60 protein-coding genes (2 of these 60 cut by a window edge) are annotated in these 56,728 nt (G+C 62.9%); 29 read left to right on the top strand and 31 right to left on the bottom strand.

Annotated elements, in window-relative coordinates:
* The 21 genes from RA210_RS09600 to RA210_RS09505 all read left to right on the top strand — a co-directional run.
* A protein-coding gene (locus RA210_RS09600) for a hypothetical protein (protein WP_201486277.1) crosses the window boundary here: on the top strand, positions 1-621 show its 3' portion. 132 nt of this gene lie to the left of the window's left edge; only the last 621 of its 753 coding nucleotides appear in the window; its start codon lies off the left edge, out of view; the stop codon is at positions 619-621.
* 74 nt (positions 622-695) lie between these two features.
* The gene (locus RA210_RS09595; protein WP_201486276.1) at positions 696-1,139 is read left to right on the top strand and encodes a tellurite resistance TerB family protein; all 444 of its coding nucleotides are present in this window, start codon (positions 696-698) and stop codon (positions 1,137-1,139) included.
* Complete coding sequence (locus tag RA210_RS09590; protein ID WP_236574692.1) at positions 1,136-1,348, top strand: hypothetical protein; 213 nt, start codon at positions 1,136-1,138, stop codon at positions 1,346-1,348. Before RA210_RS09595 ends, RA210_RS09590 begins: the two co-directional genes overlap by 4 nt.
* A 305-nt stretch (positions 1,349-1,653) precedes the next feature.
* Positions 1,654-1,839, top strand: a complete 186-nt coding sequence (locus tag RA210_RS09585; RefSeq protein ID WP_201486275.1) for a hypothetical protein — start codon at positions 1,654-1,656, stop codon at positions 1,837-1,839.
* Positions 1,836-2,726, top strand: a complete 891-nt coding sequence (locus RA210_RS09580; RefSeq protein ID WP_201486274.1) for a thymidylate synthase — start codon at positions 1,836-1,838, stop codon at positions 2,724-2,726. Before RA210_RS09585 ends, RA210_RS09580 begins: the two co-directional genes overlap by 4 nt.
* Positions 2,723-2,902 carry a ClpX C4-type zinc finger protein gene (locus RA210_RS22195; RefSeq protein WP_201486273.1) on the top strand — a complete coding sequence of 60 codons (180 nt, stop codon included), beginning with the start codon at positions 2,723-2,725 and terminating at the stop codon, positions 2,900-2,902. Before RA210_RS09580 ends, RA210_RS22195 begins: the two co-directional genes overlap by 4 nt.
* Before the next feature lie 10 nt (positions 2,903-2,912).
* Positions 2,913-6,560, top strand: a complete 3,648-nt coding sequence (locus tag RA210_RS09570) for a DNA polymerase (protein ID WP_201486272.1) — start codon at positions 2,913-2,915, stop codon at positions 6,558-6,560.
* Positions 6,557-6,802, top strand: coding sequence for a Gp49 family protein (locus RA210_RS09565; protein WP_201486271.1), 246 nt, complete (start codon positions 6,557-6,559; stop codon positions 6,800-6,802). The genes RA210_RS09570 and RA210_RS09565 overlap by 4 nt, the downstream gene beginning before the upstream one ends.
* Positions 6,796-7,002 (top strand): hypothetical protein, encoded by a 207-nt coding sequence (locus tag RA210_RS09560; RefSeq protein WP_201486270.1) that lies wholly within the window; start codon positions 6,796-6,798, stop codon positions 7,000-7,002. The genes RA210_RS09565 and RA210_RS09560 overlap by 7 nt, the downstream gene beginning before the upstream one ends.
* Positions 7,002-7,706, top strand: a complete 705-nt coding sequence (locus RA210_RS09555) for a 3'-5' exonuclease (RefSeq protein ID WP_201486269.1) — start codon at positions 7,002-7,004, stop codon at positions 7,704-7,706. The genes RA210_RS09560 and RA210_RS09555 overlap by 1 nt, the downstream gene beginning before the upstream one ends.
* Positions 7,703-7,915, top strand: coding sequence for a hypothetical protein (locus tag RA210_RS09550; RefSeq protein WP_201486268.1), 213 nt, complete (start codon positions 7,703-7,705; stop codon positions 7,913-7,915). The genes RA210_RS09555 and RA210_RS09550 overlap by 4 nt, the downstream gene beginning before the upstream one ends.
* Positions 7,912-8,451: a deoxynucleotide monophosphate kinase family protein gene (locus tag RA210_RS09545; protein ID WP_201486267.1), complete on the top strand. Its 540-nt coding sequence runs from the start codon at positions 7,912-7,914 to the stop codon at positions 8,449-8,451. Before RA210_RS09550 ends, RA210_RS09545 begins: the two co-directional genes overlap by 4 nt.
* Before the next feature lie 321 nt (positions 8,452-8,772).
* Positions 8,773-9,294 (top strand): hypothetical protein, encoded by a 522-nt coding sequence (locus tag RA210_RS09540; RefSeq protein ID WP_201486266.1) that lies wholly within the window; start codon positions 8,773-8,775, stop codon positions 9,292-9,294.
* Between the two features lie 21 nt (positions 9,295-9,315).
* Complete coding sequence (locus tag RA210_RS09535; protein WP_201486265.1) at positions 9,316-10,440, top strand: ATP-dependent DNA ligase; 1,125 nt, start codon at positions 9,316-9,318, stop codon at positions 10,438-10,440.
* Positions 10,437-10,565 carry a hypothetical protein gene (locus tag RA210_RS21990; RefSeq protein WP_268932780.1) on the top strand — a complete coding sequence of 43 codons (129 nt, stop codon included), beginning with the start codon at positions 10,437-10,439 and terminating at the stop codon, positions 10,563-10,565. Before RA210_RS09535 ends, RA210_RS21990 begins: the two co-directional genes overlap by 4 nt.
* A gap of 97 nt (positions 10,566-10,662) precedes the next feature.
* Entirely contained in the window at positions 10,663-10,881 is a 219-nt protein-coding gene (locus RA210_RS09530; RefSeq protein ID WP_201486264.1) for a hypothetical protein, read from the top strand.
* Positions 10,878-11,936, top strand: a complete 1,059-nt coding sequence (locus RA210_RS09525) for a metallophosphoesterase (protein WP_201486263.1) — start codon at positions 10,878-10,880, stop codon at positions 11,934-11,936. Before RA210_RS09530 ends, RA210_RS09525 begins: the two co-directional genes overlap by 4 nt.
* On the top strand, positions 11,933-12,094 hold the full coding sequence (locus tag RA210_RS09520) for a hypothetical protein (RefSeq protein WP_201486262.1): 162 nt from the start codon (positions 11,933-11,935) through the stop codon (positions 12,092-12,094). The genes RA210_RS09525 and RA210_RS09520 overlap by 4 nt, the downstream gene beginning before the upstream one ends.
* A complete protein-coding gene (locus tag RA210_RS09515; RefSeq protein WP_201486261.1) occupies positions 12,091-14,295 on the top strand; it encodes an AAA family ATPase in 2,205 nt (734 codons plus the stop codon). The genes RA210_RS09520 and RA210_RS09515 overlap by 4 nt, the downstream gene beginning before the upstream one ends.
* Position 14,296: 1 nt before the next feature.
* Positions 14,297-14,743: a dUTP diphosphatase gene (gene dut, locus RA210_RS09510; RefSeq protein WP_201486260.1), complete on the top strand. Its 447-nt coding sequence runs from the start codon at positions 14,297-14,299 to the stop codon at positions 14,741-14,743.
* The gene (locus RA210_RS09505; RefSeq protein ID WP_201486259.1) at positions 14,743-14,976 is read left to right on the top strand and encodes a hypothetical protein; all 234 of its coding nucleotides are present in this window, start codon (positions 14,743-14,745) and stop codon (positions 14,974-14,976) included. The genes dut and RA210_RS09505 overlap by 1 nt, the downstream gene beginning before the upstream one ends.
* Here the strand turns inward: RA210_RS09505 and RA210_RS09500 are convergent.
* The 31 genes from RA210_RS09500 to RA210_RS09350 form a co-directional block, all read right to left on the bottom strand.
* Positions 14,967-15,308, bottom strand: a complete 342-nt coding sequence (locus tag RA210_RS09500; RefSeq protein ID WP_201486258.1) for a hypothetical protein — start codon at positions 15,306-15,308, stop codon at positions 14,967-14,969. The genes RA210_RS09505 and RA210_RS09500 overlap by 10 nt on opposite strands.
* A complete protein-coding gene (locus RA210_RS09495; protein ID WP_201486257.1) occupies positions 15,295-15,618 on the bottom strand; it encodes a hypothetical protein in 324 nt (107 codons plus the stop codon). The genes RA210_RS09500 and RA210_RS09495 overlap by 14 nt, the downstream gene beginning before the upstream one ends.
* Positions 15,615-16,079, bottom strand: a complete 465-nt coding sequence (locus RA210_RS09490; RefSeq protein ID WP_201486256.1) for a M15 family metallopeptidase — start codon at positions 16,077-16,079, stop codon at positions 15,615-15,617. The genes RA210_RS09495 and RA210_RS09490 overlap by 4 nt, the downstream gene beginning before the upstream one ends.
* A gap of 31 nt (positions 16,080-16,110) precedes the next feature.
* On the bottom strand, positions 16,111-16,455 hold the full coding sequence (locus RA210_RS09485; protein WP_201486255.1) for a transglutaminase-like cysteine peptidase: 345 nt from the start codon (positions 16,453-16,455) through the stop codon (positions 16,111-16,113).
* 176 nt (positions 16,456-16,631) lie between these two features.
* Entirely contained in the window at positions 16,632-16,886 is a 255-nt protein-coding gene (locus RA210_RS09480; protein ID WP_201486254.1) for a hypothetical protein, read from the bottom strand.
* Entirely contained in the window at positions 16,883-17,464 is a 582-nt protein-coding gene (locus RA210_RS09475) for a DUF4376 domain-containing protein (RefSeq protein ID WP_201486355.1), read from the bottom strand. Before RA210_RS09475 ends, RA210_RS09480 begins: the two co-directional genes overlap by 4 nt.
* Positions 17,448-17,789 carry a hypothetical protein gene (locus RA210_RS09470; RefSeq protein ID WP_201486253.1) on the bottom strand — a complete coding sequence of 114 codons (342 nt, stop codon included), beginning with the start codon at positions 17,787-17,789 and terminating at the stop codon, positions 17,448-17,450. The genes RA210_RS09475 and RA210_RS09470 overlap by 17 nt, the downstream gene beginning before the upstream one ends.
* Positions 17,786-22,711, bottom strand: coding sequence for a hypothetical protein (locus RA210_RS09465; protein ID WP_201486252.1), 4,926 nt, complete (start codon positions 22,709-22,711; stop codon positions 17,786-17,788). The genes RA210_RS09470 and RA210_RS09465 overlap by 4 nt, the downstream gene beginning before the upstream one ends.
* Positions 22,711-23,871 carry a hypothetical protein gene (locus RA210_RS09460; RefSeq protein WP_201486251.1) on the bottom strand — a complete coding sequence of 387 codons (1,161 nt, stop codon included), beginning with the start codon at positions 23,869-23,871 and terminating at the stop codon, positions 22,711-22,713. The genes RA210_RS09465 and RA210_RS09460 overlap by 1 nt, the downstream gene beginning before the upstream one ends.
* A gap of 92 nt (positions 23,872-23,963) precedes the next feature.
* Complete coding sequence (locus RA210_RS09455; protein ID WP_201486250.1) at positions 23,964-25,379, bottom strand: hypothetical protein; 1,416 nt, start codon at positions 25,377-25,379, stop codon at positions 23,964-23,966.
* Between the two features lie 41 nt (positions 25,380-25,420).
* Positions 25,421-29,539, bottom strand: coding sequence for a host specificity protein J (locus tag RA210_RS09450; RefSeq protein ID WP_201486249.1), 4,119 nt, complete (start codon positions 29,537-29,539; stop codon positions 25,421-25,423).
* Entirely contained in the window at positions 29,536-30,132 is a 597-nt protein-coding gene (locus RA210_RS09445) for a tail assembly protein (protein ID WP_201486248.1), read from the bottom strand. Before RA210_RS09445 ends, RA210_RS09450 begins: the two co-directional genes overlap by 4 nt.
* Positions 30,129-30,851, bottom strand: a complete 723-nt coding sequence (locus tag RA210_RS09440) for an NlpC/P60 family protein (RefSeq protein WP_201486247.1) — start codon at positions 30,849-30,851, stop codon at positions 30,129-30,131. The genes RA210_RS09445 and RA210_RS09440 overlap by 4 nt, the downstream gene beginning before the upstream one ends.
* 1 nt (position 30,852) lies before the next feature.
* Entirely contained in the window at positions 30,853-31,557 is a 705-nt protein-coding gene (locus RA210_RS09435; protein ID WP_201486246.1) for a phage minor tail protein L, read from the bottom strand.
* Positions 31,558-31,608: 51 nt separating this feature from the next.
* Entirely contained in the window at positions 31,609-31,956 is a 348-nt protein-coding gene (locus RA210_RS09430) for a phage tail protein (RefSeq protein WP_201486245.1), read from the bottom strand.
* A gap of 2 nt (positions 31,957-31,958) precedes the next feature.
* On the bottom strand, positions 31,959-37,736 hold the full coding sequence (locus tag RA210_RS09425) for a phage tail tape measure protein (RefSeq protein WP_201486244.1): 5,778 nt from the start codon (positions 37,734-37,736) through the stop codon (positions 31,959-31,961).
* Positions 37,737-37,741: 5 nt separating this feature from the next.
* Positions 37,742-38,074, bottom strand: coding sequence for a hypothetical protein (locus RA210_RS09420; RefSeq protein ID WP_201486243.1), 333 nt, complete (start codon positions 38,072-38,074; stop codon positions 37,742-37,744).
* A 29-nt stretch (positions 38,075-38,103) separates the two neighbouring features.
* On the bottom strand, positions 38,104-38,526 hold the full coding sequence (locus RA210_RS09415) for a hypothetical protein (protein ID WP_201486242.1): 423 nt from the start codon (positions 38,524-38,526) through the stop codon (positions 38,104-38,106).
* 91 nt (positions 38,527-38,617) lie between these two features.
* On the bottom strand, positions 38,618-39,655 hold the full coding sequence (locus RA210_RS09410; protein WP_201486241.1) for a phage tail tube protein: 1,038 nt from the start codon (positions 39,653-39,655) through the stop codon (positions 38,618-38,620).
* Position 39,656: 1 nt separating this feature from the next.
* Entirely contained in the window at positions 39,657-40,100 is a 444-nt protein-coding gene (locus RA210_RS09405) for a hypothetical protein (RefSeq protein WP_201486240.1), read from the bottom strand.
* On the bottom strand, positions 40,097-40,711 hold the full coding sequence (locus tag RA210_RS09400; protein WP_201486239.1) for a hypothetical protein: 615 nt from the start codon (positions 40,709-40,711) through the stop codon (positions 40,097-40,099). The genes RA210_RS09405 and RA210_RS09400 overlap by 4 nt, the downstream gene beginning before the upstream one ends.
* Positions 40,711-41,622 (bottom strand): hypothetical protein, encoded by a 912-nt coding sequence (locus RA210_RS09395; protein WP_201486238.1) that lies wholly within the window; start codon positions 41,620-41,622, stop codon positions 40,711-40,713. Before RA210_RS09395 ends, RA210_RS09400 begins: the two co-directional genes overlap by 1 nt.
* Positions 41,622-42,068, bottom strand: coding sequence for a hypothetical protein (locus tag RA210_RS09390; protein WP_201486237.1), 447 nt, complete (start codon positions 42,066-42,068; stop codon positions 41,622-41,624). Before RA210_RS09390 ends, RA210_RS09395 begins: the two co-directional genes overlap by 1 nt.
* A gap of 3 nt (positions 42,069-42,071) precedes the next feature.
* Positions 42,072-42,284: a hypothetical protein gene (locus tag RA210_RS09385; protein ID WP_201486236.1), complete on the bottom strand. Its 213-nt coding sequence runs from the start codon at positions 42,282-42,284 to the stop codon at positions 42,072-42,074.
* 45 nt (positions 42,285-42,329) lie between these two features.
* Complete coding sequence (locus RA210_RS09380; protein WP_201486235.1) at positions 42,330-43,508, bottom strand: hypothetical protein; 1,179 nt, start codon at positions 43,506-43,508, stop codon at positions 42,330-42,332.
* A gap of 55 nt (positions 43,509-43,563) precedes the next feature.
* Positions 43,564-44,019 carry a hypothetical protein gene (locus RA210_RS09375; protein ID WP_201486234.1) on the bottom strand — a complete coding sequence of 152 codons (456 nt, stop codon included), beginning with the start codon at positions 44,017-44,019 and terminating at the stop codon, positions 43,564-43,566.
* A gap of 11 nt (positions 44,020-44,030) precedes the next feature.
* Positions 44,031-45,419 (bottom strand): S49 family peptidase, encoded by a 1,389-nt coding sequence (locus RA210_RS09370; RefSeq protein WP_201486233.1) that lies wholly within the window; start codon positions 45,417-45,419, stop codon positions 44,031-44,033.
* Positions 45,416-46,924 (bottom strand): hypothetical protein, encoded by a 1,509-nt coding sequence (locus RA210_RS09365; protein ID WP_201486232.1) that lies wholly within the window; start codon positions 46,922-46,924, stop codon positions 45,416-45,418. Before RA210_RS09365 ends, RA210_RS09370 begins: the two co-directional genes overlap by 4 nt.
* 130 nt (positions 46,925-47,054) lie before the next feature.
* Positions 47,055-48,770 (bottom strand): phage terminase large subunit family protein, encoded by a 1,716-nt coding sequence (locus RA210_RS09360; protein ID WP_201486231.1) that lies wholly within the window; start codon positions 48,768-48,770, stop codon positions 47,055-47,057.
* A 362-nt stretch (positions 48,771-49,132) separates the two neighbouring features.
* Positions 49,133-49,660 (bottom strand): hypothetical protein, encoded by a 528-nt coding sequence (locus tag RA210_RS09355; protein ID WP_201486230.1) that lies wholly within the window; start codon positions 49,658-49,660, stop codon positions 49,133-49,135.
* A gap of 63 nt (positions 49,661-49,723) precedes the next feature.
* Entirely contained in the window at positions 49,724-50,008 is a 285-nt protein-coding gene (locus RA210_RS09350) for an HU family DNA-binding protein (protein WP_201486229.1), read from the bottom strand.
* 1,019 nt (positions 50,009-51,027) lie between these two features.
* On the opposite strand from RA210_RS09350, the gene RA210_RS09345 reads away from it, so the two are divergent.
* From RA210_RS09345 to RA210_RS09310, 8 genes are all read left to right on the top strand, one after another.
* Positions 51,028-51,792, top strand: coding sequence for a hypothetical protein (locus tag RA210_RS09345; protein ID WP_201486228.1), 765 nt, complete (start codon positions 51,028-51,030; stop codon positions 51,790-51,792).
* Positions 51,793-52,007: 215 nt separating this feature from the next.
* Positions 52,008-52,280 (top strand): hypothetical protein, encoded by a 273-nt coding sequence (locus RA210_RS09340; protein ID WP_201486227.1) that lies wholly within the window; start codon positions 52,008-52,010, stop codon positions 52,278-52,280.
* 44 nt (positions 52,281-52,324) lie between these two features.
* The gene (locus RA210_RS09335) at positions 52,325-52,729 is read left to right on the top strand and encodes a hypothetical protein (protein ID WP_201486226.1); all 405 of its coding nucleotides are present in this window, start codon (positions 52,325-52,327) and stop codon (positions 52,727-52,729) included.
* A 153-nt stretch (positions 52,730-52,882) separates the two neighbouring features.
* The gene (locus RA210_RS09330) at positions 52,883-53,308 is read left to right on the top strand and encodes a hypothetical protein (protein ID WP_201486225.1); all 426 of its coding nucleotides are present in this window, start codon (positions 52,883-52,885) and stop codon (positions 53,306-53,308) included.
* A gap of 79 nt (positions 53,309-53,387) precedes the next feature.
* Complete coding sequence (locus tag RA210_RS09325) at positions 53,388-54,092, top strand: hypothetical protein (protein WP_201486224.1); 705 nt, start codon at positions 53,388-53,390, stop codon at positions 54,090-54,092.
* Between the two features lie 1,221 nt (positions 54,093-55,313).
* Positions 55,314-56,198: a KilA-N domain-containing protein gene (locus RA210_RS09320; protein ID WP_201486223.1), complete on the top strand. Its 885-nt coding sequence runs from the start codon at positions 55,314-55,316 to the stop codon at positions 56,196-56,198.
* Entirely contained in the window at positions 56,195-56,572 is a 378-nt protein-coding gene (locus tag RA210_RS09315) for a hypothetical protein (RefSeq protein ID WP_201486222.1), read from the top strand. Before RA210_RS09320 ends, RA210_RS09315 begins: the two co-directional genes overlap by 4 nt.
* A gap of 74 nt (positions 56,573-56,646) precedes the next feature.
* Positions 56,647-56,728, top strand: partial view of a hypothetical protein gene (locus RA210_RS09310; RefSeq protein WP_201486221.1) — the start only. It continues 1,151 nt past the right edge of the window; the window shows 82 of its 1,233 coding nt (coding positions 1-82); the start codon lies at positions 56,647-56,649; its stop codon lies off the right edge, out of view.

Here is a 56,728-nt window from a genome sequence, read left to right as displayed (position 1 = left end):
GCCAAGCAGGCTTCCGCTCCGACCGTCACCGAGCAGCGCACCAACGCGATGGCACAGTTCTCCCAGGAGCAGGCAGCCGCCGGCTTCGAGGGCCTGGACCTGACCGGCATGTCTTTCGACCGTGTCAAGCTGCACGAAGGCACCTTCAAGCTGGGCAGCGAAGACGCCGACATCGGCAACAGCTTCGACTGCGTGATCCACAGCACCCGCCGCCTGTTCGTGGTTCGTCAGTCCGACGACCAGGATGCCAAGGCCTACTACAGCTACGACTCCAAGGGCGACACCCTGACCGACGGCTCCTCCGCCGCCGAGATCAAGCAGGAGTGGCTGGAGGACGGCTACGGCACCGCTGACAGCCCGCTCGACATCAAGGAATACCTGGAGGCCATGGCCGTCCTGGTCAACCGCGAGGACGAGTTCGAGGGCCAGATGGTCATGCTGAGCATCCCGCCGGCGTCCAAGGCCAAGCTGTCCGGCGCTGCCGCCCAGGCGTTCACCAAGATGAACAAGGCCCTGCTGAGCGACGTGGTCACCCGCTGCATCGTCGGCAAGCAGCTCGGCGAAGGCACCAAGAAGTTCCGTCCGTGGGTCTTCCAGGTGACCGGCCGCTACGAAGGCTGATCAACAGTCGCGGCACCAGGCCGCCCTCCGGGGCGGCCTTTCTAACACCCACATTTACAGAAGGTAACATTTACATGTTTGGTTTTGGCAAGAAGCTGTTCGGCGCCAAGCGCGAGATCAAGAAGCTGGAAAACCGCGACCTGATGCAGGCGATCGTGGGCGGCTGCCTGCTGGTGGCAGCTGCCAACGGCGAAATCTCCCGCGACGAAGCGTCCCAGATCGACAAGCAGATCCGTGCGAACAAGAACCTCGAGCACTTCGGCGCCGAGATCACCAAGACCGTCTCGCTGTACACCGAGCAGCTGGAGGCCGGCTTCCGCCTTGGCCGCATGAACATCCTGCGCGAGATCAAAGAGATCGCCAACAGCCCGCTCGACGCGGACGAGGTGTTCACCAACATGCTGGTCGTGGCCGAGAGCGACGGCGACGTCTACGAAGCGGAGCTGAAGGTTCTCGTCGAAGTGGCCAACATTCTCGGCCTGCGCGTGAAGGACTACGGCATCGAGATCCCGGCGTGAAGCAGCTCAAGAAATCCGAGATGACCGCCCTCGCCTTGCTGGCAGTGGTCGCCGTCATCTGGCTCGCCATCGCGTCCCTCAACTGGCTGCAGTGCGGCTGGTACGGCCACCAGACCAAGCGCGACACCCGCTACGCGGCGTTCGTCGGCTGCATGGTCAAGATCGACGACCACTGGGTACCTCGCAACGAACTTCGGACGGCGCAGTAGTCGTCCGGGCGTGTGGCACGCTGCGCCAGAGAACGCTGCTCCTTACCTCCGGAGATCCACAGCGTAAGCGACCAGCCGGGAGAGGATCGTGGCCTGCATAGCTGGTAGCCCCGCCAGTGGCGACAGAGGGGCAACCAAGCCGGCCGAAAGGCCGGCTTTCTTCTACCTGGAGGTGACCGATGCGATTCCACTGCCGGTGCCGAAAGTGCGACGCCCGCCGGGCGCTGCCCAGGCACCTCGATGAGTACCACCGAAAGCCCCACTGCAGGGTGTGCGGGTCTACCGACCTACGCCCTGACAAGTGGATGAACGAGCGCAACACCAAGGCCATGACCTGCACTTGCGACGGGCACGGACCTGGCTACCACCATCCGCACCGGCGCGGCAGCGTCTGGTGCTACTACCAGCCGAGCGGCGAATGGAAGACCGACGAGCAGTTCGCCGCTGAACAGGCACTACTTCGAGAAGATCAGCAGGAGGAAGTTGCATGAAACAGTACCTCGACCTTGTCCGCCACATCCGCGACAACGGCTACGACTCCACTGACCGCACCGGCACCGGCACCCGATCGGTGTTCGGCTACCAGATGCGCTTCAACCTGGCCGGCGGCTTCCCGCTGGTGACCAGCAAGTACACCTGGTTCAAGGGCGTGGTGCACGAACTGCTGTGGATTCTCCGCGGCGAGACCAACATCAATGCCTTGACCGACGCCGGCGTGCACATCTGGGACGAGTGGGCCGACAGCCGAGGCAACCTTGGACCGGTCTACGGTGCGCAGTGGCGGGCCTTCCGCTTCGCCTACGAGAACCTCGACAGCGAGTCGGACCAAGAGTGGACGGTAGGTGAAGTCGACCAGCTGCAACAGCTGATCGAAGGCCTGCGCGACAACCCGTTCAGCCGCCGGCACATCATCAGCGCCTGGGCGCCGGGTGAGCTGCCTAACGAGCGGTACAGCCCGCAGGAGAATGTCCTGGTCGGCCGCATGGCTCTGGCCCCGTGCCACTGCCTGGTGCAGTTCAACGTCCAGCAGAACCCCCTCACCGGCAAGAAGCGCCTCAACTGCCAGCTCTACCAGCGCAGCGCCGACGTGTTCCTGGGCGTGCCCTTCAACATCGCCAGCTACGCCCTGCTGACTCTGATGCTGGCCAACCACCTGAGCTACGAGCCCGGCGAATTCGTCTGGACCGGCGGCGACTGCCACCTGTACGCCAACCACGCTGAGCAGGTCGACGAGCTGCTGAAGCGAGCCCCCCTGCCCCTGCCGGAGGTCGGCCTCAATTACCCGCCGTCTGTCCAGCTGTGGGCCGTGAAGCCGGAGATGATCGAGCTGATCGGGTACCAGCACCGCGGCAAGATCCAAGCTCCGGTAGCGGTATGAGTGAGACTCGCTACTGCAGCTTCTGCGCCGGCGCGCACCCCGGAGAGGTCGAGTATCTCGTCACCAGCTTCGGGGCCTACATCTGCGACCAGTGCGTGGACCAGGCAGCGGCAATCATCGCTGAAAAGCGCGCCGAACACCCACAAATACAGCAATCAACAAACCCGTCTGAGTAAGGACAAGAACATGGACAACACCAGCTACGCGATCCTCGACTTCAAGGCAGTCGTCAAGCACACCTACTACGGTGCGACCTGCCCTGAGCCGCTGTTCTGCGAGCAGACCGGCCGAAAGTTCCCCCGCTGGCAGACCGCAGCGCAGAGCTTCATCACCCGCTACATCGAGCCGATCCTGGCCAACACCACCGCCCGCAACCTGATCGTCGCCCACGACATGGGCATGGACTACCGCAAGACGCTGTTCCCGGGCTACAAGGCCAGCCGTGACGCCAATGCCGCCGAGCGCAGTCCAGTAGAGATCGAGCAGGTCGACAAGCTGTACTCCTGGGCCAAGCGGTTCCTGGCCAACCTGGGCGCCACTCAGATCGGCGTGCAGGGCGTCGAAGCGGACGACGTGATCGCCTGGCTCTGCGAGCGGCTCACCTACCCGAAGGACGTCTACACCGTCGACCAGGACCTGCTGCAACTCTGCAACGACACCACCGTCGTCTACCTGAAGAACGAGGCGCACTTCGGCGAGGGCGAGTACAAGGGCATCCCATACCACCTGACCAGCATCGCCAAGTCGATCCTCGGCGACAGTTCGGACGAGTACCCCGGCGTCAAGGGCATCGGCCCGGCCAAGTTCCAAGAGCTGCTGGAAAAGTACGGCGCTGACGGTATCGAGCAGCTCCGCAGCGTGGTCGACACCGGCAACACCGCCGTTCTGGACGACGCCATCGAGCAGACTGGCGACAAGACGCTGATCAAGATCCGCGCCGCCTTCGGCGAGTGGCGCACCATGTGGCGCCTGGCCAGCCTCCACCCCGAGCTGTGCTGGAAGCCACGAGCCAAGAAGCTGGTGCAGCCGGTCATCCACAAACGCATCCCCGAGCCGCAGAAGCTGTTCGACCTGCTCAAGGAAGTCGGAGCCGACGACCTGTGGGACAGCCAGTTCTCCGGCATGGTGCCGACCAAGCTGGCGATCACCGCGGAGAACTGGGGCGAGATGCGCCAGGCCATCCTTGCCGAGATCGCCGCCGGTGACATCTGCGCGTTCGACTACGAGTCGAGCAATAAGGACCCTGTGCCCGGGTTTGCCAAAGCATCGACGCAGGGCGAGGACTTCGTCGACGTCCTGTCGCAGGAGCTGGCCGGCGCCTCGTTCTGCTTCGGCAAGCACCTGGAGAACGTGATCTACATCCCGGTGGACCACAAGGACGCTGCCAACGTCGACAAGGCTGTGGTGGCCGAGGTCCTCGAGTTCGCGGCCCGCAAGACCCGCCTGGTGGCTCACAACGCCTTCTTCGAGGGCGTTGTCACTCAGACCAACCTCGACATCGAGCTGCGCAACGTGCACGACACTCGCATGATGCAGCGCTACTACAACGAGAACGTCGAAGCTGGCCTGAAGTTCATGTCCAAGCTGTACCTGGACTACGACCAGGCCACCTACGAGGAGACCCTCGGCGACAAGGCCAACATGTCGGAGCTGACCCTCGAGGAGGTCTTCGACTACGGCGCCGATGACGGCCTGGTCACCGGCCACCTGCACGATCTGATGAAGCTCCTCCTGCAGCTCGATCAGCAGTGGGAGTTCTACCAGCGCTGGGCGGTTGACCCGACCGTGGTCCTGCAGCACAGCTACATCAAGGGCGTGGACATCAACTGGGCGCTGCAGAAGCGCACCCACGAGCGGGACCTGCGCCTGGTCGAGGAAGGTATGGCTGAGCTGCGCCAGATCCTCGAGGCCAACGTCACCGGCCACATCACCGAGGGGTGCAAGTCCTTCATCGAGGCCGAGCAGGAGTTCGTCCTCAAGAGTACCCGGCGCAAGCTGGAGAAGGACGGTCTCAGCAAGGCCGACGCCGGCGAGAAGGCCCGCGAGAAGCTGTACGAGTGGAAGACGAAGCAGGAGCGTGCTTGCCAGTACCAGCCGTACCGCGAGGAGCTGGTCATGCCGGCGTTCGCCCTCACCGAGAAGCAGCTCAACACCGCGACCGCCCCACTGGGCCTGCAGCCGGTCACCGGCGTCACCGCCCGTGCCCTGGGCGAGTACCTTGGCCAGCAGGGGATGCTCGGCTTCGAGCCGCCCCGCGATAAGACCCCGGAGCAGATCGAGTTCCTGACCGCCCTGGCCAACGCAGTAGAGCGCGGCGCCCTCAAGGTCCGCCAGCTCGAGACCAAGGCCGAGGAGGAAGGCGACAAGTTCGTCCACCAGGCAGAAGTTGCCCGCAAGGCTTTCGACGAGCTGGGTGCCGTGGTGCAGCGCGCCGCGGGTGTGCAGCCCAAACTGCTGACCTTCGGCGACGAGCTCAACGTCGGCAGTCCGGTCCAGATGCAGCAGCTCCTGTACTGCAAGATCGGCGTACCGGTTCGCCTGCGGGGCAAGAACGTCGGCAAGGGGCGCATCCAGCTCGGCATCAAGGACGCCGGCCCGTCGACCGACGAGACCGCGGTGATGACCGCCATCGCCAACGACATCGAGAAGGGCTCCTGGCAGCACCAAGCGCTCAACGCCTTGCTCAAGGTCAAGTCGGCGACCACCCGTATCAGCCTGTACCACGACAAGTACCCCCTGTGGCGCCACAAGGACGGCAAGATCCACCCGTCGTTCACCGACGCAGGTACTGACACTCGCCGCCCGACCGGCTCCGCTCCGAACGTGCTGCAGGTGTCGAAGAAGGACAAGGTGATGCGCTCGATGTTCGTCCCGCCGCACCCGGACTGGGTCTGCGTGGCCATCGACTACAACGGCCAGGAGCTGCGCCTGCTCGCTTGCGAGTCCCACGACCCGGTGATGATCGACGCCTACGACCCGCAGGATGAGAAGGACCTGCACTCGGTTACCGGCTCCGGCATCGCCAAGATGAAGGCCACCACGGCAGACAGCGCAGAGGCCCGCGCAGGGTTGCAGGAGCTGTCGGAGTTCCGCGCCTTCAACGAGATCCGCAACGACGAAACCCACCAGCTGACCAAGCTGGCCAACGCCATCCGCAAGAACGCCAAGGGCGTCAACTTCGGCCTGGCCTACGGTGCCGGCGGTTCGACCCTGTCCCGCAACCTGATCGTGCCGATCGCGGAAGCCCAGGAGCTGCTGGACGGTGCCATGGCGCTCTATGCCCGCATCCCGCAGTGGCAGCAGGAGACCGCCCAGTTCATGGAGAAGAACGGCTACACGCTGACTGCCTTCGGCACCAAGCGCCACGCCACCGAGGACATCTTCTCCAAGGACCACGGCAAGGTCAGCCGCCAGCACCGCCAGGGCACCAACGCCACCATCCAGGGCACCGCCGCAGAGATGCTGCGCATAGTCCTGACCGGCATCGTCGAGCGTGACCTGCTGCACAGCCTGCGCATGGTGTTCTTCGCGCCGATCTACGACGAAACCGTGGCCTTCGTGCACCGGGACGACGTGGTCGAGTACTGCCGCAACATGCACGAAATCATGCAGGGCGCCACCCCGCCACAGCACGCCGTTCTGCAGCAGCCGGAGATCAGCATCGGCCCTGACTGGGGGCGTGTGCACGAGCTGGGCCGCTGGGCCGAGAACACCCCCGAAACCATCAACGCAATGGTCGAGCGCTGCATCGAGGAGGGCCGCGAAATGTGGGCTACCGACATGCAAGTCCCGTTCGACGAACTGTTCCCGCAACTCTTGGAAGAAGCAGCATGAGCCTGACCCCTGACTACATCGAGTCGATCATCACCGGCGAGGAGTACTACGTGCTCGCCGGAAGCACCCACACCATCTGCCACCTGACCGTGCACGGCAACGTCACGGTTACCGGCAGCAGCGACTGCATCGACCCGGCCGACTTCGACGCCGAGAAGGGCCGGGTCGCCGCCCGCCGCCGCGCCGTGGACAAGCTCTGGGAGCTGGAAGGCTACCGCGCCAAGGTAGGTGCAAAATGCTGAAAGCTATCGGCCGCTACACGCTAATCGTGCTGGCAGCCTTCTGGCTGCTGGCCACCTCCATCCACGCCGCGGTGATGATCTACGGCTCGTTCACCAACGATTACCACAGCGTGTTCACGGTCGACGGCCAGAGCTGCCTCGTCGTAATCAAGGGCGGCGAGTCTGCAGCCGCCTGCGTACCCCCGCGGGAGGCCAACTGATGCTGATCTTCGCCCACGACTACGAGACTACCGGCGTCAACCCCAACAAGTGCGGGGTCGTCCAGGCGGCCCTGTGCTTCGTCAACCTGTTCGAGGACGGCGGCTACCAGATCCTTGAGCGCGACGTGCAGCTGCTCAACCCCGGCGAGCCGATTCCGGACGGCGCCTCCAACGTGCACGGCATCTACGACGAGCACGTGGCCAACGCCCCGATCTGGGACGAGTACCTGGCCGAGCAGTTCAAGGTCGTCAACGAGTCGGCCATCTGCGCCGTGGCTGGCTACAACTCCAACAGCTTCGACAACAAGATTGCAGCGCGCTGCGGGCTGCAGGTCGGCCCCACCCTGGACCTGATCATCGCCACCCGCCGCATGAAGAACGCCGGCCACCTGCCCAGCGCCAAGCTGGGCGAGGCCTACTTCACCGTCACCGGCCGGGCCGCCGAGGGCGCCCATGACGCAATGGTCGACGTCACCATGACCCTGGACCTGATCAAGCCGTGCATGGCCTTCGCCGACGTCGAGACGGTCGACGAGTTCATGGCGTGGCTGGAGAAGCCTGCCGGCCGCACCTCAGACCTGATGCCATACGGCAAGCACAAGGGCGTGAAGCTGTGCAACCTGCCCAAGTCCTATGCCCGCTGGGCGCTGGAGAACATGAACCTGGAGGCCGACCTGAAGATGGGCCTGGAGATGGTCGTATGAGCAAGTACGCTGAGTTCGACGCCAAGCTGCTTGGGCTGATCAGTGCTGGAAAGCAGACGTTCACCGAGCTGCAGGTGTGCACAGCTGTTGAGGCCGCTCCGCTCGCCGGCGGCGGTGAGCCCTTCCGGGTCGTAGACCGCCGCCTGCAGGCGCTCCGCAAGGCCGGCAAGATCCGTTACGCCAAAGGGAAATGGGAGGTGGCGCAGTGAGCAAGAAACTGATCGGCCTGGTTGGCCGCGCCCGTGTCGGCAAGGACACCTCTGCGACGTACCTGGCCGACAAGTACCGCCTACTGCCATACGCCTTCGCCCTTCCGGTGAAGGAAATGCTGGAGCCTGTCTTCGGCGACCTGTTCTACAGCGGCGACCGTGAGCAGCCCATCGAGTGGCTGGGCAAGAGCCCCAGGCAGCTGATGCAGACCCTCGGAACCGACTGGGGTCGAGACCTTATCCACCCGGACCTGTGGGTACTACTGGCTCACCAGCAGTGGAAGAAGTTCCCGGGTAGCGCCGGCATGGTTGCCACCGACGTCCGGTTCAGCAACGAAGCGGAGTGGGTCCTGCGCGAAGGCGGAACCCTGATCGAAATTGTCCGTCCCGGCGCTGAGCTGGTGAACAGCCACAGCAGCGAACAGGCTGACCTGTCCCACCTGTGCGACTACCGCATCGAGAACACCGGGACCATCGAGCAACTGCACGAGAACCTCGACAGGGTTGTGACCCTGATCAACGGAGCAACCTACTGATGATCCAGAAACTCCTCAACCTGTTCCGCCGCGAGAAACCGGCTCCGGAACCCGCCATCGTCAGGCCGACCCAGAGTAAGCCTGCCAGTGTGAAGGTGCGCGTTCCTCCGGCGATGAACACTCCGGTCCAACCTGCCAAGGCCGCCTCCCGTAGCAGCGCGCCGGCCAGGTCCACGAGCCGCAGCGAGCAGGAGTACCAGACTCCTGACCTGTCGCTCTACTCGAGTTCGGAACCGTCCCGCAGCTACAGCTGCAGTGGTTCCAGCTACTCCAGCAGTTCCAGCTCCGACTCGAGCAGCTCCTGCTCGTCCGGGGACTGACATGGCCGTAGACATCGGCAAGCTGTTCGAGAAGGAAATGCAGGGTGTCTTCGACGCCCTGAAGGACTCCAACCTGATCGGCTGGCACCGCCTGGCCGACACAGGCTCTGCCGGTGGATCGTTCATCCAGGCGCAGCCTAGCGACTACCTGCTAGCCCTTCCGCCTGGTTCCCGCTCGCCCCTCAACGAACAGCGGCTGCTGTTCGTTGAGGTCAAGGCCAGCGAGGCGAACGACTTCCTCACCCGAAAAGCCATGAAGCCGTCGCAGCGTGGCGCCATCTGCTACTACCGACAGGTGCTCAAGCTGCCCTACCTGGTCATCTTCTATGCCGCCCACCTCGGCCAGCTCCAGGTCTGGGACGGCGCCGCGGTCCCGGGCACCGGCAAGCTGGACAAGCTGCACCTGTTGACCTCCCTGGACGGCGCTGGACACGGCAAGACCCTCAACAGGTCCAAGGTGGCGGAGTTCCTCTCGGAGTGGTTCCAACTCCCGGAGAAATCTGGCATCCTCGCCGCCCTATAACCCACATTTATGGGAACTAACATGCGAACACTGAAGGAAGTCACCCTCTACAAAAACCACTCCGGCACCGTGGGTGACTGGATCATCTCCGCCCTCGAGAAACCCTCCGGCACCGCTGAGCTGCTGATCCGCTACAGCAAGAAGATCGGCGGAGAGTACGTCGCCAAGACCGTCCCGGTCGTCGGCAAGAACATCGGCCGCTCCAACGAGACTACCCCAGGGCAGCAGGCAGTCCTCGAGCTGGACAGCCGCGTCAACAAGCAGCTCGACAAGGGCTACGTCCGCAGCCTCGAGGAGGCCGGCGCCCCGGCCACCAACAGCCTCGGCCTGAAGAAGCCGATGCTGGCCCACCCAATCGACAAGGTGAAGCCCGAGTCGATCGACTGGGACAACGCCTACGCCCAGCCCAAGCTCGACGGCCACCGCTGCCTCGTCAAAGGCATCATGTACAGCCGCCAAGGCAAGGAGATCCTCCTGCCTCACATCCGCGAGGCCCTGGGCGACTACGGCCTGCTGGACAAGGGCCTGGACGGCGAGCTCTACGTCCACGGCATGATGCTGCAGGACATCGGCAGCCTGGTGAAGAAGCCGCGGGAGGAGTCGAAGCAGCTCCAGTACCACGTCTACGACCTGATGCGCGACACCCAGTACAGCGAGCGCAAGGCAGAGCTGCACGCACTGGTTGTCCAAGCTGAAGCCGGCGGCGCCCCTATCCGCCTGGTGAACACCTACAAGATCGTTGACCGCGCCGAGCTCGACCTCATGCACCGCCAGTTCCTGGACCAAGGCTACGAGGGCTCGATCCTCCGCCACGGCCTGGCCCACTACGAGGATGACAAGCGCTCCAACAGCCTGCTCAAGGTCAAGGACTTCACCGACAGCGAGTTCGAGGTGATCGGCGTGGAGCGCGGCACCCCGAACGGCTCCTACGAGGTGCCGGTGTGGGTCTGCAGCAACCCTGGCGGCCTGACCGAGGATGACAAGACCTTCAAGGTCACCGCCCAGGGCACCATGCAGCAGAAGCACGAGCAGTGGCTGATGAAGCACCAGCACATCGGCCGTCAGCTCACCGTCCAGCATTTCGGCTACAGCAAGAACAACGTGCCGCTGCTGCCGGTGGCCCTGCGCTGGAGGGAGGACGTGTGAATCCGTTCCTGAAGGGCCTTGTCTCCGCCACGGCCGAGGTCTCCAGCCTGTTCATCGCGTCCACCATCGTCGGGTTCGGCCTGGGCGCCGGCCTGATCACTTCAGCGTGGTGGATGCTCCGGTGACCAAGCGCGCCCTCAAGCACTTCGCTATCACCCTGCTGGCCGCGATCGCGGCCAGCAACCTCTTTCTACTCGCTGCAACTGTCGCAGGAGCTATGTGATGTCCGATCACCAGAGTTTCTTCCTCGGAGCGCTGGCCATGGTACTGGCCGCCTGTGTCTTGGTAACGCCAGTCGGCTGCACCATCCACCGCCACGCCCAGATCACCAAGGCTATCGAGGCAGGTGCTGACCCGATCGAGGCGAAGTGCGCCCTCGAAGGTGACAGCCTTACCCAGGCATGCCTGCTCATCGCCGCCGGCAAAGGAGCCAAAAAGTGACCACTTACACCTTGTTCACCGACCCGCACCTCGGCACACGCCGGGCAGCTCACACCACCCGTGACTCCTCCAAGCGCCTGACCGAAGCCCTGTACCGCCAGGCCAAGACCATCGTCGACAACCACCCCAGCCCGCTCTGCCTGGGCGACCTGTTCGACCGGGCGTTCAACGACGAAGCCACCCTGGTGCAGGGCTACAACATCGCCGGCATGTGCGAGTTCACCATCGCCGGCAACCACGACGAGACCAACCGCGAAGGCAGCGTCCCCTCCCTGCGCGCCTTGAGCCAGATGGGCGTGCCGGTGATCGCCGCCCAATGCCTGGGCGACCCCTGCTTCCAAGAGTGGGCTGACGGCATCTACGTCGTGCCGCACCACGCCTCGCAGGAGCTGTTCGAGCGGGCTCTGCAGGGGGCGGCTGATCACGCCTCCGAATACCACGTCGGCAGGCCGACCGTGCTGATGTTGCACTGCAACTACGACTGCGCCTTCGCCCAAGAAGACGACACCCTCAACCTGTCCGCCGGCATGGCCCAGGCACTACTCGAGCAGTTCGACCTCATCCTGCTGGGCCACGAGCACAAGCCGGCCAGTCACTTCGACGGCCGTGTGGTGATCCTCGGCAACACCCACCCGACCAGCTTCGCCGACATCTCCAACAAGTACGTGTACACGCTGGAGATCACCGACGACGCCGTGTCGCTGGAGAAGGAGTGCATCTGGAGCGCCGCGGTTCAGCACACCACCGTCCGCTTCGGCGACTACGACGCCCTCGCTGCGCTGGACACCGTCCTCAGCGCCGAGTTCATCGACGTGATCGGCACCGCCGGCGCCGAGCAGGCTGTCGAGGTGGCCGAGTTCATCCAGGCGGTGTGGACCTCCGCGCCGAACGCCTTCGCCGTCCGGAACAGCGTGCATATCGGCGATGCCCTCGGTGACGTCGAGATCAACGAGGCGCCGAAGCTGGTCGACCTGAAAACCAAGATCGTCGACGACCTGGAAGGCAGCGACCTCCAGGCGCTCTACAAGGAACTGCTGCAGGAGGTCGAGGCATGAACCGCGACATGGTGATCATGAAATCCCGCCAGCCTGGCCTCGCAACGCTGGCTGAGCTGCTTCGCATTGAGGCGGACGCCGCGCCGAAAGTCTGCCCCAAGAAACTCCGTCTCCAGCTGTCGATCAAGGCCGCATTGCAGGGAGTACCGCTGAAATGAAACTGATCCGTCTCGTAGCCAAGAACTTCAAGAAACTCTCGGACTTCGCAGCTGACTTCGCAGATGGCCTGAACGTGCTGGTCGGCGAGAACGCCCAAGGCAAGTCCACCACCCTGCAGGCCATCGAAGCCGCCCTGTTCGGCGTCACCGTCGTTCCCGGCAAGAAAGAGAACATCCCGACCTGGGGCCAGAGCACCTTCAACCTGGAGCTGGTGTTCGAGGTGGACAACGTCGCCTACGTCCTGACCCGTACCAAGTCAACCGCCAAGTTGGTTGCAGCCGGCGTCGACGGTGAGCCCTCGCTGCTCGCCAACGGCAACACCCCGGTCACCAAGTACATCGAGGAGCTGCTCGGCCTGACCGCCAAGGACTTCAACCTGTTCGTGCAGTCGAAGCAGGGTGAAACCGCCGGCGTGCTGACCTTCGGCGCCACGGCCCTCAGCCAGAAGGTTGAGGAGTTCGCCGGAATCAGCGTGATCGACGAGGTGACCCGGAAGGCGCAGGAACGGGCAACCACCGGCAAGGCTCTGGCGACGCAGTTGGCTGTCACCGATGAGGAGATGAACAACGCTCAGGCCGAGCACATCGACGCGATGTCCAGGCTCGACACAGCCCTCGCCGAACTTGACGCATTCAAGGAGGCGGTAGACAACCTTCCTCAGCCGCCGGCAGAGCCCCCTGTGAGCAGCGAGGCGTTGACCCGCACCCGTCGTGAGGCAGACAAGCGTATTGCCGCCCTGCGCGAAGCTGAGGCCGTCCTGGAAGCCAAGCGGTCGGCGTTGGTGGCAGCGGAGGAAGCATTAGCAGCGGCGGAGGTGCCGGATAGCGCCGCGGGCATCGAGGAGAAGCTGAAGCAGGTCAAGCTCGAGATCGCCAACATCCGCAAGCGCCTCGGCATGCTGATCGAGCAGAAGCACCGCAATGAGCTCCTAATCCGCCAGGCGGAGCAAGCGGCCAAGGCGCTGGCCGAGGCAGAGGTTCCGGCCTCTGACTTGGTGATCAAGTTTGCCGAGAACCATCTGGCGGAGCTACGCGCCGACGAGGAAAAAGCCAAGGATCGCCTCGCTGTTCTTGCAAGTCAGCGTCGCACCCTCGAGTCCCTCTCCGAGTCTGCCAAGTGCCCGACCTGCGGAACCCAGCTCAGCGAGCACGACCCTGAGCGCCTCGCAGAGGAGGTCACAGGGCTTGCCCACGAGGAGGATCAGGTACTCGCCCTGTTGGAGCACGCCCGTTCCGAGGTCAAGCGGCTGGTAGCGCATATCAGCGCCCTGACCAAGGTCCGCGACACTTCCAACCGTCTGTCCGAGGAGGCTGAGAAGGCCGCTGCGCTCCGCCCGGACGATGCGGAAGTCCAGCGGCTGGCTGACAGCGTTGAAGACCTCCAAGACTCGCTCAACCTGTTCATCGCCGACCAGGCCAACCTGCAGACGCAGTTGGACCGCACGTCTGCGGTCGCTGATCGCCACAACTCTCTCGTCCGCAGGCAGATGAAAGCCCGCAGTGAGGTGGAGGCCGCGGTAGGAGCATGGGAGGAGGCTCATAGCGGTCTGATCGCCGCCCCTACCGACGCCGAGATCGACTCGGCGGTGGCGGCGGAGGCCGAGTACCGGGAAAACCGTACCGCGTGGATGCTCGGCAAGCAAAAGGCAGAAGCCGACCTCAAGCTCGCCAAGGCTTACCACGAACAGGTCGACGGAGACGTGATCCGCACCGGGGAGTACCTCTCGAGCCTGCAGCGGATGCACAGCGAGGCCCAGAACCACGCCACTGAGTCCGACCGTGCCTCCCGCCTGGCCCGCTTCCTGCGTGATCGCCGGCAGTCCTACCTCAAGGAGGTGTGGGACAGCGTCCTGGCGGTGGCCAGCAAGCACGTCAACATGGCCACCAAGGGAATGATCACCGGCATCGCCTACACCGATGGAGAGTTCAGCTTCGAGGAAGCTGGGATCTTCGCGCCCGTCACCAGCGCTTCCGGCGCCCAGAAGGCCTTCATCGGCACCGCCGTCCGCATCGGGCTGGCCCGGGTCCTCTACGGCAGCGACAGCCTGCTGATCTTCGACGAGCCGACCGAGTCCATGAGCGAGAGCCGCGCCGCCGGCCTCTCGGCCTCCCTGGTCGGCGCCGCACACCAGACCATCCTCATCACCCACCGCGAGCAGGACCAGAGCCTGGCCGCCAACATCATCACCGTAGGAGCATGAAATGGAACTGAAAGTCAAGAAACTGCACCCAGAAGCTCTGCTGCCGCGCTACGGCAGCGAGTACGCGGGTTGCTTCGATCTCCACGCCCTCCTGCCTGAGACCGGCGGCGCACGGCTTCTCCCGGGTGACTCGCTGGTGGTCCGCACCGGCCTGGCATTTGAGATCCCTGCCAGCTGGTCGATGGACGTGTTCTCCCGCAGTGGTCACGGGTTCAAGAACGGAGTTCGCCTGGCCAACTGTGTTGGCATCATCGACGCCGACTACCGCGGCGAGGTCATGGTCAAGCTGGTCAACGAAGGCAAGGCCCCGCTGGACATCCTGCACGGTGACCGCATCGCCCAGGCCAAGCTGGTACCGGCTCCGTTGGTGCACTTCGTAGAAGTCGAGGAGTTGGGCGAGACGGCTCGTGGCGAAGGCGGGTTCGGTAGCACCGGAGTCAGCGCGTGATGGACGCCTGTCAACACTGCAGCGATGACCTGTACCTCCGCGGCGAGTCCCACCTGCCGCCGGTGGCCTGCCCCCTGCTGGTCGAGTTCGGTGGCAGCCTGGTCCTGGTGCAGCGTACCGGGATCATCGAGAACCGGAACAACGCCATGGAGTACGAGCTGCTCGACAACAACAAGGACAGGCAGCCGACCGGCAAGATGATCTACGGTCGGCTGCGCTGGACCTACCCCTGATCCGGGTCTTGGTCGGGGCTTCGGCCCCGGCCAACGGCCTCTGCGATGATTGCCTTGCCGGCGCGCATGGCAATCTCGAACCCCTTCATCCCGCCGGCTCCGGCAAGGAGCACGAGCGCATCCCTGTTCTCCCACCCCGCCGGCAGCAGGGTGGCAAAGAGCATCCCCAGGTAGAACCCGGACACGGCCGTGGCGAACATCGCCAGGAACGAGACCCCGCTACTGCCTTTCTTCGCCACCTGGTACAGATAGCCAACCATGGCGGCAAACATCCCCAGCGTACCGTAGTAGGCGTAGTCGTAGAGCTTCAGCAGGAACTCATCGAGATTCACTTTCCGCTTCCCCAGCCACCAGGTCGAGAACCAGCCAGTAGGCCAGGCAGTTGCCGATCACGAACATCTGGAACACCTTGAGCGACAGGAAGGTCTTGCCCCAGAGGTGGATGGCGTAGGCGTTGCTGCCCATGAAGGTCAGCGTGCAGAGGGTGAGGATCATCAGAATGGCTGCCAGGCGACCCTCCTTGCGCTTGTCAGGGATGCGCCTGACCTTGCTCCAGGACCAGGCCAACTTCCCCAGCAGCACGCTGTACAGGAGGAACGGGACGGCCGTGATGATCACGTCGAAGGTGTGCTCGTTGATCATGCCGGGTAGTCCTCTCGGCGCAGCTCGAAGTGCGGGCCGTCGATGAATGCCTGGCGGCCGAGCCGGCGCCGACTGGCCACGTAGGCATCAACAGCTGCTTTGGTGTCGCCCAACGAGTTCAAGGACTTGTCCCACACTCCACCCCACACGATCGGCACGTTGAGCAGCTTCGCAGCTCGCTTCATTGCCTCGGCCAGTCGGTAGTAGTGCTCCCAGTCCCAAGAGACCTTGCCGTCGACCCAGGCGCCGAGATCCACAGCGTGGCCGGTGAGGTGGCGTCCATCCATGGTCTTGCTCGCCCCGTTGGCAACCAGCTGCCGCTGACGCTCCTTGGAGCGGAGCCCCTCGAGGACCGTGAAGTCGGTGTCGGTCATGGTGATGGCCAGCTTCACCACCCGCTGAAGGTCGGGGTGTACACCATCGAGGTTTTGAAGGCTTCGACTTCCAAGGCTGAAAGGCATTATTTAAGTATTCCTGTAGTTAAGGGTGCGACTACAAAATGACCTTGAGCCAAGTCCCGTCCGGCTTGCCAAGGCTGATCCAGCGGTACGGCAAGTCGTTCCGACTCTGAAGCCAGCGGTGCCGGTTATCCAGCACCCAGCCGTCGACAGAGCAGACAAGATGTCCTCCGCCGGTTTCGGTGATGCAGAACACCAGGTCGGACTCGATGCCGAGAGCGGCGAGTTCCTGCCGGCACCACAGGGCGAAGTCTTCGCAGTCTCCGACAAGTCCGAGCTGCCAGTGCTCAGGACGCCTGTACTGCATGGTGTCGGTGACATACCGATGGCCGGCGTGAGCCCGATCAAGAACCTCTTGGAGGGTGTCCTTGATCAGCACTTTCCACCCCTAGCGCGGAGGTCTATGCAACCGGACGGAGGCAGTACTTCCGCGCCGGTGACGAACTTGGTAGGGCCGTTGCAGGCGGAAGAAAGGGCGATTGCCACTAGAAGGACTAGGCTTTTGGTCATGGGTCACCACGAAATGTGGAAGTAAGGATAACCCTAAGTGTGGGTCTAGTCAGCGGTTTTTGCTCTATAGGTCGGCGGCAGGTGCCTGCGAGCTTGCTCGACCCGGAAGGAGTCCTCACAGTGGTCCACCTCCCAGAAGAACACGAGGTCGATCAGGCGGCGAGCCAATCCCCATGACTTTCGCTCCCGCAGCCTCCAGGCGCGGGCTGAGAGGGTTTCGTCGGCAAGGCCGAAGCCTTCTCCTGCTGCCCAGACCAGAGTGTTGACGAACTGGTCGACGGCGATCAGCGACTGCTTCATGGCATCCACCCCTGCCCCACGTCGTAGGCCTGCACGGCCTCCAGGCTGCCCAGGGCGACGATGGCGTCCTTGTGCCACCAGCTCTGCCGGTACAGCAGGGTACCCCGGGTCGACAGCTGCACGGCATAGCCGGCCAGCCAGGCGTAGTACTCGGCCAGGGTGTCCCAGGTGTGCATGGTGTTGTCGTAGTCCCGCCACACCAGCATCTCCACCGGCGTGGCCAGGCCCAGGTCGAGGCGGGCCTTCATCTCGGTCAGCTTGGCCTGCAGGTTGCTCTGGGCCGTGGCGTCGCCGTCGAGGAGGATCTCGCCAACCTGGATAGGGGCCTGGAGGTGCTCCTGCAGCTGCTGCTCAACGGCCAGTTTCAGGCGGGCCTTGCCGTCTTCCAGACGCTGCTGCGCATCGCCGCTCAGGTCCGGGTACTTGCGCTTCACCGCCAGTAAGTCCGAGTAGAACGGCTCGACCCGAGGCAGGTTGCCGGCGTCCATTGCATGCCACAGTGCGTCGAGCTGCTCGGTGACCGGCGGGTACTCGACCTGCCGGCGCTCCTGGTAGTTGCCTTTATGCGAGATTTTCAATGGTGGCCTCCCAGTCCATGCAGGGCCAGTGCCTGACCCGAATCGTGTATATCCCCGGCAGGTCGAACTCGAGTTCGATGTCGGAACCGTCGGCGAGGTAGGTTTCACCCTCGATCAGTACCGAGGCGCCTTCCGGCACGCCGGACAGCGCTGTGCCGTCCAGCTGCACCAGCATCGGCGGGCGGAGAACTACTTCGCCGTCTGCCACATAGTGGGTGCTCGGGTGGCAACGTGTCGCCGAAAGCACGCCGTCCTCTGGAGTGAACCCACCTTCATGCAGTTCGATGATCCGCCCACTGGCGTCGTGAATTACCAGACAGCTCATCGCATGGCTCCTGTGACCTGGATGCTGGCGTAGGTGTTGTAGATGTCTGCCGAGTAGGTGTGCCGCTTCAGGGCCACTTTGAACTGGTAGGTGCCTGCCGGTAGTGCGACGGCCTGGGTGATCGAGCCAGACCCCTCGTAGTTCGAGTAGAGCTGCATGTTTGCCCGGGTCATCAGCAGGGTCCAGTTCTGGTCGTTGGCCTCCTTGTAGTAGACCTCGGCGTAACTGGTCCAAGTGAAGTTGCCCGCCACTCCGTAGCCGGCGGTGGTCATGGTCACCGCAGCGTTGATCGGGTGTGGGTAAGTCACCGGGGCGGAGGTCAGCACGTCCTGGTAGTTGGCCGTCAAGGTCACCTGCTGGAACGACTGGGAGAACAGCGGAACAGTGACGGAGTTGTTGGCGATCTTCAGCGTATTGATCTGCGCATCACCGATGTGGGCCGCACCGATGGCCGCCGTGGCGATCAGGGCACTGGCGTTCTCCGGCGTGATCTGCCCGGCAATGTTCTCGCCCAGCGTACCTCCGACTGTGGCCCCTGCCGCTGCCGTGCTCTTTTCCAGCCGCACGATGGTCAGCCGATCGACAAAGGTGCCATTGACCGTGCAGGTCACGGTCGCGGCCTTGGCCGTACCGAACTGGGCGGCGGTGATCGTCTGGGTGGCTGCTCCCGAATTGGTCGGGGCCGTCTGGAATCCTGAGAAGGTCCACACGTAGGTCGGGCTGGCGATCCCGCTCAGGTTGGCGGTGAACACGATGTTCGCCTGGGCAGGGTCCAGCGTGCCATCGGTCGCCGTGAATGCCAGCACCCGGTCGGATACCACCGACACCGAAGGCCCCTGTACCCCGGCTGCACCCGCTACCCCGGCCCGGCTCTTGGACAGGGTGAACCGCTTGGTCACGTTGGCATAGCCGGCACGGCTGGCCACCAGGTCCACGTAGCCGGTGTCCCCGCTCATCGCGGTCACGGTGTAGGTCTTGCCGGCCAGCGATCCGGTCACACCCGACGGCGTGGCAGCCACGATCCAGTTGGCCGAATCGTCGGTGGTGCCGTTGAACACCGTCAGGGTGGTGGAAGCCCCGCTGTAGTTGCCGTTGTTGCCCGCCGAGTCGGTGGTGATCGTGTGCGTCTCGTTGCTCAGGATCGCCGTGATGTTGCTGAAGCCCAGCGAGGTGAAGTCGTAGGCCGCTGCATATGCCAGGTACCAGTTCACCGGAGTTTCCGGAGTTCCTGTAGGCCCCCCAGTGATGTAGGCATGCCCGGACATGCTGAAAGTACCTGTGGCCCCGCAGCGCCGTACCAGCAGGTATTCCTCGAACTTGCCGGTACCGGCCTTGGAGGTGATCCAGGTATGGGTCGCCCCGTCGCCGATGGCATTGGACGCCTGCTCGATGCTGTAGCCGACCGGGATCTTGGCTACGATCCGCTGCACGAACACCGCACTGGCCCGGCTGGTGATGGGCTGGTAGAAGCCCCCCAGGTTCGGACTGGCCGAACCGGTGTTGCTGATCTTGAGGTTGAACCCCGAGTCAATGAACGGGGAATCAGACTGCCTGGCTTCACGGGTGATCGTTACATTGCCGTTGCCCAGGTTGTTGTAGACCCCGATGCCGTTCAGCCCCGACTGAAAGGTCGGGTCGCTATGCAGCAGCTTGGCCTCGCTGAAGTTCAAGCCCGCTGCACCCGTAGCCCCGGTGGCTCCAGCAGCGCCCGCCTTGGCCTTGGTCAGGGTCTGCACCTTGGTGAGCGATACGCTGCTGCCGTCAGCCCGGTAGATGGTCAGCGGGATGGTCAGGACCACTGCATCGGTCGCCGCATCCATGGCCGAGTGGTCCGCCAGGGTAGTCTTGGTCCCGGCGTAGGACACCGCACCCGGCGTCAGCTTGCCGACCGGACTGACCGTGACCGTACCGACGCGGAAGGCACTGACGGTGGCCGAGGCGCTGGCCGTCAGGGAAGTACCGCCCTCGAAGACTTCGATGGTGGTGCCCGAGCCGGTGTAGCTGGACACGGCCCCGGTGTTGCTGGCCGGCAGGGCATGGGCCTCGTTACTCATCACCACAGACAGGGCGCTGGCCCCTTCGCGGACCTTGGTGATGGTGACGTAGTCCTCCTTGCCGTCCCAGGTGATCTTGACGGTGGCCTGGTCGGTGGAGAGGCTGGCCGCGTTGAGCACCCGTGCCTGGCCGGTGCCGGTCAGCGCGGCCGTGCCACTGGTCACGGTGAAGGTCGGATCGCCGGCCAGGTTCTGGCCCACAGCGGTCAGGGCAATCGAAGCCGGGTTGATCGTACCGTCCTGGGCCACCTTGAACACGAACGAGCTGGCCGTGAGCATGGCCGTCTTGGCGTCCTCGCCCTTCACGGCAGCCAAGGTCCACCAGGTGTTGGCGGTGGTCGGGTAGGTCGGCGGGTTGTTCGATCCGCTGGAGGTGTGGGTCAGGACGCACGACCAGCCGTAGCCACCGTGCAGCACCGTGTCGCCTACGCCATAGGCCGTGGCGGTCGCCCAGTTGCCCCGGTGGATGTTGCGGGTAGCCCCGGATTCGGCCAGGGTCGAGGGCACGACACCGTGACTCCATACTGAGGCGGACAGCACGCTGTCCGGGGTCACTCCCGTCTCCAGGTTGCCGATCACGAAGTGCGTACTCGACGGGGTGAAATTCACCCAGCCGGTGTTGTTGTCGTAGGCCCACTGACCGTTGATGCAGCGGACGAAAGCGAACGCCGTGGAACCCAGCCCGTTCATGGCGAACGTCTCGCCTGCCGTATCCAGCATGATGAAGCCAGCGGTGGACGGTTGCTGGGTGTACAGCGGTTTGCCATAGGGAACCGTGTGCTTGACCCCGTTAACGCTGACCCAGCCGGCTGCCGGGACGGCACTGCCGTCCTTGTCGTAGCCGTGCAGCCAGCACTCGCCGTTATTGGCCGTTGCCCAGTCGATGTAGTTGATCTTGATGCCCAGGTTCGGTGCAGCGACACTGGCATTGTCGGCCGGCTTGTTCGACCCGCTGATCTTCGACCAGTTGGCACCCGGCAGAGTGTCTAGCACCGAAGCGGAGTACTGGTTGGCCCCTGTACCGGCAGTGATGGTTGTCGTGTCGAAGCCGATGACCCAGCCACTTTCCCACTGGGCACGGGAGAAGTTGGAGAAGCCACCGAACCAGTCGCGTACCCTGACTTGCGGGTAGGACCAGGTTTCTCCATCAGCGGCTCCGATCCACACGCAGCACTTCGACCCATCGTGGCCGAAGTAGACCGGGTACTCGACATTGCTGCCCCCAAGAACGGCAGCAGATACCTGACACCAACCCGATCCGCTGGAATAGTTGTAGCCAGAGATTTCCAGGGTGCAGGAGTAGCCGGTGACGTACTCGTAGATTTCCACGGTGAACCGCATCATGGTGCTGGTCCACGACTGCGGCAGGGTGATCTTCAACCGTCCCGTCTGGGTGGGGGCAGACGACGTGAACACACCACCACCCGGTGCGCGAATCACCGAGTTCATGTTGTTGGCGACCGACTGGCCGCTGCCGGACGACACGCCCTGGATGTTGCCGCCGCTGTCGACGTAGGTGTTGTTGGCGTTGTCGGCAGGCTTGTTGCTGCCCATCACCGCATCCCAGACCAGGGCATCGGTCAACAGTTCGACACGGCAGTAGTCCACTTCGGCAATGCCGGGGACACTGTTGTAGTTGACCAGGATCAGCGGGCGAATGTACCGAACGTCCTGGTGCATCTTGCCCGGCGAGGCGATATTCGACGTGGCGTAGGTGCCAAGAGCCGCAGTCCCTTTCACGAAGCCGGTGTATTCAGTCCACGCGGAAGGGAGGGCATTTCCCGATGAAGCAATGTAGTGCTGACTGCCGTGCTGGTCTACTCCGTAGATGTTGACCAGAGTCACCCCATCAGCGGCAACCCCGGCAAGCCCCAGATAGGCCACACCGTTCCCCGCTACCTGACGCGCACGGAACTTGATGCGATAGGTCGCATTGGGATCGAACGGGATGTTCTGCTTATGGATCAGCCATGCCGAGTCGTTGCCGACGTTGTCGCCGATGCGCAGGGCCTTGCCACCGGTCTGGGCATCAGCGATGTCGACCACGGAAAGATCGCCCAGGCCGGCGTAGTTCTGCCACTGGCTGGCATCCCCGCTCTCGAACGTGTCGAGGAAGTCGGTGAAGCTCGGCTGGTTGACGACGTTCTCGCCCCAGATCGCGCCGACGGTGGCCCCGGCTTCCGCCGTGCTGGAATTCAGACGAACAATGGTCTGGGTAGCCGTCTGCTCGCCCACCACAGCCGTGATGGTCACCTGCTGGTTGTCACCGAACTGGGCCAGGTCCAGGTAGCAGGTTTCCCCCTCGCCCACACCATGCACACCGAGGGTGTAGTTGGACAGCAGTAGTTGGCCGGCATCGGTGGTCAGGCTGACCCCATTGCTGGCGTAGAACTGCACCGGGCCGTAGGCGTTCTGCCGAATCACGGTGAACGCGATGCTCTGGTTCGCCGGGAACGGCAGGTTGTCGCGGAACACGAAGCCCTGGGCACTGGAAACCAGGGTGATGGCCGGGCCGGCATGACCACGCTTGGCCTTGGTGATCGAGAAGCGCGAGGTCAGGCTGGCGTAGCCCTGACGCGAAGCCGTCAGGTCGACGTAGCCGGCATCGGTGGTCATGCCCGTGACGGTATAGGTGCTGCCGACCAGGCTGCCGGTGATACCGGCTGTCGGACTGGCCGAGAACGACCAGTTGGCCGTGTCGTCGGTCTTGCCGAGGAACACGCTCAGCGTGGTCGAGCAACCACTGTAGTCGCCATTCTCCCCGTTGCTGTCGGTGGGAATCAGGTGAGACTCACTGGACAGACGGGCGTTGAGCCCGTCGGTCACGTCAGTGAGGGTGATCTGGCCAGTGCTGACGAGCGTAGGCATTAGGCGTAACCCCAGTTGACGACCACTTCGTTGGCTCCGATGGCCGTGGTGTCGTTGTCGGCCAGCCCCCCGGTGATGGCCAGGGCAAAGCCAGTGGCCAGACGCAGGCCGGCGAACGGGGCGAACACGACCTCACTGTTCGGTCGCAGGGGGATCACCTGCACCGGCACGTCGGTACCCACGGTAGGTGCGGATGCCTTGTTGTAAATCTTCAGGTAGCGCACCGAGGCCGACAGGTTGTGTGCGCTGATCCAGCCGATGTTGGTTGCACCGGCCTTTACCGAGGTAGCGTTGGTGGTTGCCGCGGCAATCAGCTTGTTCACGATGTTGTAGCCGAGGGTGGTCACCGGAGATATGGTGGCAGTGACCGTCGGCAGGGTGATCACGTTGACCCCGACGCCTTGGCCGGCTACCGACTGGCCACGGCCGGCAGTGATCTCGGCCGTCAGCTCGGCGTAGTCCTGGCAGGCCACGAACTGCACCACCGCGTTGGTGTTGGAGGCCGGTGCCGTGCCGCCGTTGAGCCAGCGCAGGCGGATCTTGTAGAAGGCGTTCGGGTCGGGAATCTGCTGGTGACGACGGTAGGAGTTGGCCCGGCCGTTGGTGGAGTCCAGGGTACCCCCGTGGAACCAGCACTCGTCGGCAAACGGCTCGATCTCATAGAGGCCGGCGCTGGTCGTGGTCGGCAGGGTCGAAGCAGCACTGTCCAGGGGCGTCAGACCGCTGTTCTGCACCCGGTACTTGCCGCTGGTAGCCGAGGTACCGTCGAACAGCATGGCGGCCGTGTGCAGGCCGTCCGGGATACCCGTGACCGGATCGACCGAGATGGCTTCGACCAGGAAGGACTGGTTGGCGATCCGCTGGCTCAAGGTGAAGCCCACGCTCACCCGGAATGGCACGCTGAAAACTTCCTTGGTGGTCACCGAGACTTCGGCATTGGCCGTGGTACCCGAACCCAGGGTCAGTACCCCACCGGACACAGCCAGCGTGCCTCCGGCACCTACCGCGCTGTCCCACTTGGCCGCATCGAGTGCCGAACCGCCGAAGCTGTCACGGAACTTCTTCTGGACCGACTTGACCTTGAGCATGTCGTCCTGACTGTCGTAGCCCTCGACACGGTGAACCGGGGTATGCACTCCGCCCTGGTCCACAGTGCGCATGGCGAGCGTGGCACCGGTGGAGTCCCTTACGGAAATGTTATTTGCCATATTTGTGGGCTTTGCCCGGAGTTATTAGCCCCGGGCGCTCCTGGTCACGGACGGTTGGCTTCGCAGGTGATCACGCCCTTGGCGTCGATCTCGTCGCCGGTGACGGTGATCTTGGCCGCCACGTCGGTCGCGCCGCCGTTGGTGGTCTGGGTGGCCTTGCAGACGAACACCTTGCCGCCGACGAACTCGCCAGCCACCATCGCCGGGTAGCTGAGCCAGGTGTTGGTGATCGGAGTACGCAGGGTGATCACGTTGCCGGTGGCCGAGGCGACTTCGTAGAAATCGGCATAGCCGGCCGGAGCCACCACCTTGATGATGTCACCGGCAGCGAAGGTGATCGCGGTACCGTCGTAGGTGATGGTGCCGGTCGCACCCGCGGTGTTGGCCGTGACATTGCGACCCCCGGCCACAGCGGTACGGGTGGTATCAACGAACGCACCACGCTTGCCGTCACGGTCGTAGAAGTACCAGGTGAAGGTCCAGCCGGTCAGCGGGCTGACCTTGGACGAGCCGTAGCTGATGATCGGGTAGATGTCGGTGGAGCCTACGCCGTTCTGCAGCTTGTCGCCGGAGGTGGAGATCAGGCGGCAGTCGTAGGGGTCCGACACGTCGTAGACGGTGAAGAACTGCTGGTAGATGGTACCGTCGCTGTCCTTGGCCTCGACCTTGAACACAGCGATGTCGGTCACGGCGGACTCGTGGATCACCAGCGCCTTGGCATCGGCCCAGCCGTTGTCCGGCGAGTTGGTGGTGGTGATGCCGGCGGTGGTCGAGCCCGAGCCAGTCTGGAACTGGCCGATCACCCCGGAGCGGCCGGCATTGGCTGCAGCGGTGTCCTGGAAGCCGTACTTGGTGGTCACACCGGACAGGTTGCCGTCGATCTGGTTGGCCGCATTGTGCGGGCTCTGGAACCAGCGGTAGGTGACCCCGGTGTTGTCGATGCCAGCCGCACGGATCAGGTCGGCTTTCATGGTCACGGTGTTCTTGGTCGAGCCGGTGGCCTGCTCGATCACGTTCTGGCCTGTGACCTGGATGTAGACGGCGTTGGTGCCGGTCTTGACCATCGACAGGGTGATCTGGGCGATCACATGCGAAACGAGGCCAGTCACCGGATCGGTGTAGTCGCCCTCGAAGTAGTAAATCTTCGACGGGGTACCTTCGCTCAGGTTGGTGTTGACAGCCAGGGTCGTGCCGGAGCCCAGCGAGGTGCTCAGGTCGTTCGACCACTTGCGGTTGGTCAGCTGGGCCGATACTTCCTGGGCGGAAGTCACCCCACCCACGTAGACCTTGGCGGTCAGGGTGTTGACGGAACTGCTCCAGTCCGGGACGTAGGCAACGGCACTCTCGTCCTTGGAATAGATCTGCTGGGTACCGCCGGAAGCGGTGACGAACGCCGTGATGGGCTTGGCGTCGTTGTTGTCGACGATCGTAATCTGACCGGTAGAAACGAGAGTTGCCATAGTTTCAGGCTCCAGCCTTACTTAGGTGAAATTGATTGCCACTATTCTACAATATGGCAGTGGAAAGTAGCACGAGCGTACACAGAATCTACGTCAACCTGAATCTGCTTGTAGCCAGACTGATACAGAGCGTTCCAAGTTGCGTCGTCATTCGGGTACGGCTGCGGGAAGTACGAAACCCTGATCCACTTAAATTTTGACTCGTGGATCTGGTCGGTAACTTCAACCCCATTCCTGAATACTCGAGCAATCAATAACGTAGATGTTGACTGCCCAACTCTGAACTGGTCTCCCTGGGTGCTCTCGATTTTCACGTCATACGAAACAGCATCTGCAACAACCGGGATAGTCTCCTGATCGAGGACGTCTCCAGACCCGCCGGCTTGATACAGAATGCACCGAACCCCTTTGATAAGCGGGTTATCCAGCGTGTACGTGGCGCTCATCTCGTCGGCAGGCGAGGTGTACACGGTCACGTAGTTCTCGTCGTCCAGAGTAATCTGAAGCTCAAACCTGCCGTAATACTGAGTAGGCGCTTCTTCGCCAATTTTTGACATAGCTCCGAAAACTATGGCCTCTGGAGACAGTGAACCGTTGTCACGCTTGGCGACCAGAGTTGCACTTTTATTCAGCCAGTAGACTACCGCAGCATGCCCAGCCTTCGATTTGGTAATGGTCTGCACAGCAGAAAGTTGCACAGTTTCTCCGTCGGTTCGCCGCACAGTGATCGGGTAGGTGATCACGAGCGAGTCCACCGACGCTGACATCGCCGAGTGTTCAGCCACAGTTGCGGTATTTACGGAGTACAAGACGTTCCCTACTTCAATGCCGGCAGGTTGATTTACCGTCGGCTGGCCGATGGTGAACTGACCCGCAGACGTGATGACAGGAACCGCCTGGAGCAGTTCTACTCCCTCGTAGACCTGGAGGGTCGTACCTGACCCCGAGTAGTCGGAGACGACGCCGTCGGCGGAGGCCGGAACGGTGTGTGAGCTGTTCGGAATCAGGATGCTGATGGCTCCGGGGCCGGCAGCGCCTTTGTCAGCGTACAGCGACCACCAGGTGTTCGATGTGCCGGAGATTGGCGGCTTGTTCCCCTCGGCGGCGGTGTTGGCTGCAACGCACGCCCAGCCGCGGCCGTCATGCAGTACAGTGTCTCCGATGACGTAGGGAATGCCGGCGGTCCACACCCCCCGGGAGATATTGCGGGTGGCGTCTACCGGTGGCTTTTCACCGACGAGGTCAGTGAAGCGCAGGTTGTCGAGCCCGGCTAGGTCGCCGAGCCCGTCGACGTTGTCGTAGCCGATCACCAGCCTGTCGGCCTGGATGAACTCAGCCTTCAGCTTGCCGTGTTCGACCAGCAGCGAGCCGTCTTCCGATCTCAGCTTGGTGAAGGTGAGGCGGTTGATGAACGCCTCTGGAATCGTGGTCTTGCCGTTTTCTACGACAAACGCAGGCGCGTAGTCCCCGCCCTCCGGGTTGTACACGTAGAAGCGATCGGCAACAGCGCCGATCTCTGCCACAGTGCCGTCGACGGAGATACCGAAAATGGCCTCCTTGCCGTTCACAGTCGCCTTGCTTACCGCCCTGGCCACCGAGCTGTCGGCATAGACCTTGGTGGCGTAGGTGCCTGACAAGGAGTCGATGGCCTCGTCGGTATGCTCGAGCATTGCCTCGAACAGGCCGCCAGGACGGCGGATGTCCTCGTCCACCGCTGCGATGATGTCGTCAAAATCCTCCTTCGTCGTGGCCTGTACGGGGTACCAGTCGGATACTCCGTACATGTTCACGCCGCGGAGGTAGTAGAAGTAGGTCCTGGCAGCGCGCAAGCCGGAGTCGACAAGGTTCGGGGCCGTCCCCAGCTTCACAGCGTTCGACTCGATCTGGTCGTTTGATAGGGCGGTGTCGCTACGCCAGAACTCGTAGGAGGCGCCGATGTACCGGCTCCGCGGCATCAGCGACACGCTGAACGTAGCCGTGGTCACGTCGACGCCAGTCGGGGGCTCCGGCTGAAGCAGAGCTGCCACCGTAGTGGTCAACGTGGACCACTGGGAGGCGCTGCCGGAGGCGGTAAAGGCCATCAGCCGCAGTTGCCACTCGCCAGGGGCGGCGTCCCGGATGTCGGCGGTCAGGCCGGCGCCGGAGTGCACCGTGCGGAAGACCAGGTCATCAGGGTCCTTCACCTCGAGCACGTACCCAGCCACCCTGGCGTCGTCGCTAGCCGTCCAGCTTACGATCAGCCCCTGGTGCTCAACGCCGCCTGCGAGGTACCTGTGGGAAAGGGTGGAGAGCCCAAGTGGGGCCGCTACTGGCCCCTTGGGGATCAGGCTCGTCGGCGTCTCCGGCAGGGTGAGACCCTGCTCGACAACAGCGTACTTGTTGGGGTCATGCTCAGTGGCAGAGATCCGGTAGAGGGTTCCATCCTGCTCCTCAGCAACGGAGGTCACGCGGTAGATGGCGGCCTCCACCGACACGCCTGAAAGAATCCATACCGCGCCCGTCATCGGCGCCACAGAAAGCGGCTCGACAAGGTTGGCTGTGTCGCCTACGAAGTTCGCCACCTGCTTCCGCTCGATGCTGCCGTTGGGCAGGATCACGCTCAGGTACCAGGAGGAGCCGGAGACCTCGTCGGGTTTCTTGTCCAGGGTGACTGCCACAGTGGTTGACGCTTTCACCCTGCCGCCGAGCCGCGCTCCGGCCCTGTCTGGGTCGGAGACGCGGATGAAGTCGCCGGGGCGGAGGTCGGCGTGATCAAGGGAAGCGGTGTAGCTCAGCGTCTGGGTCTCCATCCGTTCGGAGTAGAGAACCCACCTCCCCAGCCTGCGCGCCTGGCCTCTGGACGTGCACCCAACTGCAGTGATCTGCGTCTCCCTCCAGCCGAACATCTGCACGCTGTCAGGGTCCTCTACCAGCTCCGGCTTCTGACGGTAGTCGTCCTCGGGGTCGTTCCACATCACCACGGCAGCGGAGTGCCGCTCACGCAGTGAGGTGCCGGAGTACTCGAACCCGTCAGAGGTGATGTTGGCCGGGGTCACCAGCTTCACCGGGTCCGCCGGCATGTCGGCCACAGGAACCACAGAATCAGTGCCCCAATAGGTCATCCCCCGGAACACGCTGGCCAGGGAGTCAAGCGCGTTGATCGCCTCCTCCTGGCTGGAGAAGATCGTGTTGCAGGTGAACCTCGGCTCCATCCCGCCATACCCGTCAGGGACCAGCTCGTCGCAGTACTGCGCGATTCGGTAGAGGGACCACTTGTCCACGTTGACGTTACCGGCGCCGATCACCGGATGGGTAGCCAAGTCGTAGTAGGCCCAGGCAGGGTTGTCGGTCCACGCCTGCTTGAAGGTGCCGTCCCAGACCCCGGTGTAGGTGCGGGTCTCCGGGTCGTAGTTGCTGGGGACGCTGATGATGCTCAGCTTCATGTCGTAGGAGCGGGATGGCATTGAGGAGCCGAACAGCTCCGCATCCACCTCGATACCGACCAGCGCACTGTCCGGATAGCTCAGCTTGTTGTCGATTACCTCGGTGAGCATTGCCCAGTACAGGCTGTCGTGAATCTTGTCGTTCTTCGACTCCTCGGTGGTCCGCTGCACACGGATATCGAAAGGACCGCTGCCGGACAAGGGGACACGATAGGACCGCTGGTAAGGGGAGCTGGTTTTTCCGGAGATCGTGTCGGCAACGACAACCTGCCAGCCTCCTCCGTTGTTCTGCACCTCGATGACGAACGGAACCTTGTATCCTTTCACGTCACCGTTATCGAACTGCTGGAACAGCCCTTGCACCTGGACGGTGACAAGTGCGGAGTCTGCGTCGTTATTCGAGACCGAGCGAACGACGGGGTTTCCGAACTTGACCTCGGTGGAGACTTCGATGGCGTTCTCCACCGCCGGGAACCCGGGGATGTGCGCCTGGTCCGGGTACCCCTCCCGAGTGTGGATGACCACCCCGTCGAAGTTGTAGCTTCCATCCGCGTTTTGCAGCGGAGTGTCGTCGAGGTAGATGGACCGAAGGCCGTTTGCCAGCCCGGCGATGGGACCATGGGCAATCAGGTCGAGGATTCTGCCGCGAGCCTTGCTCCGCAGGCTGTTCTTCTCGATTACGGGCGTGTACGACTTTGCCTTCTTGCCGCCGCCGGCGCCGCGAATGTCGTGCGTCATACCGGAATCTCCTCGGCGAACAGGCCTGCGCTTACCACGATGCTCCCTACCTTCACCCGGCCGTAGCCGCGGGGGACTGGCACACCCTGCTTGGACTGGTTTGTCGGCCCGTCGAACAGGAACGAGGCTCGCTCATCGGGGGAGTCCCGGCCGGTGTCGGAGACACCAGGCAGCTTAGTGGTCATCTGGACGATCCCGCCGACAGCCATGCCCACGCCGGCGGCAGCCATACCGACCTGCAGGGCGCCCCATGCCGATAGGGTGGCGCCTCCGGTGAAGAACGCCGCAGCGATCAGAACCACCCCGACGATTGTCGAGATAAGCCCGCCGTTGGAACCGGCCCCCTCGATCGCCGGGATGATGTGGACCTGGTTCTGGGTTCCGAGGCTCACGGTCAGGTCCGGTTCCCGGACCTCGTCACTTTCCTCGAGGGAACCGCGGACGACGTGCCAGGTCCCGTTGCGGATGGCGTCCTGGAACCCCGGTAGTTGCACGCACAAAGCCCTGACGGCCTCGGCAGGCGTGTCAACATCGAGCGAGTACTCGAAGCCAAAAGTCTGGCCAAGCCGGCCGTACAGCTTCACGGTTTTCACTGGTCTAGGTCCTTGTGCCTGAGCCATTTCACAACAAAGCGGAGGTACCTGTAGATCGGCTCCCGCGCCGACGGGCGACTGCTGTCGATAGGGTCCCCGGACCCGATCTGGTGCAGGGCAAGGTCGTTGTCGAGCAGGATTCCCACATGGTTCGGGACCCGGCCTCCGATCTGGGCGATCCACACGTCCCCGGGCCTGGCCTCTGAAACGTCGATGACCCGGAACCCTGCCGCAGAGAACCCCTCGTCAAGCAGGTTTCCTCCCTGCTCCCACCACCTCCAGTCCCTCGGGTACTCCGGCAGGGCGATTCCCAGCTCAACCTGGTAGTAGTCCTTGACCAGGGCGTAGCAGTCGGTGACCCCATGGCAGAAGGGCCTGCCAATGAGCGGGGGGACGTCGGAGTGGCCCCACCAAGTGATCCCTGTCGCACTGGTGCTGTCGGCAGACAGGACACCCCAGGGGACCCCGGTGTTCACCTGCCCCTGCATGTCGAGGGCCGAGGGAACTGGAGCCGTCTTCGGGTGGCTGTGGACTACTGCGAGCAGGCCTTCAGCCTGTGCCCGCCGACTGTCTGATTCACGAACCGCGAACGCTTCTTCAGGTTTCTCGTGGACGTTCTCTACTCGCCTACAGCCGGCGACGGTGATCAGCCACACGGCCTCGTTAGGGAAGGCGGCGATCGCCTCACTCTGGATCTGCTTCAGGTGCTGCTCGAACACGTCAAACTCTCCCTACGCCGGGGAACCCATAGAAGGGCAGTGTTGCGGATGCTCCGAAGTGGGCCTTGCAGTCGCTCAGGCGTTTCCCGCACTTGGCCTTTGCCGGGTCGTTAGTAGGGGCACCGCTGGGCTCGTACATTGCCGGCCCCGTGTAGGGGCAGGTGACGCCGGTGTAGTTCCACTGGTTGCTGGCCCAGAACCGGAACCGGTGGGTGCAGGTGTCGCGCAGGACCTGCCGGGCCGGGATCATCCGACCTTGTTGGTCCATCTTGGCCGACAACTCAAACTGCAGAGTGGTCCTGGACTGTGACGCCTTGCGCTCGATGACATAGTGATCGGGCGGAAACGTAGCCTGCGGGTTAGGGGTTGACCCGTCGTCGAGGTACCTCCTGTAGGTTCGGATTCTCGTGATCGGGCACCCGACCAGGTCGTCAGAGTTGATGACGAGGGCGAGGAAGAACAGATCCTTCGCTGCCATGGTCAGGGTAGGCCTGGGCAGTGTGCCGGACCCGCTCCACTCGAACCCCTCGGCCTGGATCGGGAAGGGCTGGTACTCGAACCCGTTGAAAATCACCGGGTTCCCGTCAACCGATGTAGGGGAGAACCGGAGGATGCCCTCGCCGAACTTGCTCGCATCCAGCTCGAACATGGTCACGATGGCGTCCTGGCTCAGGCGCTGAATATCTGAAGCGATTACGTTGTTCATCCCGAGATATTACCAACCGGACAAGCCGCCCACAAATAAAGAAATGTGGGCTCAGGCCGGGTTGAAATCTTGTCGGAACGTGGCGCTCAAGACTTCGTTGTTGAAGCCATCGTAGGACAGCCGAACCCCCGTGCAGACGACCTGGACCGTGTCTCCGGTTACGGGGTGCTCCCACAGGAAGGGTGTGATCTTCAGCCTGCTGCGTAGCCAGGAGTAGGTGCTCCTGGCTGCAGCGGCTTCGAGCCCTGACCATACAGGGCTCCACTCATCCCGAAGGTGGTTGATCCCCTTTGGCTTGCGGAGCACGTAACCGTCTCCGAAGGTGACTTCGTGCACGTCGGCGGTGGGGTTCTCGTCGAGGCCCCAGTCAGGGGCTCCGATGTCTGGGAAGTTTTCCATGCTCACCTCTTGGCCCTCAGCCAGGCGTCGAGAACGCCGTTGGGCCGCATCTGATCTTTCATGGTGGATATGACTGCCGACCGGACGGTTTCTGCCATCTGGCGAGCCTGCTTCTCAGCATCTGCCGGCGCGGCGCTCTGGCCGGAGTCGGAGTTGATAACGATCTGCGGAGCCAGGGTGATGTTGTACTCCCCTCCTCCGCCCATCTGCTTCGCGCTCTCCTTACGGCTGGTCACGTTGGCCGGGCCGTGGACGATCTCGGGGCCGTACTCGCCGACGATGCCGTAGGAGTTGTAGGGGATGAACCCGCCGTCGTCGTAGGCACCGGAGTAGGAGCTACCACCGGAGGATTTCCCGCCTCCGCCGGCAAGCTGGCCGATGGCCGTGGCTGCAACCATGCCGGCAGAGGCGTAGCCCATGGCCCGGATGGCGGCGGCGGCGCCGACTTTCATCCCGAAGAAGGGGATGGTCATGTCTGCCGCCACCTGGGAAGCGGCCACCTCGGTGTTGACGATGATCTGTGCAATGGCCAGCGCTTTCATAGCGGCGAACGCAGCCTTCTGCCCTGCAGTAGCGTCCTCAGCCACCGAGGCGTAAGCACTGAGCAGATCCTGGGCTGTGCCAAGGGCAGAGGACATGATCAGCATGCCCATCTGCTGCTCGTAGTCAGCGCGCTTATCCGCCTGAAGGTTCGATGCCCTGGTGTACTCCGCGTTCAAGCTGTCCCGCTTACGCTGCGCATCCGCTTGGATTTTCAGCATCCGTGCTTGGTGATCGGCCTCGTTCTTCTCCTTCTCGAACAGCGCGTCGACGGCATCCTTCTGGCTCAGGTACTCCTCGTTGATCGCGGCGTACCCGTTGTGCCTGTCGATCTCCAGTTGGTCGGCTCTGTCCTCGAAGGTCTGGATGCCCTGGGCACGCTCCAAGTGGACATTCAAGGCGTCGGAGAAGGGCGTGGCCAAGGTGTTGTCGGACGGCAGGGTTGCCGTGGGAAGCCCATCTGCCGCTGTCTTTAGGCTGGACTCGCCGATACGCTGCTTGATCCGCAGGTACTCCAGCATTCCGACGGCGCCGTCCGCATAGAGCTGGTTCAGCTTGGCCATCTCGTCGGCATGCTTGACCAGAGCCGAGTCCCCGCCAGAGTAGGCGTCCTGTAGCTCTCGCAGGCTGCGGTAGTTCTTGTCCTGCTGCTCGCGCAGGCTGATGTAGGAGGAAATCTGCTCGTCGACAGCTCGCTTGTGCTCGGCCTTCAGGTAGACGAGCGCGCGTTCTTCCTGTTGAGGGGTGATTTCCCCGCTCTTGCGGAGCAGAGACAGCTCTGTCCTGGCCTTCTCCAGCGCCGTGTTGGCGGCGCCGACCGGGTCAAACTTCTTCTGCAGCTGCTCGAATGCCTGTTTGGCCTGTTCCAGCTCGCGGTCAGCCTGCTTGCCGATCTTCTCTCCTGTCTTCTGGAGCGACTTCTTGATGGAGTCCTGTTCTTTCAGCAGCTCGGTGACACGAACCTCGGCTGCTTGGTAGGCAGAGAAGCCTTTCGTGCCGAATGCAGGGGCCTGGCCGTTGACCATGTAGCTGTCGCGCGACGCCTGGGCGGCTTTCAGCCGTTCGGCGATGAGCGGCAGCTTGGCCGCGTCGTCCTTTCCGATCAGGCTGGCTTCTTCCTTGGTGTCCAGCAGACTCTGCCACTGAGAGGTGAGCTCCGGGATCAGGTCCTGCTGCTTCTTGAGAAGATCGGTCTCCTGCTTGACCAGCTCCCTGGCATCCATGTTCTTGCCAGGGGCCTCGGCGATCTTCTGGCGCACTTCAACCAGCTGCCGGCCGTACTCAGCGTATTGCTCGCTGGCGGTGGCGTTCTTGTCGAACCAGTTGGCGTTGAGGGCCTTCTGGCCTTCCTCGCGGTACTTGGACAGGCGGGAAGCCGCGGTGAGCAGAGAGACGGCAGCAGCTTGAGACTTTCCACGGAGCTGGTCGAGCTGGCGGTTCAGTTCTGCCAGGTGATCGTCCGACGCCTTGAGTGCCTCGTTGTACTTGTCAGCGTCGTGGTACAACTCCCAGGTGATTTTCTTGCGTGCTTCCTCAGCAGCCTTGATCTCCTCTGCTTTCCTGACCTGCTGGTCGCTGAGTTCCCCGGCCTCGCCGAGAGTCATCAGGCGATCCTTGAGGGCAGCGTGGGAGTTCTCGATCGACTGGCGGTAACGTGCCTCCTCCTCCTTGAGCAGGCTGTACTCCAGAGTGAAGTCGACATCCAGGCCGCGGGCCTTAGCTTCAGCCTCCTTCTCGCCGAGCACAGCCCGGCGCTTACCAATGGCGTCGATCTGCTCTTGGTCGCTACGGATCTGGCCGCGGAGCGCGGCGCTCTCGCGGGCATACCCATACTCGTTGACCGCTTCAGTCAGCGACCGGTAGCTGTTCTCCAATGCCTTGGCCTTCTCGTCCTCGGCGCCGAGCTGCTTGACCGGGTCCGCTTCCTTGTAGACCTGCCAGGCCGAGTAGAGGCCAAGGATCAGCCCTGCCCAGCCAAGGGCGGCCATGGCCACACGCCCTGCGATGGCAACCCCCTGGAGGGCGAGAGCAAGGCCTTTCATAGCGCCGGTGAGCAGGCTGACCCCGCCAGTGAACGCGGCGAGCAGCGCGGCCTTGGCGTTCTGCAGCGTGAAGGCGTTCATTGCCGCGGTGGCCATCGCCACGGCGCCGGTGTAGGTACGCATCGCCAGGGTGCCGACGCCTTGACTGCGTACCATCGACACCATGCCGCCTACGGCGAGCCCGGCCTGCATCCTGAACACTGACAGCTGGGTGCCGGCTGCGGCGATGGATAGGCGCAGAGGTGAGTTGGCGGCGGCGGCAGCCAGGGTGCGGTCGCGCAGGATGGCCATGTGGGTGGCCATCAGCCCTGCGTCGTGGGAGAGTGACGAGAACACCCCGCCTACGCCGGCGGCTACCTTGAACGCCAGGAATCCCGCAGCTGACAAGGCCAGAACAGTTCCGAAGGTCTTGGCCTGCTGGGTCAGAATGTCGAGCTTGGTGTAGACGGTGTTTGTGCCGTCCTCCGCGATGGCGAAGGTATGAGCCATCGCTTCGCGGAATGCCTTCAGGCTCTCCACATCCGCCTTCCACTGGCCGCTGGTGGAGTCCATGCTGCCGGTGATCCTGGACGGGTCCAGGTTCGGCAGTTTGATCGTAGCGCCCGAGGCATCGAACGCCATGGCCGGCATCTTCAGCTCGTTCATCCACAGCGTCATGGACTTCGAGGTTTCTCGCAGCAGCCACTCGAAGTTGTCGAAGACGGTGAGCTTCAGCTCCTCGAAGGACGATGTGACCTGCTTCCAGTCGAACTTGAGGTTGTCCTCGATTTTGCGGCGCATCTCCTCGGCGGCATTGCCCACCGTCTCGATGTACCGCAGCTGCTTCTCCATTTCCTCCGGCTTAGCAACCAGCGCCACGATCGGGGAAGTGGCGTACACCCCGACAAGATCCTGGATAGCTGCCAGGCGGTCTACTTCCGGGATGTTCTCGTTGAGCTGGCGGATGATGTTGGACAGCGACTTGGTCTTGCCCTCGGCGTCCTTGACCGACACGCCGTACTGGTCAAGGACGGCGGCCCCTTTCTTGGTAGGGTTGACGATGCTGACGAACAGCCTGCGCAGTGCGGTACCGGCCCTGGACGCCTTGATGCCGTTGTTCGACAAGGTGGCGATCGCGGCGGTGGTCTGCTCCAGGCTCACGTTAGCCGACTGGGCGGCCGGGCCGGCGTAGGTCAGTGCGTTGGCGAGCTGAGTGATGTTGGTATTCGATCGGCTCGCCGCCACCGCCATGATGTCGACGATGTTCGTGAGGTCCTTCGCCTCCTTGTGGAACATCATCATCACGTTGGTGGCGATGTCCGAGGACTCAGCCATGGTGATGTTGCCGATCAGGGCCAGGTTGAGCGCTGGCTTCAGGGCAAGCAGGGCCTGGGTGGTCGACAGGCCTGCCTGGCCGAGCTCCACCAGACCAGCGGCGACTTCACTCGCGGTGTAGGAGGTGGTAGCGCCCAGGGCTCGCACCTGAGCTTCCATGGCAGCCATGCCATCCGGCTGCCACGCTTCGGACGTGGCGTTCATCACCGCGTTGGCCCTGGCCATGGTCGCAGTGAACTCGGCGCCGGTGACTACGGCGCTTCGCAGGGTGGCGGCCATGGCATAGGTGGCCGACGCCAGCAGGATGGTCGAGCTGGTGTACATGCCAATGCTGGTCTGTAGACCAGCAAGGCCGGCGCGCAGTGCAGCAGCGCTCTGGGAGCCGGCGTGAAGCGACATGGTCGCCTTTCGCTGGGCGCTGGAGAAGCCGAGCAGCTCCAAGGTGGACTTGGCCAGCACCAGGTTGTACCGCTCTTGCTCCTTGATCTGCTGCCGAAGCACGCTGATGGCGCGGCCGTCCTCGCTGGAGGCCAGAGCCTTCTGGGCCTTCAGCCTGGCCAGGGTGTTGGCCGCCTTGTCCCGCTCGCTGTTGAGCTCTTTCTGGGCCTTGCTCATGCCGTGTGCGGCACGGGCTTCTTCCAGTAGCGCGTTGTTATGGCGCTTCGTTGCCGCGATCAAGGCCTCGGCCTGGGCCATGTTACGAGCTTCTGCCTCGGTCATCCGGTGGATAGACCGGGCCAGCTCAAGGGCGACAGCGTTCTTCGCCTTGAGCGCGGAGGTCGCACGCTCGTTGGAAGCCTGGGACATCGCTTCGGCGCTGGTCAGCTCCTTGAGGGTGTCCCGCTCCTTGCCGTCGGCCTGGATCTGCTTGGTGCGCTCCCGAATGGCCTGCTGGGTGCGGGCAATGTTCTCGGCCATGCCTCCGTTGAGGCTCCGGAGCTGTCGCTCGAGCTGAGCAAGTTGCGCCTGCTGGCGAATCTCCTCGGTGATCTCCTTCTCGCGGACCTGGTTGACCGCTTTCAGCGTGACAGCCTGTTCAGCCAGGCCTCCGTTGAGGCTGGCCTGCCGGCGGATCAGCTCGTCGACGGCGTTGCGCTCGCGCTGCTGGAAGGTGATCGACTGGGAGATGCCCTTGTTCAGCTCCTCCTGCTGGATGATCTGGCGGCGGATTCCGCTGGTCAGGCTGTCGGTGGCACGTTGGGTCTCGGCCAACTTGCCAGCGAGCTTGGTCTCCTCCTGGAAGGCCTTGACGGTCTCGGCGATACGGGCGCGGAGGACTGCGTTGGACTTGCCGTACATCGCGCCGAGCAGCTCCTCCTGCTGCTTCAGCTCCTTGTTCGCCAGGGCCATCTGGTGGGCGGCGGTGAGCTGCTTCGACTGCGACGCCAGTGTTGCCCGGCGGATGAGGCTGGTCCGGCCTTCCTCAGTGCTGAGCGCCTTGATCTGCGCGCTGAGGTACTTGTTCTCGCCTGCCAGCTCGTTGGTCAGGTTGCGGGTCTTCTCTGTCCAGCGGACGAAGGCGGACTTGGCTGAGGTATCAGCCAGGAGTCGCTCGAGCTCCTTGTTCTTGCCCAAGTAGGCGTCAGCGGAAGCGGTAAGGCGGAGGTTGGCCGCGGCGATCTTGCCGAGCTGAGAGATGGCAGTGTTGGACGACCGGTCGAGGGCATCCAACGTGGCCTTCATGTCGCTGGCATACCCCTTCAGCGACCCCTCGAGTGCCACCATGTTGCTGGTGACGTCCTTGATCAGCTTCTTGGCTGCCAGGTTCGGCTTGTTGGCGTCTTTCTGGAGCTTGTCGAGGGCGTTGCCCATCGTCTCCAGGCGGGACTGGAAGGCAGCGAGTTGCCGGAACGCTTCAGAAAAATCGACTTCAAACTTGGCCATGGAGGCTACCTACGTCGGGACTTTGGTCTCTTGGTGCCTTCTGCGGCGGCTTCCGAGGCTTCTTTGGCCTTCGTGTAGTGGTCGTACAGAACAGCGTTGTCCGTCTCCTCCATGCACCTGAAGAAAAGGGGCTGGAGGGAGTTGTCGAGGCGCAGGACATGCCGGCCGAAATCGGCAATCTCCCGCAAGGGGAAGGGCTGGAACCCTGACTCATGGTGCTGCCGCCGCCTGTGCAGGCGAAAGAAGGACTCTGGCAGCCAACTGAACTGAGGCAGCGGCTCTTTGAAGCCCTCGAGCTCCGGGTGAGGCTTCCCGAATTTCTGCTCGAGGGTCTTCATCGCCTGGAGGCCTTTCGCCCCGTGCTTGATCAGGAGGCGGCAGAAACCTTTACCGACTCGATCACTTCACGCTCGGCCTTCTCGCGGTAGTTGGCGCGGTTCAGCGAGTAGTTCTCGATGAATTGAGCGAGGTCACGGAAGCGCGGGTCGATCAGGTACTGGTAGCCCAGCTCCGGGGTGTACTCCAGCGGCTTGCCGTCTTTGGCCACACCTTCCCAGCCCAGCAGGATGGCTTCGGAGGTGACACGGGCGGTGATTTCGCGGGCCAGTTCTTCGGCGGCCTCGTCGCCGGCGGTGATCTTGTCCCAGTTTTCCAGGGTCATCTTGGAGCGGAGCTGGTTGGCCTTGTCGCAGTTGTGGCGAGCGATCAGGAAACGGCCACCCATGAAGTTGGCCCAGGTGCCTTCTTCGGCGGCAGTGGGGTCAACGGCGAGAGTGTCGAGTTCGAGCATTTCTGTGTCCTTGAAAGTGGCGGTACGAATACCCGCCACTTTACTCAAAGGCCGCCCACAAATCCACAGATGTGGATTTGTGGGCGGGCGATTACGGCTTCGGCACGAAGACGATGGCGATGGCGCAGTTCTTCACCTCGCCGCCGATCGTGACTTCGCCTTCTTCTGCGGTCAGGGTGACCGAGGTCTTGTAGTCCTGGTTCTCGCCGCCGGCGCTGTTCGACGGCGACTGAGCAACCAGTTTAGGCATGGTGATGGTGTAGGTGCCCTGGGCAGTCTCGATCGACATTTCGGCCGACAGGCGCTGGTTGGTCATGTGCGCGGCCAGGATGGTCTGGTCGTAGAAGTAGACCTCGCCGGACAGCGACACGCCGACCTTGCCGACACCGACACCAGCTGCGAACTCGTAGCCCAGGCCGGTCTGCTCGCGCACGTTGTTCTGGATCTGCAGGCTGGCGTCGGAGAAGGTCATCTCCAGCGGTACGCCGGCTGCGTTCTTGACGATCAGCGACTTCAGGTTGTTGCTGGAGTCGGCGATCTCGTAGGCCGGCGGGACCACCTTGGCGGTGGTGGCGAGAGAGCCGCCAAGGCCGTTGGCACCGGCCGCCGCGTTGGCGTAGTCGGCAAAAGTGCTGATGGTGTTCACGGCCATGGTGATCAGCGAGGCATCGCCGAACTCCAGGGTCATGTCGTTGACCATGGTGCCGTAGTAGCGCTCGTGGTACTGGACATCGGTAGCCAGCGGGCCGGACTTGGTGGTCTTCTCGACCGCCATGAACTTCTTGACGTCGCTGTCGATCAGGTACTGGCCGGCGGCCGGGGTGCCCGGGGTGACGTCGGCCCAGTTGGACATCAGGGCCAGGCTCAACATGTCGCGCACGAAGTCGACGGCGCCGAACTCGACGGTGGCCGAGCCGGACGCGGAGCCACGGGTGTTCTTCGAGCCGGAGGTGCGGCGGGTAGAAGTGATCGCGGTGGAGGCCTGGGCCTCTTTCGACATCTGGAAGCCTTCGGCGGTGTACGGGAGGAACTTGAAGGTCTTCGCCGAGAAGTCGGCAGGAGTCAAACCATCGCCCAGGGCATATGCCAGGGAAACGGCAGAGGTATCGGTGAAGCTGCGAACAGGCATGTTATTGCTCCTGGGTCATTTCAAAATCGAAGTTGATCACGCCGGAGTACGACGTGAATCCGATCAGCTGGGTCGTCGACACAGGCAGAAAGGATCGGAACCGGATTCCCCGGATGGTCTTGTCGGCAAACCAGCGGGCGGTCTGCTCGAGCAGTTTTCTGTGGTACAGCTCCCGGCTGCTGTTCTTCGTCATCAGGCTCACGCCCAGGGTGCCGAAGCACCGGAATGGAGATGACCGGCTGGGGCCTGATCGCTCAACGTCGACGATCTCCGCCTCGAACATGAAGAAGTCGCCGTCCTGCTTGAACAGCGGTCCAGCGGCGGTCTGTCCTGCGTCGGTGTCGTCGCCGAGGCCAAAGCAGAAGCGCATCGCTGCGTCAGCCTTCTCGAAAATCGTGTCGCGGATGACGATGTCGCCGTCCACGGTGGAGGTGTGCCAGGTCATTTCTTGAACTTGCTCCGTGCAAAGCCGGCGACGAATGCTTCCTCAGCTGCTTTCAGGGCTGCGGCGACGGCGGCGTTGCCGGCGGCCTCGAGGTTGGCGTTTTCGGCGTAGTCGTCGTAGGCGCCGTCCTCTCCCTTCTTGCCGAACACGCCGGACTCGATGGCGTTGTAGAAGTAGAACTTCCGCACCGGGTCCAGGCGGCCGACAACAACCCTGTCCAGCACTTCTCGGCGCTCCCTGGCCGCCAGGTACTTGGCCACCGCTGCCAGAGCCTTTGCGTCGGTACCACGCCCGTTGCCGTGGTTACTTCCGCGGTGCCCTACCACCGCTACCTTCGGTGGCCGCTTTCCCTTCCGCTTCTTTCCGCGGCCCAGGCGTGCACGAAGGTCTCTCATTGTTTTCCATGGAGCCCTCGGCGTGCCTTTGTCCGGCACCACCACCCAGTGCACCGCGGCGTTCGACGAGTCCTGGACGGTCGAGGGGCCTCCCGTGTCGGTGATCACAGCGGCGCGCACGCCGGCAGCCATCGCCTTCTTGATCGCGCTGTTCTGCAGCATCGACAGGGAGAAGTTCATGTCGTCCGCCTGCTCCCGGAACTTGCCCTTGGCCATCACTCGCACCTCAGCAAGTACTGTCGTTCGCCGGCCTGCAGCGAGACGTGGCGGATCACTCGGGACCGACCCTCGTACACCAGGGACATATCGTCGGGGACCGGCTGGAACCCGATGTGGGACCGCTCGATCACCACGTCCAGGTACGGCGTGGCATCAGAGGACCAGGTCGGGAACTCCTTCTCGCGGACCAGGTACCCGGTCACGTTGTGCACGGTGTCGACGGCCTCGTACTCGTGGGTCAGCCGGTTGTAGGTTCGAGAACCCTTCCGGCGGAGCACGAAATTGATACGGGGGTCCTCATCCTGGTCGACGCGCAGCCCGGCAAGGCCGGAGTCGGCGAAAGCATCGACGACCCGGAACCGCTTGCCCTGGAGCTCAACGAAGTCCCAGGGCTGACACTCGATGTGCCGAGGCAGGAACCCGAAGAAGTTCTGGACCCGGACCTCGAAGGTTTCCGGTTCCGATGCGCTGGTCCGGAACTCGATGTCCATGAACGCCTTGGCCAGTTCCGTCTCTACCAGCCAGCCCGGTTCTGAGCTTGGTCCGGCCGGGGCCTTACGGTAGATCGTGGCCAGCCCAGAGGAGCCGTTCGGCTCCTCGGTGACCAAGTGGCACACCGTCAGCATGATGTGCGGGTTCCCGCCGGTGGCGGTGGCGTCCTGGCGGCTCTGGCCGACCAGGTACACGTCGCCGGTTCCAGAGTGGCGGAACGTCCGGCTGGCCGGGAACACCACATCGGGCGCGGTGAACAGCATCCGGCGGCGCAGAGGCTTGTTGAAGTTCGACAGGAACCGGTCGGCGATCTCGATGCGGCCGACGAACGCCCCGGGGACGAACGCCTGCGCGGCCTCGTCCCAGGCGTCGAAGGACTCGACGAGTTTGCGCTGTGCGACCAGTCCCAGGAACATCAGCTGCGGGCCTCAGTGATCGGGTCCCGGGCCGGTGTGACGCGGGAAGCGAAAGTCATCCGCTGGCTGGAGGCAGCGGCTCCGGCGGCCTCGAGGAACTGGTCCTTGAACCCGGCGGCCTTGGCGAGCAGGGTCTCGGACAGCCACAGGAACCCGTCTGCGTCGCTGCGCTGACCTTCGTTGGAACCGTCGCTGGCCTTGGTCAGAACGAAGACCTGAGCGGTTCTGGCGACGGACCCGGCGCAGAAGTACTTGGCATAGAGCCGCAGGAGGCGGCTCTGGCCAGCGTCCACAACCGATGACCAGCCGGCGGCCCAGGCGTCGAGATCCGCGCCCAGGTCGTCTTCCAGGCCGTAGGAGGCGAGCACGGAGTCAGGCAGGTCTGCCGGGGACACCGTCAGCACGCCGCGGATCTGGTCGAAGGTGGTCAGGTTGAGGACGGTCATCGGTTACACCCGCTTCAGGATGCGAGCGTTGATCTGGTTCTCCAGCCAGCCGTCATCCTTCAGCTCGGCGGTGGCCTTGCCCATGATGACGATGCCGGTGGACGGCTGACGCTGGAAGCTGAAGGTCAGGTTCTCGACCTTGACCAGCTTCGACTCGGCCGCTTCGACTTTCTTGGCCGGCTTCTCGGCCTTCGCTGCTACTGCTTTTTCTTCCATCACGCTCTCCCGAGGGGCCGGGGGATCACTCCCCCGGCCGGCTCATTAAGGTTCCAGGCTCAGGACGGACCAGGCCTCGTCCATCAGGCGGGTGGCCATCTCGCCGTAGTCGACGCGGAAGCCGGTCGCCTTACGCATCACGTATTCTTCGATCGCGTCGTAGGAAGCCGACACGTTGACGAAGCGCTGGATGGCGTAGCGGCTGTCGACACCAACCAGGATGCCGGCGCCGAAGGTCTCGGCCTTGAACGGGGTGACCTTCGGAACGGTCAGGCCCAGATCCAGGCCGCCCCACGGGGTGCTGATCTTGGAGGCGTCGCCCGAGCCTTGTTTCGGGAACAGGCCTTCGTCGACGTCCAGGGCGGTGTCGATGTTGGTCAGCACGTTGTTGATGGCGAAGTTCTCCATCGCGTGCAGCCACTTGATGAAGGCGCGCTTGGTGATCTTGTTCGCCACGGTGATGCTCGAGTCGAACTCGCTGACCTTGGTCACCGGAAGGGCGGCGATGCCGGTGTCGACGTCACCGAACACCATCGAGCGCAGCATCTCGTTCACACGGCGGATGCGGTCGCCACGGGACTGGGCTTCCATCACGATGCGAACCAGGTCGATGGTGGTCGCCTGCATGGCTTCGTCGGAGATCATCAGGCCGATCGAGTTGGTCGGGATGCGGTACGACTTGTCGCCAGTGGTGATGCTGACGATGGTCTCCGGCTCCGCCAGCTGAGCGATGCGACCCGAGCGGCTGCCTTCCGGAGCGGTGGTGTCGATGATCGGCTGTTCTGCCTTGGTGCCGTTGATGTTGCGGCTGGTGGAGACCAGGCCTTCCCAGATGGCCAGGATGTCGCTGCCGTCGTCACGCATGGCGTTGGCCTGCATGGTCTCCAGGATCAGCTGCGGGTACAGCAGACGGGCGCCCAGGCTGTTGTCGCTGCCATCCGGACGACGGAAGCCGTCGGCCAGCGGCTCGGCGATCAGCTCCTTCAGGGTCATGCTGGGCATGTTGAACTTCTGGGAGTCGAACAGACCGGACTGGGCGTACATCTGGTCCAGGGGGTCGCCCATGCTGTAGTCGGCGTCGTGGGCGATGTGCTTCACGTACTGACGCAGGGTCATGCCCTTCTCGGCGGCGTGCTTGTAGGCCTCGACGGTCAGCGGGACTTCCTTCAGGACCTTCTGGCCCTTCTCGTCCTTGGCCCAGTACTTCACAGCAAACTTTTTCATGCGGGTTCCTTATCTACTGATGCCCCCACTCCTGTAAGTGGGGGCATGAATCGGGTTAGAGCAGCTCGAGGACTACGACGTCGCCGGCTACGCCGGTGCCGTTGACGGTCATCACGCGGTACTTGTGGGTGGCCGGGGCGCCGGTCTTCACCTGGGGCAGGCCCTTGGTGCCGACAGCGAGCTGGACGTCAGCCACCACGAAGTCGCCGACTTTCATGGCGGTGGCGCCTTGGTTGGCACCGACCTGGGCCTCGACACGGAAGCCGCGGTTGCCGCGGGCCACACCGCCGAAGGAGAAGCCATCCTGGGTGGCGGTATCGACGGAGTCGATGAAGCCTTCGATCTCGTCGCCACCAGCGCACAGGACGTGGTTGGCCAGGGCGCCCATCTTGACGGCCTTGCGCTTGTCCTTGTCGCTGTACTTGGTGTTGACGTCGGGACCCAGCTTGGTGGAGATGACGTTCAGTCGCTCCGGGCTGTGGGTAAGGACGTTGAACTTGAACTCAGCCACTGTGGGCCTCCTTATGCGCTACGGAACGAGGTGCCGGCAGGGGCACGGGTGGAATCGGCGGTCGGGGTGGTGGTCTTCTGACCACGCGGGAAGCGGGTTGCCATCTGCCCCTGCAGCTCGGTGAACTGCGCTACGACCTCAGCCGGGGTAGCCTTCGCTTCCTTCGGCAGGTTGAGGGCCATCTGCAGGTTGGCGACTGCAGCCTGCGCCACGGCCATCAGACCGGACATCTGGGCGTCGCGGGCTTCCAGGGCTTGCTTCAGGGCCTCGTTGTCGGCCTGGGCGGCCTCCAGCTTGACCTCAAGGCGGCCGTTCTCTTTCAGGGCGGCGGCCAGGTCGGCAGAAGCGGCCGGAGCCGGGGCACCAGCTTCGGGAGCACCTGCTTCCGGTTCGCCGGCGCCTTCGCCATTTGCCTCGGGCTCGCCGGCACCTTCCAGGCTTGCCAGGTAGACGGTCAGCTCCTCGGCGGTCAGCACTTCCTTCGGGTCAGCGCCGGCCGCAATCTGAGCCAGTTTTTCGGCATCGAGCATCTCGAATCTCCGGTTGTCGATGGGGTTGGTTGCGGAAGCGCTGCTCCCAAGAAGATCGGCCATGGTGGTGACTCGGTCGATCAGGCCCACCTTCAGTGCCTCGTCGGCGTAGAAGGTTTTGCCCTCGCCCCACTGCTGCTTATCGCTCAGCATCAGGTTGCGGTGGCGGGATACGTGCTCGAGGAAGAACTTGTTGGTCTTCTCCAGGTTGTCCTGGAGGTAGGCCGAGTGCTCCTCGGTCAGTTCCTCGAACGGCAGGCCGATGGCCTTGAACTCGCCGGCGCGGAACACGTGGTACTTGATGCCTGCCTTGGCCGCGGCATCGGTGTAGTTCTCCAGCACCATCAGGGTGCCGATCGAGCCAACCTCAGCCATACGGCTGGAGGTGACACGGCGGGCGCTGGAGGCCAACCAGTAGCCGGCCGAGAAGGCGTGGCTGTCGGTGTGGGCGTACACCGGCTTGATGGCATTGGCCCGGCTGATCGCCTCGGAGGCGGTATCCAGCCCGCGAACCCCGCCGCCACCGGTGGCGAAGTCCATGTAGATCTCGTTGATACCCTGCTCGCCGGCAGCGATGGCCAGTGCATCGCGGATGGCTTCGTAGCTGGTCACCTGGCCGGAGGTGTACGGGTGCCACCACTGATAGCCGTTGGTGAGCGAGCCGTGCACCTTGACCACTGCCTTGTCGCCGAAACGCTCCAGCAGGTAGAGGCCTTTGCGGTCTTCCAGGACGTTGAAGTTCTTGTCCAGGCGCGGCTCGCCGTCATCGCGGAACGCCTGCTTTTCAGGCAGCGTTCCGGCGAACTTCTTCTCGAAGAAGTCGAGGGCTGCGTGGGACTCCTGGTCGCCCATCCACAGAGAGAATTTCATTGGTCTTTCCCGCCGGATTTAGAGGGGGTGTCGGGGTTGAGTGCGCGACCGGATGAGCTGCTGCGCTCCCCTTCGCTACCGCCGCCCTGGTCGTCGCCGGTTCCGGCGTTGGCCGCGGTCTGCGACTTGCCGTAGAACCCGGTGCCGGCGAGCTCCTGCATCAGGCCTTGCGGGCGGATGCCAAGCTCGTAGCAGGCCTCGGCGTCGTTGATCAGGCCGAAGCTGAGCATCTCAAGGATTCGCTTCTGCTTGGTGCCCTTGTAGGCTTCCAGTTCTTCCTCCGGGCGGAGGTTCACCGGCATGAACTCGAAGCGGACGTAGCCGTCGATGCCCATGAGGCGGATTGCCAGGGTCAGGGCGCGGGACAGGACTTCTTCCACCGGCGCCCTGACGGCCTCAACGACCTTCAGGTAGATCAGGGTTTCGGCGTTGGACAACCCCTGGCCACCGCTGGCACGCAGGCCAGACACCGTTGCCGGAGTCTTGAGCGATGCGCCCAGCAGGTTGCCGAGGGTGGTCAGGAGGACACTGTAGTCGGCCTTGTTGCCGCCGATGTCCTCCACCGAGTACTCGACAGAGTCGTAGGACACCAGGGCGTCCTCCGGCTCCAGGCCAGCAAGGGCCTCCTCGACTTCAGTCCGGACGGCGTTGAAGTACGCAGCCCGCTTGGCGGGATTGTTCTTCACGTCGTCCGGAGCCGCGGCCCACACCTTCTCAGCAATCAGGCTAGCGATCAGCCGGCTGTGGCCAGTGCGGTTTACAGCACGGTGTGTATCTTCGAGGAACTCGTTGAAGTTGATCGTGTGCGACAGACCCGGGCGCAGAATGCTCACCGAGTACGCCTCGTCGGCGTTACGGTTGTGCTCGGCGACGAACACGGTCGGCAGGTTGAGGTTGATCTCCCCACTGTCCTGGGTCGGGTAGCGACCACCCTTCCCGTCCGCCTCCCAGGTGATGGTCGAGTAGCCGACCGGCACCAGGCGCTCAGGCCCGAAGACCTTGTCCAGCACCAACTCCACACCGCACCCGCCAGTGCCGATCACATCGGTCTGGAGGGTGGTCAGCAGCGACTGCACACCGGGCTTGTCGTTGAAGCCCTGGCTGTAGTCGTGCAGCGTGCCGAAGCGATCCAACATGCTGTAGGCCATGGACATCACGCTGAGGTCCATGGCGCCGGCCGCATCGTAGCCGGCCAGTCTGTACCCGCTGCCGGCCGCCAGGGAGACCATGCTGTTCGCAGCCGACGAGAACAGGCCGTCCTCACGCATCAGCGTGCGGATGATCTCGTTGATGTCGGAGCGATTGCGGATGTTCTGAATCGCGTTCGCCGCGTAGCGATTCAGGCTGTTGGAGATGGACTGACCGCGGTCAAGGTCGGAGCCAGGGCGCTTGGCCCTGGCCTTACCTGCCAGGTTTTTCGACGGCAGAACGAACGTGGCGCCCGAGTTCGGGGCCTTCGTCGCTTTGGAGCGTGGAGCTCGTTTGTTCTGCTGAGTCGCCATCATGTGCTTATGTGGGTTTGCGTAACTGTGGATTGTATGAGGGGAAATCCGAATTGCAACAGCCGATTTTCCACTCAATTCAACCAGTTACGCGCAACGCCCATAAGTGTGGCAATACCGCTTTGCTTATTTATTACCACCCGTACCGAACTTTTTCGCCTTTCTTGGCCGACTCGGACTTCGAGCCCACCCGGACCTTGCCCACCGCCGGCGCCGCGGACACGATCTCCTCCAGGCCCAGGTCCTCGACGCACATGCCGGCGATCATCGCGTAGTTGAGAGCATGTACCCAGTGGTCGGTGTCGGAGGTCTTCACGAACCGCTCGGTCATGTTGCCGTCAGCGTTGCGCTCGCGGATCTTCTTGGTCGTCTTCAGGTGGTCGAATATCTCACGGGTCACCTGCTCGTCGCGCGGATAGCCAATCTCGCCGGAGTTGTGCTTGTTCAGCGTCAGGCTCAGCGTCTTGGTACGGTCGGCGTTGACCACGTCCCCGTCCTGCTTCATCTCGATCGGCAGCAGGCTCGAGACGCTGCGCACGTAGACCACCGCACTGATCTGCTCCCGGGCCGACACCAGGTTGTTGACCAGGGTGATGTCCGGGCCGGCGTCGATGCACAGCTTCTGGATGCGGTAGTAGTCGAAGCGTGCCAGCACCTGCGGGGTCGCCGGATCTTCCTTGGTGTTGCGGATCTTCTCGGCCCATACCAGGTCCCAGCGCTTGCCGCGCCTGGCCAGCACGACGAAGTGGCAAATCTTGCCCACGTCCATCCCGGCAACGGTCTGGCTGCCGATCAGTGTGTTCTGGTAGCGCCACATCTCCACGATGGACATGCGCAGGCGCATCTCCTCGGTGACGATGAAGGTGTTCTCGGCATCGCTGTAGGGCAGGCCCACCACGAAGTTGTAGAAGTCGCTCTTGAGCGGGTAGTCGCCAAGCTGCTTGATGATGGCCGGCGCCGTGTTGTACTTCGGCACGTCCCACGGGTAGACCTGGTAGCTGTGGTCCCAGATGTCAGGTTTCTTGGCCACCCACTGCCGGCGGGACGGGTCGAGCAGGCTGTTCTTCAGGTCCTTGCCGCAGCAGGGGCACTTGATCCACGCCTCCTGGAACTTCAAGAACGGGTTGCGCAGGTCGTCCCTGGACAACTCGATAATGCCGCGGTCAAGTCCAGGGACGACGAAGTCCTGGAAGAAATCGGGGAGCACGAAGGTCTCGCAGCCGTCGCACCGGACCATGTAGTAGGCCTGGTGGCCCATCTGGAAGCCGGCGTCGACGCCGTAGTCCTCCACGGTCGGGGTGCTGAATCGCATCCTCATCCCGCGGTTGCCCATCTCGTCGACCAGGCTGGCGTGGCGGAGTCGGGAGTTGAGCTTGCCGAGGATCACCTCGTTGGAGAAGTCCTCCTCGTCCGAGATGACCACTTCTGCCGGTACGGAAATGGCGGAGTTCGCGCCGAAACTGCCGGTGATGTAGAGGGTGCAGGTACCGATCTTCTTCTGGGAGGCACTGTTGGACGCCTTCTCCATCAGGCCGGAGTAGAACTCGGACTGGTCAATGGCGCCGTCGAAGCGGTCCTTCGAGAAGGCCATGGCCATGTCGCGGGTCGGCAGGGTGAAGATGATCCGGGTGTGCTTCATGGTCGCGCACATGGCCAGGATCTTCTGGACCATCAGCTCGGACAGGCCGACCTGCGAGCACTTACGCACGCTGATCCTGGATCGGGTGTCCCTGATGATGTCGATCTGGTACTCGTGGTCCTTGAAGGAGTACGGCCTGCCGGAGACGAAGCCGTACTTGGTCACCGTCTTGTCCAGCTCCCGCAGGCCCTCCTCGCGGTTGAGCTGCATTCGGAGGCGGCTTGATGCGGAAGCGGACACAGCAGCTCCTTACTGGGCTACACGGATCTGAATGTTGGGCGTGCAGCCGTGCTCAATCTGAACCATACGCACGGGTAGCTGCAGTCCGGTAAGTCGCTCCGTCGCCTGGATCAGATTCAGGGTTGCGACCAGGAAAAGGCGTCCAGCCTGCTTCACTGCCGCATTGTCAATACAAACCTCCCAGGTTCCATCCTCAGAGAACTGCACAGGCACCCCAAGCACACGGTATTTCAATTGATAGTCCTTCTCATGGAGAAACGCCCCGACTTGGGGCAGCCGATTCTATCGACGGGTTTTTGACCCGACTAGGTGTGACGGTTTTGTTAAAACGTCTACTCGACGCCATGCTCGATGCGCTCTAGCTCGAGCAGTAGGGCTTCCTGCTGGTCCCTGCTCAGGTGGGTCTCCATCACCCGGCGCAAAGCCTCCTCCTGCCTCTGGATGCGGTCCAGCGAGTAGATTTTCGGCAGATCCCGCACCATCACCTGGGTCACCTTCAGGGACAGGTTCAAGGCGTCCTTCAGCGGGATGTCGTAGTCCTCGGCCGAGGGCGTCACGGTGCCGTCGTCGTTCACGATGCGGCGCAGCACGGTGTCGACCAGGGTGATCTGCTGGCGGAAAGTCATCAGCACCGACGCCTCCAGGCCAGCGATCTTGGCCACCATCTCCCGCCGGGCTGCAGGCGACATCGAGTTGACGATCTGCATCTGCACGTCGAGCGGCAGCAGGTCTTGCTTCAGCGCGCCGATCACCTCCCGAACAGAATCGCTCATGCCACCCAGGCGCTCATCGTCCACCGGCGGGATGTAGTGCTGCATGGGCGGGAGGTTGCCGGGGGTGACTTGTCTGCGCTGGGTCATCGGTAGGTCCTGGAAGTGGGGACCGCCCCGGAGGGCGGCTTACAACAGTGCTCTGTGGTGCTATCAGTCGGCGGTACGGACGTGCTCGCGGCCGGCGGTGAAGCACAGGGCGACCTTGGCCGGGACTTCGACGGGCGGGGAGCCCGCGGCGAGGCCGGTGGAGACCTTGCGCGGGGCGCGGCGGCGGGCCTCGAAACGGCCGAAACCGCGGATGGTCAGCTTACCCTGCTCGTAGGTCAGCTCGGCGATCGAGTCCAGGACGGCGTCGACGATGTCGGTAGCGGTCTTGTGCGAGGCGTCGATCTTGGTGCGTAGCCGGTTGGTCAGGTCTTTCTTGGTGGCGATCATTTTCTGGTTCCTTGGTACGGCCTTGGCGTCTGTCTTGGGTTGGCCGAGGGGCTGGAGGACTGACTGGGCGCGTGTGGAAGTGTGGATGTGCGGAGTGTATGGGCGGAAGTGGGTGGTGTAAAGGGAGTTCTGGGGCGATGGCGTGGGGTAGCGGAGGGCTTGGTGGGCTATTTATGGCTTGATTGTGTATATATAAGAGTATAAATGCCCTGAAAACCGGAAAAATTTTGGCCGAGGTGGTAGGCGATCTATGGGTGCAAAAAAGTGTGAAAAAAGTGCATCCGGGGTATTGACCCGTCTTTTTAAGTCTGTAGAATGGGCGCCACTGGGGAGACGAAAGCGTCCTCGGTAGGGGAAGGGCCTAGCCTGCCCCCTTGGCTTGGGCCTTGCCCTTGCCACGCTCTTTAACAATGTGGGGCACTACTGGCCGGGGCGTTCTAGCACTGGCCCCCGCTCAACCTACCCCAATGGACTGAGGCGCCACGGCGCCTTACTGGGGACGATAGGGGAAAGCAGAATCAGCAGATACAGCGCGCACCTGTGCAACATGCGCGGCACTAGGGGAGCTGACGGGGGCTTTCGTGGGTATACGGAACGCCGGGGAAGGGGACCAAGACCATCTAAATTCGCAAGGATTTGGAACGGGCTCGGCTTGCCTGAAGAAACTTGGACAGTGGTGTGGTTTCGTTGTACCGGATGGGCGCGGCCTTGACGGGAAACCGAACGGATTTATGCCTTATCGGCAAGCGTTCCCACATGTTAATGCACTTTAAAAATAAGCGCGGTATCGGATGAATAGTGGGCTCAAGAAGTCACTGATTCATGTCCTAGCCCTAGTTTGCCCTAGTAACTTGTTCGGCCAGTCAAAGCCGTGGCGAGATTGACAAACAAGCGAACACGCAAACAACGGCCAGTGCACTGACACACTTCCACAGCGTCCGATACCGTTTACTTTTCGGAATGCAAACTAGCCCTAGTTTGCATTACTCAAAAGTAAACCATCAGAAGGATCTAGCATCATGGCAAAAGTAACCGCTACCATCCGTGGCCAAGTTGTGTCCGCCGATACCGTCCGCGGCTGGAACAAATCTGCCGAAAACATGAATAACGTTTTCGGCAGCTGGGCGAACTACGGCGCCGTTTGCGCTGTCTTCCACGACGGGCTGGACGTCCTGAATAACATGGTCAAAAACAGCGCCCTCACTCTGTCCACCGGCAAGCTGTCCGCCCTTGGCCGTCAAGTTGTGGACTATGTGCTGGCCCACGCTGGCCAGTTTGTCCGCTTCGACTCCAAAGTGCAGGCTTTCGCCTTTGTGCAGTTCAAAGGGGAAAACAAAACCGAGCGCAAAGCAGCCGCCCGCGTTTTCGTCGATCCCCGCGCTGTCGATTCGCTCGGCGCCCCGGCTATCAAAGTCACTGCGCAGCGTGACGAAAACGGGGTCAATCCGTCTGCTGTGGACTTCGCCCTGACCTTCGCCGAGTTCCGCGAGTTCACCAAGCCCAAGAAAGTGGCCGACGACGCCCAAGGGATCAAAGTCGAAACCGTCACCAAAGGTCTGGAAAAGTCGATCAAGGCCATCAGCGAGGCCGCCGGCATGGTCGGCACCGCCGCCGATTTCGTGAAGGCACTGGAACAGCTCGAAGCCCTGCGCGTTGAACTGACCAAAGCCGGAGCCGTAGCACTGGCCAAGGAGGAGACCGCCCGTGCCGATATTGCCAGCGCCTTTCTCCCGGCCCAGCAGCGCGCCGACGACGGTGTGACCCTCAAAGGCGAAGCAGCCTGACCAACAGCAAGGCCGGAGTCCACCAGGACTCCGGCCTTTTTCTTTTCGCGCGCGCGTGGTCCGCATTTCGCCCTGCTTCAGCGTCAAGGAAACGGCCAGCGTCCCGCCAAACCACTGAGAAAATTCCCCAAAATTACCGGCATTTCCGGTAATTTTGTGCAGTTTTCACGAAATTTCACCGAGTTTAGCCGCCAACAGCGCAAGGATACCGCACCATGTCCAACCTGATCGCCGCGGTCATCCTGACCGTATGCCTCCCCTCCTCCGACCACTGCGAGGTCAGCCTGCCCCACGTCTGGCGGCAGCCCGAGGCCCAGGACCTACACAGCTGCGCAGGCAAGGCCGAGGCCCTGGTCCTGCGAGGGCACGACGCCCGTTGTGAGGTCGCCTATTCCCATCCGCTGCCGTCGGCAGTGGGTGACACCCCCATCCACGACCTGGCCGATCGACAGGCCGTCGAGGATTTTCTGGCTCCGCTCAAGGAGTGAGCCAACATTTACAGCAATCCCCACAATTCCAAAGGATCGCAGCCATGCACGACATCGACCTACCCCTCCCGAACATCTACTTCGCCAGCGTCACCAGCGCTGTGACCGGCGAGACCCTTCACCTCCACGTCGCGGCTGACTTTGTCGGCGCCGCGCTGTCCAAGGTCGGCAACCTCTGCGCCGATCAGCATGGGTTCCGCCCGTACCGCAGCAATGCGGTGATCAAACTCCGCCGCCTCAAGCTCCTGGACTACGTCCAGAACCCGGAGGCCCTTGGCGCCGCGATCAGCAATGCCACCCTGCTCGGCGAGCGGGAGACCGTGGCCCGCCTGGCCCACCGGCCGCGTCAGGTCAACGCCCTGCTCAACGACCTGGGCAGTGGTCCAGACAAGGTCGACACCGAGGCCGTGGCCCGCGCCCTGGGCGAAGCCCTGCGCCTCGCCTCCTGACCCTCATTTGAATATTTGAATAATACCACAATTGTGGCGACAATCCCACAGTTGTCCGTGCAGTGAGGTGGCCATCACTCAAGGTGGCCATGGGCAAGTCCGCCCACAACCAAGGTCCGCAGAGACCGCAGCATCCACAGAAGGAATAGCAAAATGGCCCAACCCCACGACGTCGCCATCCGCATCGGTGGCCACAACATCCCGGTCCCCGCCACCCTCCTCAACGCCCTGCCCCAGTGGTGGCAGGAGGTCGCCAGCGCCTGCAGCCTGGCCCAGGACGAGGGCACCGCCTACCTCGCCGTGCCGTATGGCAGCGACGATCAGGTCATGGCCTGCGACGACGAGTACGACACCCCGTCCGGCTGGTGGGGTCGGTTCCGCATCACCCAGCGCAAGTCCGGGGTGTTGGAGCTGGCCGACGTGCTCACCGGCAACCGCTACAACATCGCCGCGCTCAGCCTGTTCCTGGCCGGCTTGCTCAGCGCCGATCCGGACGACAGCATCGAGGTGCTGCAGATCGCCCAGACGCTGCAGCTGGAACTCCTGGGATTCGACCCGGAGTACCGCGCCGCCGTTTGACGCAGCGTCCCTTCCGCTTACCTACACGCCCTCATTTGAGGGCGTGTTGCTTTCCACATCGAGAAAAAGGATCACAACCATGGCCACTACCACCATCCGCGCCTACGACCTGTACCGCCAGCTGCCCGGCCTCAGCCGCCCCGACCTCAACCACTGGCTGGCTCAGCTCCAGATTTACAGCGCCGGCACCATCGTAGGCACCGGCCTGTTCACCACCATGGACCGCCGTGCAGCTGAGTACGAACTCGGCGTCTACTGCCACGGCTACCCCGAGGCCCGCGACGCCGCCCTGGCCTGGCTCGACGGCCTGGAGGTGATCACCGACGCCGACCTCACCTACATGCAGGAGGTGGCCGACAGCATCGACGCCGCCCTGGCCCAGGACGCAGCGCTCTGGGAGGCCCAGGACGGGGTCGTGATGACCGAGGCAGGCGTGAGTGCCACCCAGCTTGATGCGCAGCGTCTGGAGGCCGCCCCGGGCCTTGAGGCGGTGTTCATGCAGGGCTTCGCCAACGTCCGCAGCCTGGACGTGGAGGTTGACCTGCTGCGCATGGACGGCGAGGACGTGAAGGAGCTGCTGGTGCGGCTGGAGGCGCTCGGCGTGCAGCGGGTGCAGGTCATGGTCCACCGCGTCCTCGGGTACAGCGTGCCGGTGTGGGTCGGGGTGCTTGGCGAGGACGGGAAGGTGGCGAGCGAGCTGGCTGCAGCTGTGAAGGCGGAGCGGGAGCGTCTGCAGCGGTATGAGCAGGCTGTGGCAGCGTATGGGGAGGAGAAGAAGGCTTGACTCGGATGTGAAAATGTGGTAATGGCTGTCGATAGGCAGCCTCTATTATATATATATTTAAAGAAAGAAATTATTTATATATATAAGGGTGTAGAAAGAGGTCGTAGAAAAAGAGGTGCAAACGTGCCAGAAAAAACAACGGGTCGGGAACGGATTTTCAAATTTTTTCGTCGAGACGCTGCATCGGCGATACCCCTCCGTAGATTCAGATGGCAAGTCTGCACCTACTTTCTGCTCAACAGGCTCAAAACGTGGCCCAGACCCACCCTGCACCCCTCAACCACGCCCAAACCCAGGCCCACCACCACCCTGCGACCTTCAATTACGCCGGCCCCTTTGGCGAGCACCCCTGTATTTACCAAACCCACAGCCTGCGCGGCCTCCGCCCTGTTCACCCACCTCGCAGGACCACGCCCAGACCGCCCCTTTCACCCTTCCAGAAGGTGCCACCCAGACCCTCACACACATTAAAGGACGCCCACCTACGACAACTGCCGACAAGCAACGACACCCAGCCCCTCGCCGTGTAGCACGCCAAACCCCCTACACACAATTCCCGACGACCATAATACTCCACAAAAAAGTGTGGTTTATATCGTTATGTTTTCTTCACTTGACCGCATTTGTCGTCACATCGCCCATTTCCACCCCTTCCCCAAGGTGGAAATGACCTATTCCGCACACACTTTTGCACAAATTGGTCATTTTTCGATCAACCTTTTTGTCTGAAAGTCGGTGCGGAATCGGTCGAAATCCTTATATGTTTATACAAAATCGACCCACTTTTCCGCACTCGCTGCCCTTCCGGTCAAAATCGCTCCAGCCCAGTATCCATGCGGGTTTGAGGCCGATTTCAGGCTGTTCCGTGGCGGCGGTGAAACGTATAAGTCGTCTGTAAATAGGTGTAGCCAGCAGTCAGACCTGGGGCGGGAATTGACCTGTTTTTGCAGGGTAAAAAGCCCGCAAACCCGCGTGGCACTAGGGCTCCAGCCATTTTCATGGTGCGGAAATGGCCGAAAATGCCAAATGGCCCTCTGGAGGGGTAATACCTCCGGAAGCCCCGGAATTACTGGGTTTGCGAGATGGTCCAAATCTGGACCATCCCCTCCCGGCAATTAAATACGGCCGCCGCCTGTGGCTATTTAAAAAGAATCCCCCTTTACAGAAACCAACATCTGCGGCAATGTGGGCGAACACCCAAACTACAGGGAACCTACCAAAATGAGTAAACCCACCTCGGTTGAGATCACCTTCAGCGGGGTCACCACGACGATCCCCCGGGACGAGCAAGGCCGCCTGTCAATCAACGCCCTGCACGAAGCCTCCGGCAAGGCCGGGCACCAGCGGCCCGCCGACTGGACCGCACTGGAGCGCACCAAGAACATCGCCCGGATCGTTCAAGAGCGTAACCCCGGCACCCCGGTCCTGGAGTCGAAGCGCGGCAGGTACGGCGGCACCTTCGCCAACCTGACCCTGGCCCTCTCCTACGCCCAGTGGGTGTCCGACGAGTTCCACGTTGCCGTGTGCGAAGTGATGGGTGAGCTGGTCACCCGCGGCTACGTCGTCGCCGACCGCTGGTACAACGTGGCTGACATCGTCCGCATGTACCGCCGGCGCAACGGTGATGCCTACAGCGACCACATGGAGCCGCTGGAGGGCCACAACGACATTGGCTACTACGCCGAGGGCACGACGGAGGAGCAATACCGGAAGGCCCGCGAGATCGGCAGGGTGCGCCTGGAGCGCCTCTCCAAGCGGGAGTGGTCGCACCCCGACAAGTACCACTTCGTGAAGGAAGGCGCTGACCCAGGCGGCAACGGCGATGGCCCGTGCAACTCCTGGTGTGCCTCCCGCTACTACTTCGTCCGTGTCGACGAGGTGTACAACCTGATCGACGTGTTGTTCGGAGACGAGATCGGGCACTTTGCCCCGGAGTGGCGTCACCGTGAGGAGGAGATGCTCAGCGGGCTGCCGCGGTACCGCCGGGCTTCCCTTGACGACCCGTTCCTGGCCCACCAGCTCTCCCTGAACCTGCACAAGCCTCCGCTGATCACCTGGGACAGCTGGGCCGACGCCCTCAACTCCGACGAGGACATGCCGGCATGACTCCGCACGAGCAGATGTTCCGGATGCCGGACGACGAGGAGGTTATTGCCTTCATCGCAGAGTTCAACGACCACAGCGCAGAGGAGTGGTGCCGCACCCTGCTCCAGCGCCTTCCTGTCGACCCCCACGGGGACCGCACCTTCGACGACATCTACACGGCCTTCGCCAAGCACGGCGACTACCTGCCGCTGACTGTCGAGGAGTGCCGGCGCGAAATGAGGTTCTGGGATGAGCTCGACAAGTTGCGTGACCCCGTGGCGCCTGGCCACGGCATCAGCTTCGAGGCGTCTGACCGGGTCAAGTTCGTCGAGTACCTGATCAAGGTCTACGAGACGCCGGACCTGGACGACGGCGAGATCATGTTCATCGACTGATCCCCTAAACCCCACGGCGGCCACGGCCGCCAAGGTGGTACACTACACACAATTCCAGACTACCAAGGCCCACCATGACCAAGCCATCCACCCGCCCGTTCCAGTCCATCCCCAAGCCGTCCACCGCCGGCCCGGTCGGCCGCAACACCTTCACCC

The organism is Pseudomonas sp. OF001 (assembly GCF_904426495.1).
In the GTDB taxonomy this organism is placed as follows: domain Bacteria; phylum Pseudomonadota; class Gammaproteobacteria; order Pseudomonadales; family Pseudomonadaceae; genus Geopseudomonas.
The sequence above is the reverse complement of the archived record's forward strand: the minus strand, read 5'-3'. Positions and strand labels throughout refer to the sequence as shown.

Bases quoted from the DNA above. Each gene is read 5' to 3' on its own strand.
- RA210_RS09330 (WP_201486225.1), top strand. From the start codon at position 52,883: ATGGCCCAACCCCACGACGTCGCCATCCGCATCGGTGGCCACAACATC.
- RA210_RS09430 (WP_201486245.1), bottom strand. From the start codon at position 31,956: ATGGAAAACTTCCCAGACATCGGAGCCCCTGACTGGGGCCTCGACGAG.
- RA210_RS09410 (WP_201486241.1), bottom strand. From the start codon at position 39,655: ATGCCTGTTCGCAGCTTCACCGATACCTCTGCCGTTTCCCTGGCATAT.
- RA210_RS09460 (WP_201486251.1), bottom strand. From the start codon at position 23,871: ATGCGCACTGTGGACCAGGGCGGAGTGCATACCCCGGTTCACCGTGTC.
- RA210_RS09465 (WP_201486252.1), bottom strand. From the start codon at position 22,711: ATGCCTACGCTCGTCAGCACTGGCCAGATCACCCTCACTGACGTGACC.
- RA210_RS09385 (WP_201486236.1), bottom strand. From the start codon at position 42,284: ATGGAAGAAAAAGCAGTAGCAGCGAAGGCCGAGAAGCCGGCCAAGAAA.
- RA210_RS09530 (WP_201486264.1), top strand. From the start codon at position 10,663: ATGTCCGATCACCAGAGTTTCTTCCTCGGAGCGCTGGCCATGGTACTG.
- RA210_RS22195 (WP_201486273.1), top strand. From the start codon at position 2,723: ATGAGTGAGACTCGCTACTGCAGCTTCTGCGCCGGCGCGCACCCCGGA.
- RA210_RS09365 (WP_201486232.1), bottom strand. From the start codon at position 46,924: ATGATGGCGACTCAGCAGAACAAACGAGCTCCACGCTCCAAAGCGACG.
- RA210_RS09450 (WP_201486249.1), bottom strand. From the start codon at position 29,539: ATGACGCACGACATTCGCGGCGCCGGCGGCGGCAAGAAGGCAAAGTCG.
- RA210_RS09570 (WP_201486272.1), top strand. From the start codon at position 2,913: ATGGACAACACCAGCTACGCGATCCTCGACTTCAAGGCAGTCGTCAAG.
- RA210_RS09315 (WP_201486222.1), top strand. From the start codon at position 56,195: ATGACTCCGCACGAGCAGATGTTCCGGATGCCGGACGACGAGGAGGTT.
- RA210_RS09580 (WP_201486274.1), top strand. From the start codon at position 1,836: ATGAAACAGTACCTCGACCTTGTCCGCCACATCCGCGACAACGGCTAC.
- RA210_RS09345 (WP_201486228.1), top strand. From the start codon at position 51,028: ATGGCAAAAGTAACCGCTACCATCCGTGGCCAAGTTGTGTCCGCCGAT.
- RA210_RS09320 (WP_201486223.1), top strand. From the start codon at position 55,314: ATGAGTAAACCCACCTCGGTTGAGATCACCTTCAGCGGGGTCACCACG.
- RA210_RS09540 (WP_201486266.1), top strand. From the start codon at position 8,773: ATGGCCGTAGACATCGGCAAGCTGTTCGAGAAGGAAATGCAGGGTGTC.
- RA210_RS09435 (WP_201486246.1), bottom strand. From the start codon at position 31,557: ATGAACAACGTAATCGCTTCAGATATTCAGCGCCTGAGCCAGGACGCC.
- RA210_RS09505 (WP_201486259.1), top strand. From the start codon at position 14,743: ATGGACGCCTGTCAACACTGCAGCGATGACCTGTACCTCCGCGGCGAG.
- RA210_RS09415 (WP_201486242.1), bottom strand. From the start codon at position 38,526: ATGCTCGAACTCGACACTCTCGCCGTTGACCCCACTGCCGCCGAAGAA.
- RA210_RS09360 (WP_201486231.1), bottom strand. From the start codon at position 48,770: ATGCAGCTCAACCGCGAGGAGGGCCTGCGGGAGCTGGACAAGACGGTG.
- RA210_RS09480 (WP_201486254.1), bottom strand. From the start codon at position 16,886: ATGAAGCAGTCGCTGATCGCCGTCGACCAGTTCGTCAACACTCTGGTC.
- RA210_RS09340 (WP_201486227.1), top strand. From the start codon at position 52,008: ATGTCCAACCTGATCGCCGCGGTCATCCTGACCGTATGCCTCCCCTCC.
- RA210_RS09325 (WP_201486224.1), top strand. From the start codon at position 53,388: ATGGCCACTACCACCATCCGCGCCTACGACCTGTACCGCCAGCTGCCC.
- RA210_RS09495 (WP_201486257.1), bottom strand. From the start codon at position 15,618: ATGATCAACGAGCACACCTTCGACGTGATCATCACGGCCGTCCCGTTC.
- RA210_RS09555 (WP_201486269.1), top strand. From the start codon at position 7,002: ATGCTGATCTTCGCCCACGACTACGAGACTACCGGCGTCAACCCCAAC.
- RA210_RS09370 (WP_201486233.1), bottom strand. From the start codon at position 45,419: ATGAAATTCTCTCTGTGGATGGGCGACCAGGAGTCCCACGCAGCCCTC.
- RA210_RS09405 (WP_201486240.1), bottom strand. From the start codon at position 40,100: ATGACCTGGCACACCTCCACCGTGGACGGCGACATCGTCATCCGCGAC.
- RA210_RS09420 (WP_201486243.1), bottom strand. From the start codon at position 38,074: ATGAAGACCCTCGAGCAGAAATTCGGGAAGCCTCACCCGGAGCTCGAG.
- RA210_RS09425 (WP_201486244.1), bottom strand. From the start codon at position 37,736: ATGGCCAAGTTTGAAGTCGATTTTTCTGAAGCGTTCCGGCAACTCGCT.
- RA210_RS09535 (WP_201486265.1), top strand. From the start codon at position 9,316: ATGCGAACACTGAAGGAAGTCACCCTCTACAAAAACCACTCCGGCACC.
- RA210_RS09335 (WP_201486226.1), top strand. From the start codon at position 52,325: ATGCACGACATCGACCTACCCCTCCCGAACATCTACTTCGCCAGCGTC.
- RA210_RS09585 (WP_201486275.1), top strand. From the start codon at position 1,654: ATGAACGAGCGCAACACCAAGGCCATGACCTGCACTTGCGACGGGCAC.
- RA210_RS09565 (WP_201486271.1), top strand. From the start codon at position 6,557: ATGAGCCTGACCCCTGACTACATCGAGTCGATCATCACCGGCGAGGAG.
- RA210_RS09455 (WP_201486250.1), bottom strand. From the start codon at position 25,379: ATGGCAACTCTCGTTTCTACCGGTCAGATTACGATCGTCGACAACAAC.
- RA210_RS09550 (WP_201486268.1), top strand. From the start codon at position 7,703: ATGAGCAAGTACGCTGAGTTCGACGCCAAGCTGCTTGGGCTGATCAGT.
- RA210_RS09350 (WP_201486229.1), bottom strand. From the start codon at position 50,008: ATGATCGCCACCAAGAAAGACCTGACCAACCGGCTACGCACCAAGATC.
- RA210_RS09355 (WP_201486230.1), bottom strand. From the start codon at position 49,660: ATGACCCAGCGCAGACAAGTCACCCCCGGCAACCTCCCGCCCATGCAG.
- RA210_RS09390 (WP_201486237.1), bottom strand. From the start codon at position 42,068: ATGACCGTCCTCAACCTGACCACCTTCGACCAGATCCGCGGCGTGCTG.
- RA210_RS09380 (WP_201486235.1), bottom strand. From the start codon at position 43,508: ATGAAAAAGTTTGCTGTGAAGTACTGGGCCAAGGACGAGAAGGGCCAG.
- RA210_RS09595 (WP_201486276.1), top strand. From the start codon at position 696: ATGTTTGGTTTTGGCAAGAAGCTGTTCGGCGCCAAGCGCGAGATCAAG.
- RA210_RS09560 (WP_201486270.1), top strand. From the start codon at position 6,796: ATGCTGAAAGCTATCGGCCGCTACACGCTAATCGTGCTGGCAGCCTTC.
- RA210_RS09520 (WP_201486262.1), top strand. From the start codon at position 11,933: ATGAACCGCGACATGGTGATCATGAAATCCCGCCAGCCTGGCCTCGCA.
- RA210_RS09395 (WP_201486238.1), bottom strand. From the start codon at position 41,622: ATGTTCCTGGGACTGGTCGCACAGCGCAAACTCGTCGAGTCCTTCGAC.
- RA210_RS09400 (WP_201486239.1), bottom strand. From the start codon at position 40,711: ATGGCCAAGGGCAAGTTCCGGGAGCAGGCGGACGACATGAACTTCTCC.
- dut (WP_201486260.1), top strand. From the start codon at position 14,297: ATGGAACTGAAAGTCAAGAAACTGCACCCAGAAGCTCTGCTGCCGCGC.
- RA210_RS09515 (WP_201486261.1), top strand. From the start codon at position 12,091: ATGAAACTGATCCGTCTCGTAGCCAAGAACTTCAAGAAACTCTCGGAC.
- RA210_RS09490 (WP_201486256.1), bottom strand. From the start codon at position 16,079: ATGCCTTTCAGCCTTGGAAGTCGAAGCCTTCAAAACCTCGATGGTGTA.
- RA210_RS09470 (WP_201486253.1), bottom strand. From the start codon at position 17,789: ATGAGCTGTCTGGTAATTCACGACGCCAGTGGGCGGATCATCGAACTG.